The organism is Streptomyces sp. NPDC001156 (assembly GCF_053598275.1).
This window is the reverse complement of sequence record NZ_JBSFJX010000064.1, coordinates 1-45,791: the sequence shown is the minus strand read 5'-3', so window position 1 is coordinate 45,791 and position 45,791 is coordinate 1. Positions and strand designations below refer to the sequence as shown.

General features: G+C 69.9%; 49 protein-coding genes and 2 pseudogenes. 32 read left to right on the top strand and 19 right to left on the bottom strand.

The annotated features are described in order from the left end of the window. Window positions 1–279: 279 nt before the first annotated feature. The gene (locus tag ACWDA7_RS26810; RefSeq protein WP_450606976.1) at window positions 280–1,392 is read left to right on the top strand and encodes a glycoside hydrolase family 18 protein; all 1,113 of its coding nucleotides are present in this window, start codon (window positions 280–282) and stop codon (window positions 1,390–1,392) included. 265 nt (window positions 1,393–1,657) lie between these two features. After that, a complete protein-coding gene (locus ACWDA7_RS26805; RefSeq protein ID WP_450606974.1) occupies window positions 1,658–2,125 on the top strand; it encodes an SRPBCC family protein in 468 nt (155 codons plus the stop codon). A 91-nt stretch (window positions 2,126–2,216) separates the two neighbouring features. Here ACWDA7_RS26805 and ACWDA7_RS26800 read toward each other — a convergent pair whose 3' ends face one another. Continuing rightward, on the bottom strand, window positions 2,217–2,840 hold the full coding sequence (locus ACWDA7_RS26800) for a TetR/AcrR family transcriptional regulator (RefSeq protein ID WP_450606972.1): 624 nt from the start codon (window positions 2,838–2,840) through the stop codon (window positions 2,217–2,219). A 73-nt stretch (window positions 2,841–2,913) separates the two neighbouring features. On the opposite strand from ACWDA7_RS26800, the gene ACWDA7_RS26795 reads away from it, so the two are divergent. The 3 genes from ACWDA7_RS26795 to ACWDA7_RS26785 all read left to right on the top strand — a co-directional run bounded on the left by ACWDA7_RS26795 (window position 2,914) and on the right by ACWDA7_RS26785 (window position 5,197). Beyond that, window positions 2,914–3,633, top strand: coding sequence for a hemerythrin domain-containing protein (locus ACWDA7_RS26795; RefSeq protein ID WP_450606970.1), 720 nt, complete (start codon window positions 2,914–2,916; stop codon window positions 3,631–3,633). Next, on the top strand, window positions 3,630–4,607 hold the full coding sequence (locus ACWDA7_RS26790; RefSeq protein WP_450606968.1) for a hypothetical protein: 978 nt from the start codon (window positions 3,630–3,632) through the stop codon (window positions 4,605–4,607). The genes ACWDA7_RS26795 and ACWDA7_RS26790 overlap by 4 nt, the downstream gene beginning before the upstream one ends. Window positions 4,608–4,798: 191 nt before the next feature. Continuing rightward, window positions 4,799–5,197, top strand: a complete 399-nt coding sequence (locus ACWDA7_RS26785; protein WP_450606966.1) for a nuclear transport factor 2 family protein — start codon at window positions 4,799–4,801, stop codon at window positions 5,195–5,197. A gap of 141 nt (window positions 5,198–5,338) precedes the next feature. Here the strand turns inward: ACWDA7_RS26785 and ACWDA7_RS26780 are convergent, their stop codons facing one another. Continuing rightward, window positions 5,339–6,274: a LysR family transcriptional regulator gene (locus ACWDA7_RS26780; RefSeq protein ID WP_450606964.1), complete on the bottom strand. Its 936-nt coding sequence runs from the start codon at window positions 6,272–6,274 to the stop codon at window positions 5,339–5,341. A 135-nt stretch (window positions 6,275–6,409) separates the two neighbouring features. On the opposite strand from ACWDA7_RS26780, the gene ACWDA7_RS26775 reads away from it, so the two are divergent. Then, complete coding sequence (locus ACWDA7_RS26775) at window positions 6,410–7,684, top strand: MFS transporter (protein ID WP_450606962.1); 1,275 nt, start codon at window positions 6,410–6,412, stop codon at window positions 7,682–7,684. 183 nt (window positions 7,685–7,867) lie between these two features. On the opposite strand, the gene ACWDA7_RS26770 is transcribed toward ACWDA7_RS26775, so the two are convergent. The 3 genes and pseudogenes from ACWDA7_RS26770 to ACWDA7_RS26760 form a co-directional block, all read right to left on the bottom strand. After that, complete coding sequence (locus ACWDA7_RS26770; RefSeq protein ID WP_450606960.1) at window positions 7,868–8,743, bottom strand: PhzF family phenazine biosynthesis protein; 876 nt, start codon at window positions 8,741–8,743, stop codon at window positions 7,868–7,870. Window positions 8,744–8,883: 140 nt separating this feature from the next. Further along, entirely contained in the window at window positions 8,884–9,702 is an 819-nt protein-coding gene (locus ACWDA7_RS26765) for an SAM-dependent methyltransferase (protein ID WP_450606958.1), read from the bottom strand. Between the two features lie 119 nt (window positions 9,703–9,821). Next, window positions 9,822–10,112, bottom strand: a pseudogene (locus ACWDA7_RS26760) (substrate-binding domain-containing protein); the annotation flags it as partial. A gap of 143 nt (window positions 10,113–10,255) precedes the next feature. On the opposite strand from ACWDA7_RS26760, the gene rhaS reads away from it, so the two are divergent. Continuing rightward, window positions 10,256–11,338, top strand: a complete 1,083-nt coding sequence (gene rhaS / locus ACWDA7_RS26755) for a rhamnose ABC transporter substrate-binding protein (RefSeq protein WP_450606956.1) — start codon at window positions 10,256–10,258, stop codon at window positions 11,336–11,338. A 61-nt stretch (window positions 11,339–11,399) separates the two neighbouring features. Here rhaS and ACWDA7_RS26750 read toward each other — a convergent pair whose 3' ends face one another. The 5 genes from ACWDA7_RS26750 to ACWDA7_RS26730 all read right to left on the bottom strand — a co-directional run bounded on the left by ACWDA7_RS26750 (window position 11,400) and on the right by ACWDA7_RS26730 (window position 16,983). Beyond that, on the bottom strand, window positions 11,400–12,314 hold the full coding sequence (locus ACWDA7_RS26750) for an RNA repair domain-containing protein (protein ID WP_450606955.1): 915 nt from the start codon (window positions 12,312–12,314) through the stop codon (window positions 11,400–11,402). A 240-nt stretch (window positions 12,315–12,554) separates the two neighbouring features. Then, window positions 12,555–14,348, bottom strand: a complete 1,794-nt coding sequence (locus ACWDA7_RS26745) for an L-lactate permease (protein WP_450606953.1) — start codon at window positions 14,346–14,348, stop codon at window positions 12,555–12,557. Between the two features lie 13 nt (window positions 14,349–14,361). Beyond that, window positions 14,362–14,739, bottom strand: a complete 378-nt coding sequence (locus ACWDA7_RS26740; RefSeq protein WP_450606951.1) for a hypothetical protein — start codon at window positions 14,737–14,739, stop codon at window positions 14,362–14,364. 168 nt (window positions 14,740–14,907) lie between these two features. Next, on the bottom strand, window positions 14,908–15,927 hold the full coding sequence (locus tag ACWDA7_RS26735) for an aldo/keto reductase (protein WP_450606949.1): 1,020 nt from the start codon (window positions 15,925–15,927) through the stop codon (window positions 14,908–14,910). 105 nt (window positions 15,928–16,032) lie between these two features. Beyond that, window positions 16,033–16,983, bottom strand: a complete 951-nt coding sequence (locus ACWDA7_RS26730) for an alpha/beta hydrolase family protein (protein ID WP_450606948.1) — start codon at window positions 16,981–16,983, stop codon at window positions 16,033–16,035. A 171-nt stretch (window positions 16,984–17,154) separates the two neighbouring features. Between ACWDA7_RS26730 and ACWDA7_RS26725 the strand changes: the two genes are divergently transcribed. Continuing rightward, entirely contained in the window at window positions 17,155–17,748 is a 594-nt protein-coding gene (locus ACWDA7_RS26725; protein WP_450606946.1) for a TetR/AcrR family transcriptional regulator, read from the top strand. Window positions 17,749–17,918: 170 nt separating this feature from the next. Here ACWDA7_RS26725 and ACWDA7_RS26720 read toward each other — a convergent pair whose 3' ends face one another. Continuing rightward, window positions 17,919–18,260 carry a helix-turn-helix domain-containing protein gene (locus tag ACWDA7_RS26720; RefSeq protein WP_359393123.1) on the bottom strand — a complete coding sequence of 114 codons (342 nt, stop codon included), beginning with the start codon at window positions 18,258–18,260 and terminating at the stop codon, window positions 17,919–17,921. 141 nt (window positions 18,261–18,401) lie between these two features. On the opposite strand from ACWDA7_RS26720, the gene ACWDA7_RS26715 reads away from it, so the two are divergent. Next, the gene (locus ACWDA7_RS26715) at window positions 18,402–19,112 is read left to right on the top strand and encodes an ANTAR domain-containing protein (protein WP_450606944.1); all 711 of its coding nucleotides are present in this window, start codon (window positions 18,402–18,404) and stop codon (window positions 19,110–19,112) included. A gap of 15 nt (window positions 19,113–19,127) precedes the next feature. On the opposite strand, the gene ACWDA7_RS26710 is transcribed toward ACWDA7_RS26715, so the two are convergent. From ACWDA7_RS26710 to ACWDA7_RS26690, 5 genes are all read right to left on the bottom strand, one after another. After that, a complete protein-coding gene (locus ACWDA7_RS26710) occupies window positions 19,128–20,522 on the bottom strand; it encodes a PP2C family protein-serine/threonine phosphatase (RefSeq protein ID WP_450606942.1) in 1,395 nt (464 codons plus the stop codon). Between the two features lie 157 nt (window positions 20,523–20,679). Beyond that, window positions 20,680–21,957: a preATP grasp domain-containing protein gene (locus ACWDA7_RS26705; RefSeq protein WP_450606940.1), complete on the bottom strand. Its 1,278-nt coding sequence runs from the start codon at window positions 21,955–21,957 to the stop codon at window positions 20,680–20,682. 67 nt (window positions 21,958–22,024) lie between these two features. Further along, the gene (locus ACWDA7_RS26700; RefSeq protein ID WP_450606938.1) at window positions 22,025–23,050 is read right to left on the bottom strand and encodes an iron-containing redox enzyme family protein; all 1,026 of its coding nucleotides are present in this window, start codon (window positions 23,048–23,050) and stop codon (window positions 22,025–22,027) included. Beyond that, on the bottom strand, window positions 23,047–23,286 hold the full coding sequence (locus ACWDA7_RS26695; RefSeq protein ID WP_450606936.1) for a CDGSH iron-sulfur domain-containing protein: 240 nt from the start codon (window positions 23,284–23,286) through the stop codon (window positions 23,047–23,049). Before ACWDA7_RS26695 ends, ACWDA7_RS26700 begins: the two co-directional genes overlap by 4 nt. Next, complete coding sequence (locus tag ACWDA7_RS26690) at window positions 23,270–23,971, bottom strand: HemK2/MTQ2 family protein methyltransferase (RefSeq protein ID WP_450606934.1); 702 nt, start codon at window positions 23,969–23,971, stop codon at window positions 23,270–23,272. Before ACWDA7_RS26690 ends, ACWDA7_RS26695 begins: the two co-directional genes overlap by 17 nt. A 210-nt stretch (window positions 23,972–24,181) precedes the next feature. On the opposite strand from ACWDA7_RS26690, the gene ACWDA7_RS26685 reads away from it, so the two are divergent. After that, window positions 24,182–25,213, top strand: coding sequence for an SDR family NAD(P)-dependent oxidoreductase (locus ACWDA7_RS26685; protein WP_450606932.1), 1,032 nt, complete (start codon window positions 24,182–24,184; stop codon window positions 25,211–25,213). Window positions 25,214–25,249: 36 nt separating this feature from the next. On the opposite strand, the gene ACWDA7_RS26680 is transcribed toward ACWDA7_RS26685, so the two are convergent. After that, window positions 25,250–25,813, bottom strand: a complete 564-nt coding sequence (locus tag ACWDA7_RS26680; RefSeq protein ID WP_450606930.1) for a cysteine hydrolase family protein — start codon at window positions 25,811–25,813, stop codon at window positions 25,250–25,252. A 542-nt stretch (window positions 25,814–26,355) separates the two neighbouring features. Here ACWDA7_RS26680 and ACWDA7_RS26675 point away from each other — a divergent pair. The 5 genes from ACWDA7_RS26675 to ACWDA7_RS26655 all read left to right on the top strand — a co-directional run bounded on the left by ACWDA7_RS26675 (window position 26,356) and on the right by ACWDA7_RS26655 (window position 29,883). After that, complete coding sequence (locus ACWDA7_RS26675) at window positions 26,356–26,511, top strand: DUF6131 family protein (RefSeq protein ID WP_359406876.1); 156 nt, start codon at window positions 26,356–26,358, stop codon at window positions 26,509–26,511. 88 nt (window positions 26,512–26,599) lie between these two features. After that, window positions 26,600–27,625: a Ppx/GppA phosphatase family protein gene (locus tag ACWDA7_RS26670; RefSeq protein WP_450606928.1), complete on the top strand. Its 1,026-nt coding sequence runs from the start codon at window positions 26,600–26,602 to the stop codon at window positions 27,623–27,625. Between the two features lie 220 nt (window positions 27,626–27,845). After that, window positions 27,846–28,154, top strand: a complete 309-nt coding sequence (locus ACWDA7_RS26665; RefSeq protein ID WP_450606926.1) for a hypothetical protein — start codon at window positions 27,846–27,848, stop codon at window positions 28,152–28,154. 185 nt (window positions 28,155–28,339) lie between these two features. Further along, window positions 28,340–29,476: a molybdopterin-dependent oxidoreductase gene (locus ACWDA7_RS26660; protein ID WP_450606924.1), complete on the top strand. Its 1,137-nt coding sequence runs from the start codon at window positions 28,340–28,342 to the stop codon at window positions 29,474–29,476. A gap of 2 nt (window positions 29,477–29,478) precedes the next feature. Beyond that, the gene (locus tag ACWDA7_RS26655; protein WP_450606922.1) at window positions 29,479–29,883 is read left to right on the top strand and encodes a hypothetical protein; all 405 of its coding nucleotides are present in this window, start codon (window positions 29,479–29,481) and stop codon (window positions 29,881–29,883) included. A 434-nt stretch (window positions 29,884–30,317) separates the two neighbouring features. Here ACWDA7_RS26655 and ACWDA7_RS26650 read toward each other — a convergent pair whose 3' ends face one another. Together ACWDA7_RS26650 and ACWDA7_RS26645 are read right to left on the bottom strand one after the other, a co-directional pair. Beyond that, window positions 30,318–31,430 carry a sensor histidine kinase gene (locus tag ACWDA7_RS26650; RefSeq protein ID WP_450606920.1) on the bottom strand — a complete coding sequence of 371 codons (1,113 nt, stop codon included), beginning with the start codon at window positions 31,428–31,430 and terminating at the stop codon, window positions 30,318–30,320. Then, a complete protein-coding gene (locus ACWDA7_RS26645) occupies window positions 31,420–32,142 on the bottom strand; it encodes a response regulator transcription factor (RefSeq protein WP_450606918.1) in 723 nt (240 codons plus the stop codon). Before ACWDA7_RS26645 ends, ACWDA7_RS26650 begins: the two co-directional genes overlap by 11 nt. A 113-nt stretch (window positions 32,143–32,255) precedes the next feature. Between ACWDA7_RS26645 and ACWDA7_RS26640 the strand changes: the two genes are divergently transcribed. The 17 genes and pseudogenes from ACWDA7_RS26640 to ACWDA7_RS26560 all read left to right on the top strand — a co-directional run bounded on the left by ACWDA7_RS26640 (window position 32,256) and on the right by ACWDA7_RS26560 (window position 45,720). Beyond that, the gene (locus ACWDA7_RS26640) at window positions 32,256–32,984 is read left to right on the top strand and encodes a glycosyltransferase family 2 protein (protein ID WP_450606916.1); all 729 of its coding nucleotides are present in this window, start codon (window positions 32,256–32,258) and stop codon (window positions 32,982–32,984) included. Beyond that, on the top strand, window positions 32,981–33,637 hold the full coding sequence (locus ACWDA7_RS26635; protein ID WP_450606914.1) for a TIGR04282 family arsenosugar biosynthesis glycosyltransferase: 657 nt from the start codon (window positions 32,981–32,983) through the stop codon (window positions 33,635–33,637). Before ACWDA7_RS26640 ends, ACWDA7_RS26635 begins: the two co-directional genes overlap by 4 nt. Continuing rightward, window positions 33,634–34,440 carry a class I SAM-dependent methyltransferase gene (locus ACWDA7_RS26630; RefSeq protein WP_450606912.1) on the top strand — a complete coding sequence of 269 codons (807 nt, stop codon included), beginning with the start codon at window positions 33,634–33,636 and terminating at the stop codon, window positions 34,438–34,440. Before ACWDA7_RS26635 ends, ACWDA7_RS26630 begins: the two co-directional genes overlap by 4 nt. Window positions 34,441–34,490: 50 nt before the next feature. Then, on the top strand, window positions 34,491–35,957 hold the full coding sequence (locus ACWDA7_RS26625; RefSeq protein WP_450606910.1) for a glycosyltransferase 87 family protein: 1,467 nt from the start codon (window positions 34,491–34,493) through the stop codon (window positions 35,955–35,957). After that, complete coding sequence (locus ACWDA7_RS26620) at window positions 35,948–36,187, top strand: hypothetical protein (RefSeq protein WP_450606908.1); 240 nt, start codon at window positions 35,948–35,950, stop codon at window positions 36,185–36,187. The genes ACWDA7_RS26625 and ACWDA7_RS26620 overlap by 10 nt, the downstream gene beginning before the upstream one ends. A 108-nt stretch (window positions 36,188–36,295) precedes the next feature. Next, window positions 36,296–37,465, top strand: coding sequence for a hypothetical protein (locus tag ACWDA7_RS26615; RefSeq protein WP_450606906.1), 1,170 nt, complete (start codon window positions 36,296–36,298; stop codon window positions 37,463–37,465). Window positions 37,466–37,743: 278 nt separating this feature from the next. Then, complete coding sequence (locus ACWDA7_RS26610; RefSeq protein WP_450606904.1) at window positions 37,744–38,418, top strand: enoyl-CoA hydratase-related protein; 675 nt, start codon at window positions 37,744–37,746, stop codon at window positions 38,416–38,418. A 6-nt stretch (window positions 38,419–38,424) separates the two neighbouring features. Beyond that, window positions 38,425–38,652, top strand: coding sequence for a hypothetical protein (locus ACWDA7_RS26605; protein ID WP_450606902.1), 228 nt, complete (start codon window positions 38,425–38,427; stop codon window positions 38,650–38,652). Window positions 38,653–38,847: 195 nt separating this feature from the next. Further along, window positions 38,848–39,432 carry a LysR family transcriptional regulator gene (locus ACWDA7_RS26600; RefSeq protein WP_450606980.1) on the top strand — a complete coding sequence of 195 codons (585 nt, stop codon included), beginning with the start codon at window positions 38,848–38,850 and terminating at the stop codon, window positions 39,430–39,432. Next, window positions 39,393–39,749 (top strand): hypothetical protein, encoded by a 357-nt coding sequence (locus ACWDA7_RS26595; RefSeq protein WP_450606978.1) that lies wholly within the window; start codon window positions 39,393–39,395, stop codon window positions 39,747–39,749. The genes ACWDA7_RS26600 and ACWDA7_RS26595 overlap by 40 nt, the downstream gene beginning before the upstream one ends. Window positions 39,750–39,903: 154 nt before the next feature. Then, complete coding sequence (locus ACWDA7_RS26590) at window positions 39,904–41,061, top strand: CaiB/BaiF CoA transferase family protein (protein ID WP_450606900.1); 1,158 nt, start codon at window positions 39,904–39,906, stop codon at window positions 41,059–41,061. Between the two features lie 37 nt (window positions 41,062–41,098). Then, the gene (locus tag ACWDA7_RS26585; RefSeq protein ID WP_450606898.1) at window positions 41,099–41,866 is read left to right on the top strand and encodes a crotonase/enoyl-CoA hydratase family protein; all 768 of its coding nucleotides are present in this window, start codon (window positions 41,099–41,101) and stop codon (window positions 41,864–41,866) included. Window positions 41,867–41,969: 103 nt separating this feature from the next. Next, a pseudogene (locus tag ACWDA7_RS26580) lies at window positions 41,970–42,182 on the top strand (acetoacetate decarboxylase family protein); the annotation flags it as partial. After that, complete coding sequence (locus tag ACWDA7_RS26575) at window positions 42,179–43,129, top strand: 3-hydroxyacyl-CoA dehydrogenase NAD-binding domain-containing protein (RefSeq protein WP_450606896.1); 951 nt, start codon at window positions 42,179–42,181, stop codon at window positions 43,127–43,129. The pseudogene ACWDA7_RS26580 and the gene ACWDA7_RS26575, both read left to right, overlap by 4 nt. Window position 43,130: 1 nt before the next feature. Next, window positions 43,131–44,354 (top strand): acyl-CoA dehydrogenase family protein, encoded by a 1,224-nt coding sequence (locus tag ACWDA7_RS26570; RefSeq protein ID WP_450606894.1) that lies wholly within the window; start codon window positions 43,131–43,133, stop codon window positions 44,352–44,354. A 5-nt stretch (window positions 44,355–44,359) separates the two neighbouring features. Beyond that, window positions 44,360–45,589, top strand: a complete 1,230-nt coding sequence (locus ACWDA7_RS26565; protein WP_450606892.1) for a CaiB/BaiF CoA transferase family protein — start codon at window positions 44,360–44,362, stop codon at window positions 45,587–45,589. Then, window positions 45,589–45,720 (top strand): hypothetical protein, encoded by a 132-nt coding sequence (locus ACWDA7_RS26560; protein WP_450606890.1) that lies wholly within the window; start codon window positions 45,589–45,591, stop codon window positions 45,718–45,720. The genes ACWDA7_RS26565 and ACWDA7_RS26560 overlap by 1 nt, the downstream gene beginning before the upstream one ends. The last annotated feature ends 71 nt before the right edge of the window (window positions 45,721–45,791 follow it).

Genomic DNA, 45,791 nt, shown 5'->3' with positions numbered 1-45,791 from the left:
ACTTTTAATCCTCCCCCAGCTGAAGGACTCCGTTGGTAAATCCGTGAAACGGCCGCATAAGCACCGCCTATGCGGCCGTTTCACGGATTTCCCAACGGAGTCCTGAAGGCCGGGGCGTCCTCGGAGGCATTTGGTGAAGTGTCGGTCGAGACACCACAGTTGATCACCATGCTATCGTCGCGACCCAGAGGCACTCCTCGCCTGTTCGACCACCTCGGACCGGCCCCTGCGGTCGCAGCCCGAGGGTGATGTCCGCAAGTGCGTGAGTGGGATACGGGGATGGACACGGAGCGGACGGGTCAGGAACTCACGGACGAGTCCGGCGATGAGGCCGGCCCCCGGCGCGGGTCGGCCGGGCCGCTCCGCGGCAACGGTACGCCCCGTCGCGCCTGGCTTCGCTGGACCCGGCGGATCGCCCTCGGTCTGGTGCTCGCCCTCCTCGTGTGCACTCTTTCCGCCGCAGTCGCCCTCCGGCTGAACTACGCGGGCGACCCCGCGCCGGGGACGTACACCCGGAATCGGGACGCGCTCTGGCTCGGCCACGCCTGGGTCGACGGACGCAAGAGCAACACGGACCTCGACGCGCTCGCGCGACGCCTGCGCGGCACCGGAATCCGCGACCTGTACGTGCATGCCGGCCCGCTGACACACGACGGCACGCTCCCCAAGTCGGCCTACAGGAACGCCCCATGGCTGATCAAGGCCGTACACCGCGAGCTACCCGGCGTACGCGTCCAGGCCTGGCTCGGCGACAAGCTCGCGAGTGAGGGACCGGTCGGCCTGCGACTGGAGCGGTCGGCGACGCGGGTCGCTGTGGTGCGTTCCGCCCGTCAGGTCCTGGCGGTCGGCTTCGACGGCGCCCACTTCGACCTGGAGCCCCTGCACTCCGGCGACCGCAACTACCTGACCCTCCTCGACGCTCTGCACCGCGTCACCCTGGCCGACCACGCCCCGCTCTCGGTGTCCGCCCCCCAGATCGACCCCCTCCCCGCACTCCACTCCGTGGCGGGCGGCCTGGCCGGACACCCCAAGTGGTGGTCGCAGGAGTACTTCGGCCAAGTCGCGCGCCGGGTCGACCAGATCGCGGTGATGTCGTACGACACGGCACTGCCGCTGGAGAGCCTGTACGGAGGGTACGTCGCCCAACAGACCTCCCTGGCCCTCGAAGTGACCCCGCCCTCGACGGACCTGCTGATCGGCCTGCCCTTCTACCACGAGGACGACATCGGCCATCACGCGTCCGCCGAAACAGTCACCGCCGCCGTCCGCGGCGCCCGCCTCGGCCTCTCCCGCACCGACGCGGCCCGCACCCGATTCGGCGTCGCACTGTACGTGGACTTCGCCGCGACGGAGACGGACTGGACGGCGTACCGCGAAGGTTGGGTCCGCTGACCGGCTTGTCTGACCGTGACGAACGCGTTCGCCGGACTTCGGCCCAGCGTGCGGCGGCAGCCTTCAGCCGTGGTGTGTGGTACGTCCCCTCAGGGGACCGGCTCAACGAGCCGGCACCACACAGGACTCGGCCTGAGCACCCGTCAAGCCCCTGGATCGCCGCGTCATGCGACTTGTTGGTCGTGTGCTGGTTCGAGGCCGGTTCTTTCGGCGGGTTGGTCGATGAGGATGGGCCTGGCGGGAATCTCGGTCGTAGAATCGGGGCATGGGAAGGACCGACCATGCCAGCCGGATGATCGCGGCGCCACCCGCGACGGTCTACGGCGCCCTCCTCGACCGGGAGTCCCTCGAGGTCTGGCTGCCGCCGGACGGTATGCGCGGGCGGATCGAGCAGTGGGACCCTCGGCCCGGCGGCGGATTCCGCATGGTCCTCACCTACCTCGACCCCACCGACAGCCCCGGCAAGACGTCGGATGCGACGGATGTCGTCGACGTCGAGTTCGCCGACCTGGGGCCACCTGAACGCGTGGTGCAGCGGGCGGTGTTCGAGGCCGACGACCCCTCGTACGCGGGCACCATGACGATGACCTGGCACCTGACCGCTTCCAGTGAGGGGACCGAGGTGACCGTCACCGCCACGGACGTGCCACCTGGCATCGACCAGGCGGTCCACGAGGCCGGGATCGCCTCCTCGCTGGCCAACCTGGCGTCGTACGTCGAAGCGGCCCACTGACCCAGTTCTCCTGTACCCCAGCCGGGCCCCGTCATCGAGGAAGCCGCGAGCACGCACTTCCGTCTCCACGCGCATCCCCGACGGACTTCGCTCAGGAGTCGTTGAGGAGTGCCTGGCAGGCGGAACGGGTCATCCAGGCCTGGGCCCGGTCGAATGACCAAGCACGTTCGCCCACGAGCGTCATCCAGGCGTGCGGGCCGAGGTAGAACAAGAGCAGGTCGATGGCCTCCGCCTGGCTGACCTCGGCGCGGAGGCCGTCGAGTGCCACGAGGCGATCGGCCACGCGGGTCAGGGCCTGGACGTAGTCGTCCGCCCCCCTGTCCAGTACCGCCTTGACGGCGGGTTCCCCCGGGGGATTCCGGTAGAAGAGTCCGTATACGAGCTCCCAGTGGCGTTCGTGTGTGAGGCGGGTCCCCTCGGCAGTCAGCTCGATCACGGCGCGTGGATCGTCGCTGGCCTCGACCGCGGCCAGGGTGCCGGCGACGGCCGGGTCCGTGAGGGCTGGCTCCAGCAGGGCCGTCAAAATGCTGGGTTTGTTCCCGGCGCTGCTGTACACGGTCGGCACGGCGACCTTCGCCGCCTCCGCGATCTCCCCGATGGTCACCCCGGCATACCCGCGGGTCAGGAAGAGCGCGTGCGCGCTGCTCAGGATGGCCTCACGTGTCGCTGCGGCCGAGTCCGCGCGGCGGGGTGAGTTGTACTTCCGGGTCGTCACCGCCGCAGTCTATCGCCATCGCTGTACGTGACATTATTGACTATAGAGCCATCTAATGAATACGTTGCACTCCATGCTTACAGATCCCCCCAAGGACTCCACCGTGGCGGTCACCGAGACCCGGCTCGCCCATGAGGTGCACCGTGTGGCCACCGCCCTGCTGGCCGAGGCCGCCGCCCACCCCGCAGTACCGCTCGGCGCACTGGCGCAGCTGCGCGACTTCCTCGTCGTGAACCTGCGCCACCACCATGAGACCGAGGACGAAGACTTGTGGCCGCGGATCGTCGCGGCCGCGCCGGCCACGGCGGACGGGCTCGGTGCGCTGAGCGAGGAGCACGAGCGACTGGATGCGGCGCTCGATCGACTGGCTGCCGTGGCCGTGAGCGACAGCCGGGCCGACAACGGAGCCGGTGAGGACGTTGCCGCAGGCCGAACCGGCGCCGACGAGGGTGACGGCGACGCGGGCGGCGAAGCCCGGGCCGCGCTGCACGACGCGGCTGTCGCGGTACGCGACACGGTGCACGCCCACCTGGCCCATGAAGAGCCGATTCTTTTCCCCGCACTCCGCGACCACGTCACCCCCGCGGAATGGACGGACTTCTCGCAACGGGTGATTGCGACCACGCCGCCCGTGGCCGGACATCTGATGGTCGGATTCCTCGACGAGGTCGGTCCGCCCGCCGAGGTCGAGCTCGTGCTCGCCGGCCTGCCGGAGCCGGTACGCCCACTCCTCCCCGCCATGCGCCGCCAGGCGGTGGACGACCTCCGGATCCTCCGCGGGACCGGGTCGTGACGTCCGCTCCCGTCGGGTGGCCGGACCCGGCGGACGCTGTGATCAGAGGCGACCTCACCGTTGCGGTCGCCTACGGCACCCCAGCCGGCGGCACCGTGGTGACCAGCGTCTCGCCGGTGGGCCTGGCAGACCGGGAGGCGGGCACTCTCTCCTTCACCACGTCGCTCGGCTTCCCGAAGAAACTGGAACGCATTTTGCGGGACCCGCGCGTCTCACTCGCTTACCACACGCGTGAGCACGGCTTTGCCGCGAGCAGTTCGTACGCGCTCGCTCAAGGCACCGCATCGGTCGACCTGCGCCCGTCACCGGAACGTCTGGCGGAGCTGATGCGCGCCTCCGAGCCGTTCCTCGGAGAGACCAAGCGCGGCCCCGTATGGGACTGGCTGCTTCGCGAATACCACCAGGAGCGAGTCTTCGTCGACGTCAAGGTCGAGCGCGCTGCCGTCTGGCCCGACCTGGCGGCCCGCGGTGCGATGACGGTCACGGGTGCCGCCTGGCCGGACGCTCCGCCCGAGCAGAAGCCGCCGAAGAACGGTACGGGCCCGCGCGTCGATGTCGCTGCGCTCGCGCGGCAGATCGGCGAGCTGCCGCACCGGGTGCTGGCCTATCGCGGCGGCGACGGCTTGCCCGTCATCCTTCCCGTGGCGGTCACCGGACATGAGGACGCGGGGCTGCGCCTCGACGTGCCCCCAGGGCTGTTGCCGCCGGGCGGGCGGCGAGCCGGGTTCCTCGCCCACAGCTTCCGGCCGCAGTGCATCGGGCTGAGCATGCGCACGCTCACCGGCTGGCTGACCGTCAGCGATGAAGGCGTCCTCTACGCCCCCCACACGTCCAAGGGGCTGGCCGCGCCACCGTACAAGACCCTGCTGACGGCCTCGAACGGCCTGCTGGCCAAGTACGGGCTGTGGCGCGCTCATCGGGACGGCACGGCCGCCCGCCTGCAACACCTCGCCGCCCGCGGACCGGTGGCCTGATCCCGGTCCTGGGCGGCTCGCGTCGGCAGCCGTTCGAAGCACAGACAATGTCGTGAGTAGTTTGTCCAAGATTTATCCATGGGTGCCCCCGGCCTCCTGTGTGCCGCCACGGCAGTACGAAACCGGCAACTCGCACACTGCTCCATCGCCCTGGAGGGGGCTCCAGGCCCCCGTTCTGAAAGGTCCAGATCATGGAAACACGTGAGGTTGTGGAGAGGTTCTTCGGTCTGCTGGCCGCCGGAGACCCGGATGCAGTCGCCGAGGTGTTCGCGGATGACATCGACTGGTACGTCCCCGGCTCGCCGTCGCTGCCCTGGACGGGAAAGCGCTCCAAAGGCAGTGATGTGGCCGACTACCTCCGGACCCTCGTGGACAACATCGTTCCGGACAAGAACGTCGATGAAGTAGAGGCCCTGCTGGTCGACGGCGACCACGCGGTGATGCTGGGCCGGTTCACGCGCGTCGCGAAGAGCACGGGGCGAACCTACGAGATGCCCGTCGCCATGCATCTCCAGGTGGCAGACGACAAGATCGTCAAGATGTACCTCTACGAGGACACCCTCAAGGTATCCGAGGCCTACGCAGGCTGACGGGCAGGGCCTTGGGACGTCCACGATCGGGGTCGGTCCCGGTGCCTCGGTACGCCGAGGCGCCGGGACCGACCAATGTCCGCGGAGCGCGTTTCAACGCCTCGTCGTGACCGGCCGCGTTGATCGAGGACGCGGCGGCGTTCAGTTCGGAAGCACCCAGTCCGGTGCCCAGGTCCCGGCGGCGCTGTGGCCGGCTGCCGTGGCGGCGAGGTGGGCGCGGAGAGTGGGCAGCGCTGGGTGGGGGTTGTCGCGGTGCCAGAGGAGCGAGTGCGGGTAGACGGGCGTCGGGTCGGTCACCGGGATGCGGCGCAGGCCGTGGCCGGCGGGCCAGACGAGGCGGGTGTGCTCGCCCATGAAGGTGGCCAGGGCCGGGGTGTCGGCGATGGTGTCGAGGAGCGCGTCGGAGCCGAAGTTGGGGCCGGTCGCCTCGATGGTGAGGCCGAACTCGGCGACGAGGTCGTCGTAATAGGCGGCCCACTCGGTACCGGGGACGATGCCGGGCATCCAGATCCGGTGCCCGGTGAGCTGCGCGACGGTCACCGACCGGGCGCCGGCCAGCGCGTGGGCGGGGCCGGTGAGGAGTTGGAGCGGCTCGTCGAGCACCCGGACGGACTCGATGTCCTCGGGAAGGGGCCGGCTGGGGACGGCCACGGCGCGGAAGGACGCGTCTATCGCGCCGGACCGGATGGCGGCGACGGCCGTCTCGATGTCGAACAGCATGACCACGTCGAGGTCGATCTCGGGGTGCGCGCGGTGGAATCCGCGCATCAGGCCCGAGGCCGCGCCGCGCGAGGCGATCACGTCGACGCGCAGCGGACGTCGGCCGGTGTGCACGGACGCGATCGCGCGCTCGGCGGCGCGCAGCAGCTCGCGCGCGTGGGGCAGGAACGCCTGCCCGTCGATGGTGAGCTCGGCACCGCGCGCGGTGCGGGTGAACAGCCGTACGCCGAGGGTGCGCTCCAACGCGGCGATGCGCTTGGAGACGGCCTGCTGGGTGACCGCCAGCTCGGCGGCGGCCTCCTGGAACCGCCCCGCGTCGGCGGCGGCGACGAAGGTCCGCACGGTGTCGAGGTCCATGCCCGATACCCTAGAGGTACAACCGTTGGTTGTGGCTGGGCGGTCCTGCGGTTGTTTGATCCCCGGCTATGGTGCTCGCTTTGATGCTTCCGATCGCGGATCGGTTGTGCGGGTGAGTGGCGAGGGGCATCGGGCATGAGGAGCGGGCACCGGCTGGGACGACTGTTCGGACATCGGCTGGGGCGGCGGTTCGGGTGGCTCTGGGGAGCGTACGGGACCAGCGCGCTCGGCACGTGGCTCGCCTTCGGCGCGTTCCCGCTGATCGCCATCCGGGTGCTGCACGCGGGACCGGCCGAGGTCGCCGCGCTCTCCTCCGTGGGGGTCGCGGTGGGTGCGGCCGTGGCGGTGCCGCTCGGCCCGTGGGTGGAGTTCCGCCGCAAGCGGCCGGTGCTGATCGCGATGGACCTGGTGCGGTTCGCGGCGCTGCTGACGATCCCCACCGCGTTCGCGCTCGGCGTGCTCACCTTCCTTCAGCTCCTGATGGTCTCGGTCGTCGTCGCGGCGGCCGACATCACCTTCCGCGCCGCCTCGGGCGCGTACCTGAAGACGCTGGTGCCGGCCGAGGACCTGCTCGTCGCCAACGCCCGATTCGAGTCCACGGCCTGGACGACCACGATCATCGGACCGCCGATGGGCGGCGCGGCGATCGGGCTCCTCGGCCCGGTGGCGACGGTGGTGGCCGACGCGGTCAGCTACCTGCTGTCGGCCCTGGGCATCCGCGCGACGGGCGGGCACGAGCCACGGCCCGAGCGCCGGGAGGCCCCGCGCATGCGGGCCGGGGACCTGCTCGACGGTTGGCGGTACATCCTCGCCGACGCGACGCTGCGTCCGCTGTTCTTCAACACCGCTTTGTTCAACGGTCTGGTGATGGCGGCCGAGCCGCTGCTGGCCGTGCTGATGCTCGGCCGATTCGGGTTCGCGCCGTGGCAGTACGGCCTCGCCTTCGCCGCGCCCTCGATCGGCGGGCTGCTCGGTTCGCGGCTGGCCCGACCGCTCGTCACCCGGTTCGGGCAGCGCCGGGTCCTGGTCGTGTTCGGGGCACTGCGCGCGATCTGGCCCGTCGGCCTGGCCTTCCTGGGGCCGGGGACCGGCGGACTGCTGCTGGTGATGGGCGTCGAGCTCGGGCTCATCTTCTGCTGCGGGGTCTTCAACCCCGTGTACGCCACCTACCGCCTCGAGCGCACCGCGACCGACCGGGTCACCCGCACGCTGTCCGCGTGGACGGTGACGACCAAGGCCTCGACCGCGCTCCTGACGGCCGTCTGGGGCGTGCTGGGCAGTCTGCTCGGCCCGCGTACGGCCATCGGCCTGGCCGGCGTGCTCCTGCTGGCGACCCCGCTGTTGCTTCCCCGCCGCGCTGCAGCGCACCTCTCCGATCCGGAGCCGCAGCCGGCACAGAGCCGCGCCTGACGGACCGCCACGGCCGTCACCGCGATCGGAGGACTGGCCCGCCCTTCTTGGGAGAATCACCGCCGGGATCGAGCTCTCCGACGATCCCGTGCTCGCCTTCCGTGCTCACGCCTTGCCGAGTCCTTCCGCCGGCCAGGAGGCGGGGCCCCTGACCGACAGGTGCTCCGCCGTCCTGACCGCGCCTCAGCTGATGCGAACTCCCGTGCCGCTGACGCGGACCCGCGGGTCACCCGCGTGCAGCGTCACCGTGAGCTCGCCCGGGCGACCGAGGTCCTCGCCCTGATGCAGGGTCAGAACGGCGTCCTCGGGGACCAGGGCGAGCTCACGGACGTATGCACCGAACGCGGCCGCCGCGGCTCCCGTTGCCGGGTCCTCGACGACGCCGCCGACGGGGAACGGGTCACGGACATGGAAGACGGTGGCCGACTCCCGCCACACCAACTGGACCGTGGTCAGGTCCAAGCGGTGCATAAGGGCTTCGAGGCGCGCGAAGTCGTACGCGAGATCGGCCAGGCGGGCTCGCGTCGCCGCCGCGAGAACGAGATGGCGGGCGCCCGCGAACGCTGTGCGGGGCGGGAAGGTCGGGTCGAGATCGGCGGCCGGCCAGCCGAGCGCGGCGAGGGCCTCCGCGAGGTCGGCGTCGGCGATCTCCTCGATGTGCGGCTCGACACTGGTGAGTGTGGCCCTGACCGTCCCGCCCTCCTCGGCCACCTCCACCGGAACGATGCCGGCACGCGTCGCGAACGTCAGCTCCCCAGGGCCTGTCCGCTCGGCGAGCGCGACGGCGGTCGCGACGGTGGCGTGCCCACAGAACGGCACCTCGGCCTTGGGACTGAAGTAACGGATGGTGTACGCCCGTCCCTCCGGACCGTCGAGGCCCTCAGGGGGCGCGGTCAGGAACGCGGACTCCGAGTATCCGAGGTCGGCGGCGATGGCCAGCATGTCGCTGTCGTCCAGGCCGGTGGCGTCCAGCACGACCCCGGCGGGGTTTCCGCCGTCGGGGGAGCTGGAGAAGGCGGTGTAGCGCAGCACCTCGGGCCGCGGGGGATTCGTCGTCATGCTCGTGGCAACGCGGGACGGGCCCGAGGCCATTCCGGGACGCGGGCGGAGGCGGGGACGGTCGCCTGCGGCGGAGCCGCACCCCGATACGTGCCTTCGCTGCCCCTGGGTGGTCCAGGACCGTCGGACGCCCTCAAGTCCTAGACTTTCCGGGCGAGTCCGGCGGCGATGAGACGCTCCCAGACGGTGAGTTCCCGTTCGCCGCCGCTGTTCAACGGGCTGTCGACCACCTCAGGGCGCCACAGGGACGCGGGGACGATCCCGGGGTCGAGGATCTCCAGGCCGTCCAGCAGGGATGCGATCTCCTCGTCGGTGCGCCACCGGCCGCGGCCGAACGTCTGCTGGAGGACGCCCTCGGCCTCCGCCGTCTCCGGGTTGTTGCCGGAACGGAAGTGGCTGACGAAGAAGTAGCTCCCGGAGGGCACGCGGTCGCGCCAGTAGCGGACGATTCCAGCCGGGTCCTCCTCGTCGTTGACGTGGTGAAGGATGGCGCTGAACATGACGGCGACGGGCTGATCGAAGTCGATCAGTTCCACGGTGTCCGGGTGGGTACGGACGTCTTCGGGGTTGCGTACATCGGCCGCGACGACCCGGGTCCGGTCGTTCTCCTCCAACAGCGCACGGCCGTGGACCAGCACTTGGGGGTCGATGTCGACGTACACGACCCGGGACTCCGGAGCGTGCCGTTGCGCGACCTGGTGGACGTTGTCGGCGGTAGGAAGACCACTGCCCAGGTCGATGAACTGCCGTACGCCGGTGGTCGTCGCGATCTCCCCGACCGCCCGGGTCAGGGCCGCGCGGTTGGCGAAGGCGATGGCCACCGAACCAGGAAGGTCACGTTTGAACACGTCGCCGATCTCCCGGTCCACGGCGTAGTTGTCCTTGCCGCCGAGCAGGTAATCGTAGACGCGGGCGATACTGGGCTTGGTGGAGTCGATGGAGGAGCCTTCAGCCGTCATGGCGACCATCCTCCCCTGCAACTTCGCCTGCTGACCACCACTTTGGAATGCTTGGATGTGCCTTCCTCCGCGAAGGTGGACCCTGCGAACCGGCGGGGGGAGAGTGGCCAGTGCACGCCGACGCTGGATCGGCGGACCACCAGTTCCGGCTGGAGCACGACCCGCCGGTGCTCATGGGTGTGTAGCCCGGCTTCGGCCTCGGTCTCTTCCAGGAGAAGCTCCGCGGCCGGGGCGCCCATGGTGACGGCCGGCTGCTGTACCGAAGTGAGGGGGACGGCGGCCGTGGCGGCGAACTCGATGTCGTCGTAGCCGACGATGGCGAGGTCGTCCGGGACGACCACCCCGGCGGCGTACATGGCCTGCAGGACGCCGAGGGCGAGCAGGTCGTTGGCGCAGAAGACGGCGGTCGGATCGCTCCGTGGATTGCCGTCGTCAGTGCGGCCCGTGGGACGGCCTCTCGGCTGCCCCCGACAGATCGCGAAACCTCGGCCGCCCCCACCCCGTAGTGCCGACTGTCTCCCTTCCCTTCTGCCCTCCGTACGGAATCGCCGTTATGCGCAAGTCGTCACTCCGACGTGCCTGTGTGGCCCTCACCGCCGTCTCCGCCCTCGCTCTCGCGGCCACCGGCTGCGGTGGTACCACCAAGAAGGACGTCACCAGCGACAGCAGCTCCAAGGCCGCCGGTGGTACCGCCGACCCGAACGCGGCGACGAAGAAGGGGCTGACCGTCGGCTTCCTGCCCAAGCAGGTCAACAATCCCTACTTCACCTCAGCCGACAAGGGCGGCGAGAAGGCACTGACCGAACTGGGCAGCAAGGTCAAGGAAGTCGGCCCCTCCAGTGCGACGGACACCTCGGGCCAGGTCAGCTACGTCAACACGCTCACCCAGCAGCAGGTGAACGGGATCGCGGTGTTGGCGCAGGATCCCGGCGCCCTGTGCACCGCGCTCAAGCAGGCCATGAGCAATGGCATCAAGGTCGTCACCTACGACTCCGACACCAACACCGGCTGCCGCAATGCCTTCGTCTCACAGGCCAGCGCCGAGGACCTCGGCCGCACCGAAGTACAACTGCTCGCCCAGCAGATCGGCTACAAGGGGCAGATCGCGATCCTGTCCGCCGCACAGACCGCCACGAACCAGAACACCTGGATCGGCTACATGAAGGACGAACTGAAGGACCCCAAGTACAAGAACGTCCAACTCGTCAAGATCGCCTACGGCAACGACGACGCCCAGCAGTCCTTCCAGCAGACCCAGGGCCTGCTCCAGCAGTACCCCAACCTCAAGGGGATCATCTCCCCCACCACCGTCGGCATCAAGGCCGCCGCCCAGTACCTGGCCGGCTCCAAGTACAGGGGCCAGGTCAAGCTCACCGGCCTGGGCACCCCCAACGACATGCGCCAGTACGTCAAGAACGGCACCGTCGACGCCTTCGAGCTGTGGGACCCGGCCAAGCTCGGCGAACTCGCCGCCCGCACCACTGTCGCCCTCGCCTCCGGCCAGATCACCGGCACCCAAGGCGAAACCTTCGAAGCCGGAGACATGGGCACCTTCACCATCGGCAAGGACTCCGTCATCACCCTCGGCCAGCCCACCGTGTTCGACAGCAAGAACATCGACCAGTTCAACTTCTGACACAGACGCCGGCTGTCCGGGGACGGCCTGGGCGGCGCCATGCCTCGCCCGGCTGAGTACGTCATCTGTCGGTGATCCTGGAGAGCCAGTCGGTGTCCTCCGGGCCCGGCGCTTCGAGGCCGGGCGCGGGCAGCCGGCGGACCTCGCCCGTGCGCAGGGCGACCGTGGCCCGTGGCCGCATCGGCCCGTCGCCCCTGCGTGCGAGCAGGACGAGTTCCCAGACTGTCGCTGTCATGGCGTCGAGCCGGGCGGCGCAGTCGGCGGTGACACGCCGCGGATCCCGGGTCCGGCCCAGGGACAGATGAGGGGTGAAGTTCTTGGCCGGCCCACGACAGTGCGGGAACCGTTGCCGCAGTACGCGGTACAGGTCCGCCCACGGCGCCTCGCCGGCCGCCGTCGGGTCGAGCCACACGGTGAAGTACGCCTTGTGCCGGAAGGTGCGCACCCCGTCCAGCCGGGCGGTGAAGACCGGCGCCTCGGCCGCCGCCGCGGCGAGCAGCGGGGCCGCACGCTCGAAGTCGGACTCCGGCACGAAGCCGAAGAGCACATTGACGTGCGGCGGCCAGCGGTGGATCTGCGGATCGTGATCCCGGCGGATGTCCTGGATCGGGGGCCACAGCTCCGCAGGCGGGATCCAGGCCACCGCCGTGCGGGCCGTCGGGCACACGTCGAGGACGCCGGCGGGCTCGCTCCTGGCGGAGCTCGTGCCGAAGCTCAGATCCGCTTGCGGCTCCCGCACCAGGCCGGCGCCCGACGCGTCGAAGCGGTCCACACCCGTGGTCCGGTCCCAGACCACCTCGCCGCCCGCCTCGATGAACACCACCCGGTGCCACGGGATGTCGCCCCCAGGCACGAAGGAGGTCAGCGGGATACGTTCGAGGCCATCCCCGCGCCGGCTGATACCCAGCACGAACCGGGCCGGGTCGAACCGCGGGTCCCAGCGGATGCGGTGATAGATCTCGTCACTGGTCCGCATCGCGCCTCCTCTCCCGCCTTCACACCTCTCTCCTTCCAGGGTGCCGCTGTCCTCGACGGTTGAGAACCTGCAGGTCACAGGCCATGAATCGGGATTTCGAGGTCTGCACTGTCCAGGCGTCCCTTCTCCCTACGTGAGAGGACGACCGATCAGCCGTACATCATGGCCATGACCTCGCATCAGCCCCGTGACCTGCAGGGATGCAATATTTCGACGTGCTGGCCGCGTCACACGTCCCTGTCAGGGGCTTGCCGGCGTGTCCACGACCATCCAGCCGAGCACTGAGGTGCTCTGCAGGTAGACCAGCACGCACATGACGAGCATGAAGACCACGCTCCACACGATGACCCGGCGGAAGAGGATCCCCTCGCGGCCCTCGAAACCGACCGCGGCCGCGGCGATGGCGAGGTTCTGCGGGGAGATCATCTTGCCGAGCACGCCACCGGAGGAGTTGGCCGCCGCCATGAGGGTGGGCGACAGGCCGGCCTGATGGGCGGCGGTGATCTGGAGGGCGCCGAACAGGGAGTTGGAGGAGGTGTCGGATCCGGTGACGGCAACACCCAGCCAACCGAGGATCGGTGAGAGGAAGGCGAAGGCCGCGCCGGCCCCGGCCACCCACAGACCCAGGGTGGTGGTCTGACCGGACTCGTTCATGATGTAGCCGAGTCCCAGCACCAGCATGACGGTGAGCACCGCGAACTTCAGTTGGTCCAGGGTGCGTCCGTAGGCGCGCAGGGCGCGGCGCGGGCCGACCTGGATCAACACCATGCTGATCAGTCCGGCTATGAGCAGCAGGGTCCCGGCCGCCGACAGGTAGTTGAGTTTGAAGGTGGTGGCGACCGGGTCGCCGTTCGCCTTGACGATGTGCAGCCCTGGCCAGTTGACGATGTGCGTCACCGACTCCAGGCCGGTACCGGTCGCCCCGACCCCGGCCGGCGGCTTTCCGGTGATCGCCGGTACCCGGGTGGCCAGCACGAACACCACGATGATGGCCAGGTAGGGCGCATAGGCCTTGAAGACGTCCAACGGCGAGTCGTGTGTGTCGCGGTCGGCGTCCGCGCGGGCCCGGGTCAGCACCTGGCTGTCCGTGGACTCGCCGCTGCCGGGGGCCGGTTCCCCACCGGGGGTCTGCGGCCGGCGGGAGCCGCCGTCGGCACCACCGAGGTCGCCGTCGACGCCATGGTCCTCGTCGCTCTCGTGGTACGTCTCCTCGGCGTGCCAGACCCGGGTGAACGCCAGGACCGCCAGCGCGGAGGCGAGCGCGGCGACGATGTCGGCGAGCGGCACGGACCAGAAGTTCGAGGACAGGAACTGGAAGATCGCGAAGGACACACCGCACACCACCGCCGGCGGCCAGGTCTGCCGCAGCCCTCTTCGGCCGTCCACGATGAACACCAGGGCCAGCGGCACGAACAGCGCCAGGATCGGCGTCTGCCGGCCGACCATCGCGCCGAGGTCGTCCACGGGCAGGCTGGTGACACCCGCCAGTGTGGTGATCGGCACGGCTATCGCGCCGAACGCCACGGGTGCGGTGTTGGCGACCAGGGCGACGGTGGCGGCCTTGAGCGGCTTGAAGCCGAGGGCGATCAGCATGACCGCACTGATCGCGACGGGCGTGCCGAAACCGGCCAGCGCCTCCATGAGGGCGCCGAAGGAGAAGGCGATGATGATCGCTTGCACCCGCTGGTCGTCGCTGATGGACGCGAACGACCTGCGCAGCACGTCGAAGTGCCCCGTTTCGACGGTGAGGTTGTAGACCCAGATCGCGTTGATGACGATCCACATGATCGGGAAGAAGCCGAACGCGGCGCCCAGCAGCCCGCTGTTGAGCGCGTCGGTAAACGGCATCGAGTACACGGCGACCGCGACCACCAGGGCAACGATCAGGGAGATCAGCGAGGCGAGCCACGCCTTCATCCGCACCACGCCGAGCAGCACGAACAGGACGAGCAACGGAAGGATCGCGATGATGGACGACAGCCCGAGCGAATGACCCACTGGACTGTAGTCCTGCTGATAGTTGGCGAGGATCATGTAGCACCCTTTTCTACGACACCGGAGAGGAGGGGGCCGCGCCACGGATCGGCACCGTGGTGGTCTGTGGGATGGCGTGCGTGACGACGGAGCCGCGGTCGTCGGGGGCTCGCTCGAGTAACTGCCGTAAGGGGACGCCGCGGAGGGCGGCGTCGCGCGCCTGCACGGTGCGGGCGAGGGCACCCCTTCGCTCACGCGGGCGAGGATGGTCGCGCCCTGCATCCAGCACCCGGGGCCGCCGGCGGTCAGCGGCCACCATGAGTTCGGCGCCGGTGGCCGGCCCGGTAATTGCCCTGCGCTCGTCGAGTTCGCGGGCGGGCTCAGGGTGCAGCAGGTTGTACGTTCCGGCGCCGGCTCCCATGGCGACGCAGGACGTGATGCGGTGTCTCATGCGGGTACTCCGCGGTGTTGGCGACGAGGTCGATTCCACTACTCGGTAGACACCAACCGAATGGTGGAACCATGCAGCGGCGCGCCACCCGTGTCAAGGGTCACGGGTGGCCCACGTCGCACACGAATTCCCGCCGGACGGACGGCTGAAGGCCCGCTGCCCGGGCGATCAGCGGCGCCGCAAGGTGGGGTCGAGCAGGGCGGGAGGAGTGTCGTTCTTCTCGTGTGCGGCGAGGTCGACACCCGGTGCGACGATCCCGTCGATCGCGTCGAGCACGTCGGCGGAGAGCACGGTGTCGGCGGCGGCGAGTTGGGCGTTCAGGTGGTCCAGTGTGCGGGGGCCGATGAGGGCAGAGGTCACTGCCGGGTGCGCGGTCACGAATCCAAGCGCGAGCTGGATCATGGTCAGACCGGCCTCGTCGGCGACTGCGGCCAGCTTTTCGACGGCGTCGAGCCTTGCCCGGTTGGCGGGGACGGCGGTGTCGAAGCGCTGCGGCATGAGCGTGGAGCGGTTGGTGGTGATGTCCCGGCCTTCGCGGATCGCGCCGGACAGCCAGCCTGAGGCCAGGGGACTCCATACCAGCACACCGAGCCCGTACTGCTCGGTCACGGGCAGGACGTGGGTCTCGCTCCCGCGCTGCAGGATCGAGTAGCTGGGCTGCTCGGTGGCGTAACGGCTCAGATGATGCTCGCGGGCTGCCCACTGGGCCTGCACGATGCGGTACGCGGGAAAGGTGGAGGAGCCGAAGTAGCGGATCTTGCCCGCCCGTTGCAGGTCGGTCAGGGCCGACAGCGTCTCCTCGTCGCTGGTTCGCGGGTCCCACCGGTGGATCTGGTAGAGATCGACATGATCGACGCCGAGGCGGCGCAGACTGTTGTCCAGCTCGGTGACCAGCCAGCGGCGGGAGCTGCCTTGATGGTTGGGCTCGTCGCTCATGGGCAGGCCCGCCTTCGTGGCCAGCACGATGTCGTCGCGGCGGTCGGCGATGGCTTTGCCGACCATCTCCTCGGACTCGCCGCCGCTGTACATGTCGGCGGTGTCGATGACGTTGATGCCGGCCTCGAGAGCGGCATCGACGACAGCCGTGGCCTCGTCCTGGGTGGTGCGTCCGATCTTGCCGAAGTTCATCGCGCCGAGCGCGAGAGCGCTGACCTGCACACCGGTGCGGCCCAAGGTGCGGTACTGCATGACTGTGTTCCTCAATTTCCGTGAAGCGTGACGGCAACGCGTGGGTTGGGTTTCGGGCACTTCTGTGGCGCGTCTACGGCGCGCGTCCTCACCCATCGGGTGGGCCTACTTGGATTCCACCCGTCCGAGCGGGTCGGGTCCGGTCGTCAGCGCGTCCTGCGCTGCCTGCCAGGCGGGATCCGCGGGATGGAACTCGGTGCGGAGGTACGCCCATGAGAGCCGCTGGACCGCGGCGACTCGCTCGGGGTTCTCGTCCGTGGTCTCGGCGACGTCGTATCCCGAGACGCCGCCGAGCCCGTGCTCTGCACCGAAGAGGGTGAGCAGAGACTTGGGGCCGGGGGAGAGGTGGTACGGGTCGGTGTGCCAGTCCGCGCCCCGGACCGTCAGGTGGGGTGAGGTGTCCTTGTCGCCTGCGACCACGAGGGCGGGCGTCGTCATCGCGGAGAAGTCCGTGGTCAGAAAGAAGGGATAGTGCTCGGCCGTGAACTCGGTGAGGGCGTCGCCGCCTCTGCCGGGCGCGGCAAGCAGTACGCCCGCCGTGATCCGGGGCTCGGCCAGGTTCACTTCCGTTCCGTCCTGGGGATCGGTGAGCCGGGCGCCCAGCAGCAGGCTCGCGGTGTGGCCGCCCATCGAGTGCCCGGCTACGGCGATCTTGTCGTGGGCCAGGCGTCCGCGGAGCTGCGGGACGGCGGCCTCGATCACGTCGAGCCGGTCGAGGATGCGCTGCATGTCCTCGGCCCGTGATCGCCAGTACAGCGGCGCCCCAGGGGTAGAGGGGTCCAGGCTCAGCGTCCGCGAGCTCAGATGGGTGGGCTGGATGACGACGAAGCCGTGCGCCGCCCAGTAGTCGGCGAGCGGGGCGTAGCCGTTCAGCGAGGAGAGGTTGTTCGAGGGTCCGTGGCCGTGCGACAGGAGGACGACCGGCAGGTCATCCCCGGTCACGGGGGCGGAGACGCGTAGGTGCAGGTCCACGGCGCGGCCGGGAGCCGGCAGCACCACCGGACTGAGCGAGAGGACGGGAGTGGGTGCGCCGACGGTGTCGGCTGCGGAAGTCATGAGGTGCCTTTCCCTTTCCACGGCTTTGCCGCCGGCCTCATGCGGCCGGCGGCAGGGGAGGGGTACGGGACGGCGCCGCCTCGGCTAGACTCCGAAGCGGAACGCTGTTCCAGAAAGAACAATACGGAACGCTGTTCCGCTTAGTCAATCGTCGTCCGGAAGGAGAGCGTGGTGCCCTCAGCAGGCCAGTCCGCGGGGGTGTCGGCCCGAAGCAAGCGGGCCGACGCGCAGCGCAACGAGCAGACGCTGCTTGCCGCCGCCGCCGAGGTGTTCGTCACCTCCGGCGTCGACGCGCCGATCCGGCAGATCGCGGCCAGGGCCGGTGTCGGGCTGGGCACGATCTACCGCCACTTCCCGACTCGGGCGGATCTCGTCGTGGCCGTCTACCGCCACCAGGTCGAGTCCTGCGCCGAGGCCGGCCCGTCCCTGCTGGCCGACGCCGACTCTCCCCTCGCGGCACTCCGTCAGTGGGTCGACCTCTTCGTCGATTTCCTGGTGACGAAGCACGGACTCGCCAACGCGCTGCAATCGGACAGTGGCTTCGACGCGTTGCACGCGTACTTCCTCGACCGCTTGGTGCCCGTCTGCGAGCAGATGCTCGACGCAGCGGTCGCCGCCGGCGAAATCAGGCCCGGTACACAGGCGTACGAACTGATGCGCGGCATCGGCAACCTCTGCATCGGACGTGACGACGACCCCCGCTATGACCCCCGCCGGCTGATCGAACTGCTCCTTCAGGGGCTGCAGCGACCGCAGCCGTCCTGATCCTGACAACGCTCGATGACCCGCGCACGTGCGGCTTCGGTCCTGGAAGCCGCGGCCATGACGTCGCGTACACGCTGGGTCATAGGGAACGCTCTCACGGCTCTGGCGGTGCCGGTCACCGCACTCGGCGTCCGCGCCCCGCCATCCCGTACGTCACCTCTTGAGTGCGCTCAGTGCTCGGAGCGGGCCTGGTGGACGACTCCATGGCGCTCCACCTCGTCCCTGACCAGCATCGACAAGAGCGAGGCCACCGTAAGGCCGGCTTCGGCGGGATGGCGCAGGACCTTGCTCGGGTCGATCTGGTAGGTGTTACCGCGGCCCTGGCGGTTGTGGGACAGGTAGCCGTCCTGCTCCAGATCCGAAATGATCTTTTGGACGGCCCGTTCGGTCAGTCGGCACCGTGCAGCGATGTCGCGGATACGCGCGTTGCGGTTGTCGGCGATGGTAGCCAGAACACGAGCGTGACTCGTGAGGAACGTCCATCCGGTATGTGGCTCAGGCGATCCATCCACTTCGACCATCCCCGAATCATACGACCAAGCATTCGCGCATTCAAAAGAACGAAATAAAATTCATGTATACCTTGACGTGTTACGCCACAGGGCGCGACGCTGAGAGCAAGGTAATTGGCGAGTACCCATAGAGAGGCAGTCATGCTGGAGCCGCCCTATGCAGCGCGGTCCATCAGCCGAGTCGGCAGCGCCTGCGAGGGCGAGGACACCTCACCGTCAATCGCCACACGTCGTGACAGCGACCGTGTCCTCGTCACCCTCAGCGGGGGACTCCGCCTCGAGGACAGCGAGATGCTCGAGAGCACGCTTCACAGTGCCCTCGACGGACCGGTCCAGGGCGTGGACCTGGACCTCAGCGGACTGGAGTTCTGGGACTGGTCCGCACTCAATGTGCTGCTGACCGTTCGGCGGCAGGCACTCACCAAGGGGAAGTCGATAGTTGTCACGGCCGCCGGCCCCGTGGCCGAACGGCTGCTGGCCCTTACGGGCACCTCCGACCTCCTCGTACCTGCGCGCGAGGGTGCGGATCGTGCCGCCGGTCGGTCCGAGCCGCGCGCGGAGGACGCAGCCGACGACGGACTCCGGTGCGAGGTCGTTCAGCTTCGACGAGCCCTGCAGACGCGTCCGGAGATCGACCTTGCTCGTGGAATTCTGATGGCTACCTTCGGCCTGAGCGCCGACGAGGCGTGGGATGTGCTGGTCATGGCCTCCCAGAACACCAACACCAAGCTGCACCGCCTGGCTGCGGACGTCGTGACCACGGTGAATGGGACGCCCCTACCGGATCCGCTGCAGAAGCACCTGGCAGCAGCGGTCGCCCGGATCACCACCGTCGACAATCAGCAGGCGTAGCACGCGGCGTTGGCACTAGTCCACGGGCACGGTGACGGCCTCGGAACCGGTCGGCTCCTGCGACAACCGTGCAGCGCCTTCGGATCCGGGGGTTCCGGCGGGAGGCAGGCGCAGGGCCAAGAGAGCGACATCGTCCGGGTATGGGTCGGCCAGGAGACCGGCCAGAAGTTCGTCGCACATGGCCGGGAGAGGCTCGCGGGCCAGGGCCGCGGCGTGCTGGCGCAGTCGGGTCAGGCCGCTCTCAAGGCTTTCGTCACGGCGTTCGATCAGGCCGTCGGTGTAGAGCAGGAGCGTGGAGCGGGCCGGTAGGGGCTCGGTGGCCATAGTGCGGAAATGATCGGGGTCGACGCCGATCATCAGACCGGCCCCACCTTCCAGGTAGCCTGTGTCGCCCTCGCGGGTGACCAGCAGGGGAGGCAGGTGTCCCGCGCTGGAGTAGGCGAGCTCCCAGGGACCGCCTCTGGCGCCGTGGATGACGCTGTAGAAGCAGGTGGCGGTCGTCCGGCCCACCACCTGCTGGGCGATGTCGAGGCGGCGCAGGATGGCATCGGGCGGTTCCTGACGGTCGCAGGCGATGCCGCGGAGCATGTTGCGCAACTGACCCATGGCGACCGCGGCACGCATGTCATGTCCGGTGACATCGCCGATGATCAGGGTGGTGTCGCCGGTCGGCAGGACGAAGCTGTCGTACCAGTCCCCGCCGACTTCGGCTGCCTCGGCGCGAGCGGGGCTGTAGCGCGCCGCCAACTCCAGGCCGTCGACGCGCGGCAGCTCGGGAAGCAGAGCGCGCTGAAGGTGTTCGGCCGTGGCCTGCACTGCCTGATACAGACGGGCGTTGTCGGCCTGCAGAGCGATGCGGTGCGACAGCTCCTCGGCCAGCCCGAGGTCTTCTTCGCCGAAGGGCCGCTCGCGCGTGGTCCGCGCAAGGGTGATCGCTCCCATCACACGTCGGCGGGCCCGCAAGGGTGCGATGACTGCGGAGTCCGCGTCCAGCTCCTTCAGAAGGTCCCACCCCCACGTGGAGCCGTTCTGTTCGACGGGCAGCTCGGCGTGGCGAAGGAGCAGCGGTCCGGCCCCCCGCAGTACCCGGGCCAGCGGACCGGTGGCTTCGTCGGGTAGCGGAAGGCAGCTCTCCAGCAACCCGTGCAGCAGCGCGGGGTCGCGGTGGGTCACACACACGCGCCGCAACTGTTCGCCGCCCTCCAACAGATCCATGGCGCACCAGTCCGCCAGCTGCGGAACCACGATCCTGCACACCCGCCGCAGTCCCTCGTCCGCGTCCAGAGTGCTCCCCAGGGCTTTGGTGACCTCCGCCAGCAGCGCCAGACGGTCCAGCGCCTGCTGCAGTTCCGCGTCCACATCGAACTCATCCACGAGACCGCCTCCGCCCGCCTCCCCGTTCGCATGCACGCGCCGCACTCCCAGCTTGCCTCCCACCGGTGCAACCTGCGATGGCGGCACATCCTGACGCCCGCTCCTCCGGCCTCGCCGTCCGGTGCGTGGGCAGGGCACGGAGGGGTGCTGCCCGGTACCGGTTGGGGCCGCGGTGCCCCGTCCGCGGTTCCTCTCAGCTCAATACATCGGCCAGGTTGGCTTCCAGGGCGAAGAGGCGCTCGTGCTCCGGCGCGATCGCGGCATAGCACAAGGGTGTCCCACCGCCCGGCATGTCGGAGTACAGAACGATGCCTTCTCCTTGGTCCGGGTCGTAGGCCAGACGAGTCGATCTCAGAATTTCGAGAACCTTCTCGAAGTCGGCGTGATCCGTGGAGCAGTGCCGATGGTCGATGAGCCACGCCCCGGCGAAGCGACCCGAGTCCTGGCCCTCGAGACGCGAGACCATGGCATAAGGAGTAGTGGTCGCGGTACGGCGGACATTGCATTCGGTCGCGTAGAGCGTTCCGTCGTGTGCCAGGACGGCGTCCACATCAAACGGCCCGAAGTACCCGCTCGCCCGGAGGTGCTGTCCCAGGCAGAGTCCCCACGCCTCCAGTTCCTTCAGTACGGCGTGCCCGACACCGGGTGGCGGTGACACATAGCCGGTGAAGGCTCCCTGCCGCACGCGCATGGTGCCGGCGAACAGCATACGGGGGCCTTGCTCCTCGACCGTGAACTGCGCGCTCACGGAGATGCCAGGGCCCACGTATTCCTCGACGACCCACAGGCCGCTCCCCTCAGGTACCTGTGTCGTGGCCGGATCCCCCCGGGAGACGAAACGCAACCCCTTGCCGCCGGCCGAACGGTCCGGCTTGACGACCAGTCGGGGATGGGAGTCGAGCAGGTCACAGACCGTTCGCTGCAACTCCGTTCCCGTGCAGACCCTTGCGCGGGGCAGGTGCATCCCGAGGTGTTCGGCATGGGAGCGAAAGCCCGTCTTGGTGTTGAGAACTGCGGCGCTCCCGACGGCACCTGACGCCGTCAGGTCCATGCCCGGGGCGTAGGGAACGACCGGAATGCCGAGGTCGGAGGCGAGGCTCGCGGTCGAGGCGTCCAAAGCGAGGGGGAGCAGTCCGATGCCCGGACGGCGCGGCACGAGATCACGCAGCAGGGGCAGTACCCCCGCCTTGCGCACCTCGTCCGCCATGGACGTTCCCGGAGTGACAGGGACAGTGAGCACGTGCACGGATCCGTGCGGCACGCCCAGAAGAGAACCGACGTAGTGCGTGAAGGAATCCGTCAGGGGAACCGGCGTGACCAGAATGTCGCCGGGCCGGGCGAGCCACAGTTCCCGACTCGCTCGTGCCGACCATTCCCGCACCACTTCCGCTTCCCGGAGGTCCACGGCAACCTCGGAGGCGAAGTTCGCGAAGATGACCAAGGACGGGCAGTCCCGGTGCTCCAGGATCACCGGTGCCTCACGCCCGCTTCGGGCCGTTGCGGATCTTGCACGAGGCGGCCTCGCACACCTGCGGTCATCACTGCGCCGGCGCCGTCAGAGGGGTCCTGAGTGCGCTTGCGCCTCGGCGCCATGCTGCGAGCAGACTCGTCGCCAGACGCCGGTCCAGCTCCCCGGTGGCGTCTATCCCGAAGACGACATCCGGCTCGAGACCAGGTTCGTCGGCCAGCAGTCCGGCGACGACTTCACGGCGTACGACCTGCTCGTGTACAGCGTCGGCCTCCACGTGTTCGGCGTAGAAGCGCTCGGCGGCCGGGCCGGCACCGGTACGCCGCATCGCCAGAGCCAAGCGTCGCGAAGCAGGTGAGGAGGTCACCTCGACCGAGGCGAAGTGCCCGACCAGGGCACCACGCCAGACCCGGTGCAGCCCGAAGAGCGACATCAGGTTCACCGCGGCCAGGGCCTCCGGGGGTGCGGCATCCAGGTAGTGGCCGTATGTGTTGTCGAGGCCCAGGTCGGCCATGAGATCCGCGAACAGCGCCGCGTGAATGTCCTCGGCACGGCCGGCCCCGAACTCGTCGTACTCCACGGCCACCATGCCGGCCTTGGCCCTGCCTCGCAGCCTCGGAATGACCCATGCGTGAGGATCGGCCTCCTTCAAGTGGTACAGAGACCGCAGGGCCGCGTATTCGCGCAACTGCCAGAGTTCCCCATGGCGTTGGAGGTAGTGGCTGATGCTGGTCCCGTCGTCTTCGACCGGCTCCACCAGGAGGTCGTCCAGCGCCTCGCGCACGGAACCACCGTGCCAGCCCACGTCACGGCGGAGCGCGGCGATGAAGTGGTCCTCAAGGCAGGAGCGCAGATCCAGCAGGCGGGCATCCCATTCGCGGCGAGGGTCGACACCCTCGAAACCGCGGTAGTGCAGCTCGTACAGACTGTAGAGAGCGAGCTGTACGTCATCGCCGTACGGGTTCGTCCGAGCGACGTCGTCGCACGCCGGCAGCCGTTCCGTGCCGTCCAGGAGTGCCGCCATGACGGCGGACGACACGACGCCCCGGGGGCGTGGCAGCGCCGGCTCTGCCGACGTTGCCGAGGGAGCGGTCATGACGCTGTGCCCTCCTCCTCGTGGCGTGTCCGGCACGGCCCGGCGGTTCGGCGGCGATGACTGGCATCGCACCACGGAAGGATGCTGCTGCGCCGGCACATACATATCGCCACCGCGAACCGAGAGGATGCCACCACCGTGCCGTCGTCGAGAGTGACCTCCACCGGGCCCGGCACGAGCAGCGGGCCATCATCGGTCAACGCGACGCGATACGGTCGATCAGACTTGCTGGGCACGAATGATCACCAGTTCCTCGAGCTCTTCATGCGGACTGACCAGATCACGGCCGCGGAGCCAGGCAAGTCGTGATTGCAGGACCGGCCCGAACGGTGTGCCCATCCGGTCGCTGACGGTGGCCCGCATCCCGGCGGCGGACAGCCTTCGCAGGGTCGTATCGGTTCCACTGAGTGCGGACTGCACCATCAGCAGGACGCCACCGCGACGCAATGCCTGCGGCACTTCCTCACAGATGCGGTCCAGGACCGCGCGGCCGTCGTGTCCGGCGTTCCAGGCCTCGCCGGCCTTGACCCGAGCGCCCCCGGCGCCCGGAGTGTGACGGGGCGGGTCCGGGGTCGGGACATAGGGCGGGTTACTGACCACCAAGTCGAATTTCTGCCCTCGTACCGGTGACAGCAGGTCTCCAAGGCGCACATCCAGGCTCTGCCCGGCCCACAGCGCGTTCAGGCGGGCGGTGAGCACGGCACGCCAGGCGATGTCCGTGGCCGTCACGTGAACACCGAGTTGTGCCGCAAATACGGCCAGCATTCCGCTGCCCGTGCCCAGGTCGAGGACGTCCATCCCCGGCATGAGTCTCTCCCGGCGCAGGGCGCGTGCCAGGAAGAAGGTGTCGGCTTGGGGTGTGTACACCCCCGGCGGAGTCGCGAGCGAGGGCAGCCATGGGGGTACGACGGTCAGCACCATGGAGGCACCTCCGTTCCGGGCCCGCGGTCGTACCACACCCGCCGGCCTGGGCTCAGATCTCCACCCTGCGACGCGGCCGAGGTCATCCGCAATCCGTGCATCTGAGGACCCTGGCGCCCTTGGGGGAGCCGCTGCGCTGTGTGAAGCATTGCCATTCGCGGTACCCGCCATCGATGACGCCACACCACGAGGGCACAGAAGGTGAACCTGATGACATCGCTGCTCTCCCGGTCGCACAAGGACTCCCTGGCAGGACTTTCGGCGGTGATCACGGGCGGATCGCGCGGCCTCGGGCTGCTGCTCGCCGAGCAGCTGCTGAACCGCGGGTGCGCGGTCACGATCGCCGCAAGGGACGAGCAGGAACTCGACCGCGCGCGGGAGCTTCTCACTCGGGGGCGGCCCGGAGCGCGCGTACACGGCGTGCCCTGCGACGTGACCGACCGCGCGATGGTCGCCTCGCTGATGGCCGACGCGTCCGACGTACACGGCGGGGTCGACGTGGTGATCGCGAACGCTGGCATCATTCACGTGGCGCCGCTGGAGTCGATCGATGCCGACGAGTTCCGGTCGGCCATGGACACCATCTACATGGGCGCCCTGCACACCTCGCTCGAAGCCCTGCCCTGGCTGCGGCGCAGCCCCTCCGGCGGTCGGCTGGCGCTGATCGGCTCGGTCGGCGGTCTGCTCGCAGTGCCGCACCTGCTGCCGTACTCCTGCGCCAAGTCCGCCGTCGCCGCCCTCGCCGAGGGCCTGTACGCCGAACTGCACGGCGACGACGTGAGCGTGACGGCAGTCCATCCCGGGCTGATGCGGACCGGTTCGCACCTGGCCGCGGAGTTCGGCGGGGACGAGGCCGCGGAGTTCGCGTGGTTCTCGGCGCTCGCGGGCAGCCCTCTGGTGTCGATGGACGCGCGCCGCGCCGCCGACCGCATCGTGACAGCTGTGCAGCGGCGCCGGTCCCGGATAGTGCTGACCCCCATGGCGAAGGCCGCCGGCCTCGGCCATGGCCTGGCCCCCGCACTGACCACCCGGCTCAGCACGCTGGCAGCCAGGGCGCTGCCCTGCCCGCCGGACCAGGGCGAGGCCCAAGGTCCGCACAAGGGCCGGGACATCGAACCGGGTCCGGGAAGGGCGAGGCATCCGGTGGCACGACGACTGCGTGCCTGGGGCAGCGCCCTCAACGATCGCGCGGCCCGCCGGCTGAACCAGCGGCTGCCGCACCACGCGCACGGCGGCCCGTGACCCGATCCGCAACCGGTGACCGGTCACCCGCCTGCGTCAGTCGGTCGGCGGGGTGAAGTCGACCTCCTGCGCCGTGATGATCCGGGCGCCCATGTTGCGCTCCATCATTTCCAGGGCCGCCGCCTCCAGGTGGGGATGGATGGAGGCGGCGGCGTCCTTCGGCACCGTGACCTCCAGGTGGCGGATATGGGCGTCCAGGGCCGAGTAGAGGATGCACTGTTCGGTGACCTGTCCGCACAGCACCACATGTCCTACCTCCAGTTGCCACAGGAGGTAGGACATGGGCGTCTCGAAGAAGATGGAATGGCGCGCCTTCACCACGAAGAGGGAGTCGTCGTCGGGCTTGATCGGCTCGATCAGGTCGGCGTGCGGGCGGGCCAGCGCGGTCTCCACGAGTTCTCCGTGGTGGGAGCGCCACCGCCCGAAGTTGTCGTTCGCGTAGATCACCGGTGCATCGGCCTCGCGAGCCCGGCCGATCAGGTCCGCCAGCACGGGGACGACACGCTCGGCGGAGGGCACGAGCAGTTCGGCGTCCTCGTGATCGTACGTGTTGATCATGTCGATCACGATGAGCGCGCGGCCCCTCTGCTCTCCGGGCATGTGCACCCCGTCCATCGCTTGTGCCGTCAGTCGCGCAACCGGGACAGGACACCGGACCCGGTCACAAGGCTCAGACCCAGGGGGTCGGAGCACGGAGTCGGCGCAGTCACGGATGCGCCGGCCGACGCAGGCTCCACGATCCTGGATCCCTGTTCTGTACGTCAGCGTCCAGCCGTATGCCGGCCGGGGACGAAAGCTCCGGTCAACGCCCTGCTCGTCGAGACGACTCGAGTACCCGGGACGGATTCCCTGGAACCACCTCCTGCCGTCGACGTCGGCTCCCGGGCCGGGCGCCTTTGGTCTCAGGGACGGAGCAGGGTCCTGTGACCGTGGCGTCCTCGTTGGGCACCACGTCGGTCCAGCGAGGCGCCGGTGCCGCGCTCGCGCGCCTGGACGGTCTCGCGTTCCGGTCATCCTGTCGGAGTAACTGCGGTGTAATCCGGGTGTACGGGGTACGCGGTGTATGCGAATTCAAAGACCCCGGGAACGGGGTCTCGACGGCCGAGTCGATCACCTTCTGGAAGGGTAAAACGGAGGACAGCGTGATTATTCTCGGGATCATTTTGCTGATCATCGGTCTCCTCACGGGACTCTCGATCCTTTGGACCATCGGTTGCATCTTGGTGGTCATCGGCCTCGTGCTCTGGGTTCTGGGCGCCGTCGGGCACGCAGTGGGCGGGCGTCGGCATTACTGGTAGATGGTGCGAGTCGGCCCGATCGGCTGACGGTGACCGCATGGTGCCGGTGTGTGCATTGCCTGTGGCCATGTGGGGTAGGCGCGCGCCCATGAGACTGAGCGTGGTGGACGCGGGATCAAAAACCGTCCGGCTGGTGGTGACCGACGTGAAAGACGGTGTGCCGCTGCCGGTGCACACCGCGAAATGGAGGCTCCGCTTGTCCGAAGCGGTCGGAACTGACGGCCGCTTCGGGGAATCAGCCACAGCGCAGCTCGTGACGGCGCTGAACGGGGCAGTCGAGACGGCCCGGCGCTGGGGCGCGCCGGAACCGTTGGCGTTCGCCACGGCCGTGGTGCGCAACGCACCCGACCGGGCGGACATCCTGCGGGCGGTGCGCACCCAGACCGGGCTTGCGCTGTGCGTGGTGCCGGGCGAGGTGGAGGCCGAGCTCACCTTCTTGAGTGTCCGGCGCTGGATGGGCTGGCGCTCAGGCCCGCTGGCCCTCTTCGACATCGGCGGCGGCTCCTTGGAAGTGGCCTTCGGCCGTGGCCGGATGCCGGAATTCGTGGCCTCCCTGCCGCTCGGCGCCAACCGTCTGACCAACGAGTTCTTCGCCTGCGCGGACGCCCCTTCGCCGGATGAGGTGCATGCCCTGCGCCGCGCGGTCCGTCACCAGCTGCGCGACGCCACCACCAGGATCCGCTGGGAGCAGCCCCACACCGTCGTCGCCACATCGCGGATGTTCCAGCAGCTGGCGCGGTTGTGCGGCGCCCTGCCGGGGCGTCACGGCCCGTTCGCCGAACGAGTCCTGCACCGAAGAGACCTGCGCCTCGCGATCGAGCGGCTGGCGACTCTGTCCGCGTCCGAGCGGTCCCGACTGCCCGGCATCTCCGCACCCCGGGCCCGGCAGAGCCTGGCAGGGGCCATCGTCGCCCATACAGCGATGAAACTGAGCAGGGTGAAGACCCTCGCGATCTGCCCCTGGGCCCTGCGCGAGGGCATCCTCCTGCGCTACTTGGAGGACGGGGCCGACTGGTGGACCGACATCGAGCGGCTCGACGGCGTCAGCCGCCTCGGCGCAGCCACGGTCAGGCCTCTCCCACTGCGCGCGGCCGCGCCGTCGCCTGCACCCTGAACCCGGGCGGCTCCCGCGCGACACGAAGGCAGGCGGTCTCTTCCGGGCGGTCCGGGTGCCCGACCTCACCCCCCACACCCCCGGGTCGGGCCCTGTCGGCTGACCTGACGGCGAAGATGGAGTGCTCCTCACCGAAGATTGAGTGACGGATCGTACGTGCGAGGAGTTCCGCCACACGGCCCGGTGTACTGTCCCCCCGTCATCACTGAGAGGGGGACACATGAAACGGTGGGTAAATGAGGGCTCGCACGGCCCGCACCCGATGACACCGGCACTACAAGTCGAGATCCGATCCGACTCCAGTCAAGCGCGGGTACGGATGATCTGGGGGGTCCTGCTGGCCGTCCTGGGTGCCGCGGTGACCATCTGGACCTTCCTCAACGGCAACGGACAGATCGTCATCTTCACCGGTGGCCTCGCCGTGGGCCTCGCAGTGTTTCTCAGCGGCTACTTCTGGGACAGGCGCATACGGGCCTATCTGAGCAGGCATGGCGTCCCGCTCGAAGCCGTGAAAGGCCCGCGCCCCTGATCGCGACATGGCCTGGTGGTCCTGTCTCGGTTCTCGAACTCGTGGAGCGCGTGGCGGAGGTGGCGCTGGTTCCGGATCAAGGTGCGGTCCAGTGCCACAGCAGGTCGCCCCACGACGTGGATGTCCCTGTTCCGTAAGGGGCTCGGACGTTCCGCGGCCGCCTTGCGGCGGCTGTGATGGGAGGCATGAGATCCCGCTTGTTTCCGCCGGTGTTCAGGGGCAGGTTGCACGACGCCCGCACGGCGACCTCGATCGGGCGGTGGCTCGGCCTCGCCTTCGCGGTGTGCTTCGTCACCGGTCTGATCAGCCATGTGCTGCAGCATCCGCCCGGTTGGCCGGCCGGTGATCCGCCGAGCCGCCCGGTGTGGGGTTACCGGCTCACGCAGGGGCTCCATGTCGCATCGGGTATCGCGGCGATTCCGCTGCTGCTGGCGAAGTTGTGGACGGTGTACCCGCGGCTGTTCGCCTGGCCGCCGGTGCAGTCGCTGCGTCATGCCCTGGAGCGGCTGTCGGTGGCCGTGCTGGTGGCTGCGGCGGTCTTCGAAGTGGCCACCGGCCTGCTGAACACCGCGCAGTGGTATCCCTGGCCGTTCTCCTTCGTGCCGGTGCACTACGCCGTGGCCTGGCTGGCGGCCGGAGCGCTCGTGCTGCACATCGCGGTCAAGGCCCCCGAGATCCGGGCCCATTGGAGCCGGCGCTCGCCGGGCACCCTGGCCCTGCCCGAAGAGGACGGGCCCGACCGGCGCTCGCTGCTTGCCGGGGTCGCAGCGGCGGTCGGCGCGGTGACCGTGACCACGGTCGGCCAGTCCTTCACTCCTCTGAAGGACCTCGACCTGCTCGCGCCCCGTCATCCCGACCACGGTCCGCAGGGCCTGCCGGTCAACCGGACCGCCGCCGCGGCCGGAGTCGGGCTGATTCCGGCCGAGCGCTACCGCCTGACGGTCGCAGGACCGCGGCCCTTCACGCTGACCCTGGACGAATTGCGGGGCCTGCCGCAGCGCGAGGTGGAGTTGCCGATCGCCTGCGTGGAGGGGTGGAGCAAGTCGGCGCACTGGACGGGCGTGCGCGTCATGGACCTTCTGGAGCTCGCCGGCGCCCGGCCGCACGCCCGCGTACGCGTGGTGTCCCTGCAGACACGAGGCGGATACCGCGTCTCCGAGATGGGACACGAGCACGCCCATGACCCGCTGACTCTGCTCGCCCTGCGCCTCAACGACGAGGAGCTCACCCCGGACCACGGCTACCCGGTGCGGCTGATCGCCCCGAACCGGCCCGGCGTGCTGCAGACCAAGTGGGTTGGCCGACTGGAGGTGCTGTCATGAGGATGAGCGTGACGAGACTGCTGACGGGTGTGGTCGGTCTGACGCTGATGGGCGTCGGCGCCTCCCTGCTGCTGCACGTGCCCGGCCTGATGGGTGTCCTGGTCTGGCTCGGCGGGGCGGTGGTGCTGCACGACGCGCTGATCGCACCGCTGGTGCTGCTCATCGGATGGGTGCTGGTCCGCGGCGGTGTGCGTGGGCCGGTGCGCGGGGCATTGCTGGTCGCGGGCGCCCTGACAGCGGTCGCACTGCCAGTGCTGCTGCGCCCGGGGAAGCCGGCCAACTCCTCGGTTCTGCCGCTGGACTACCCGCGCAACTGGCTGCTCACGCTGGCGGCGGTGGCGACCATCACGGCGCTCCTGCCGGTCGTACGGGCCATCCGCCGCAGCCGCCGGACGCCACCGTTGTAGGCCCCGTCCACCCTCCGGCTCCTCGGCTCGTCTTGCGGGTGTCCTACGAGTCGTTCGCCCCCCCGCCTGGTGGCCGAGGACGCCCCGCAACGTCCACGCCGCCACCAAACTCGCGTAGGAACACCTCGCCTCCGCATGGGCGCTAGCCGTCGGCGGGCGGGTGGGCACGCTCACAAGGTGTACGGGCCCTGGGATGATCGTCACGGGGGAGTACCGGCTCGGCGATGTCCGCCACATCACCGCATCCCCGCGCAGACTGTGCGACGAACCGGGCTGGAGGCCGCAGGTCGTTCTTCGTCGAGGGAATGACGGAGTTCGCGACGGCCCGCTGCGACCCGGCTGACGTCTTCCGTCAACCGGCCGCCGACCGCGACGAAAGCGGAAGGACCGGCCCTGTTTCTCGCACAGGGCCGGTCCTGCTGTCGGTGGGCTTCTCAGACAGCGGCGGGCAAGCGGACCTCGAAGCGGCAGCCGCCGGGGACGTTGCTCACCGCCGCGCGCCCCTGGTGGGCCTCTACGATTCCGCGCACGATCGCCAGGCCCAGACCCGCTCCGGCCGGTGGGGTTCGTGCGTCGGTGCCGCGCCAGCCGGTGTCGAAGACGCGGGGCAGGTCCTCCGGGGGGATGCCGCCGCAGCCGTCGGTGACCGACACGACGACGCTGTTCGCCTCCCGGTGGGCGGAGATCGCGACCGTGCCGTCGGTGGGCGTGCGGTGGATCGCGTTGACGAGCAGGTTGGCCAGGACGCGGGACATCTCGCGGCCGTCGACCTCCACCGGGACGGGTTCGACCCCGTCGCCGATGATCCGTACGCCGTGCTCCTTGGCCAGCGCGTCGGCGCCCGCGAGCGCGTCGCCGACGAGGTCGTAGACCGACATGCGGGTGGTGTTCAGGGCGAGGACTCCGGCCTGGATGCGGGACAGCTCGAAGAGGTCGCCGACCATACCGCTCATACGCCCGACCTCGGCGCGGATGCGGGCGTGGTAGACGCTCGGGTCGTCGACCATGCCGTCCTCCAGGGCCTCGGTCATGGCCTGCAGTCCGGCGAGCGGGGTGCGCAGGTCGTGGGAGATCCAGGCGACCAGTTCGCGCCGGGAGTCCTCCAGGGCCCTCTCCCTCTCCCGGGATGCGGCGAGCTTCGCGCTGGTGGCGGCGAGTTCGCGGCCCAGTTCGGCGAGTTCGGCGGTGGGTGCGGCGGCGGGCGGGACGAAACTGCCGTCGTCGCCCAGGGCACGGGTGGCCTCGGCCAGGGCTCGGCTGCCGCGGACGACGCCGCGGCCGAGCGTGAACGCCACCCCGAGGGAGACGACCGCCGCGATGGAGCACACCATCGTCACGACCCACAGGTCGTGGTCGGACAGGAGCATGGCCCATGACACCAGCATGGTTCCGGCGAGCATCGCAGCGACGGTGACGGCGGCCACCACTGCCAGGGACAACGTGACCGAGCGGTTGCGCAGCAGCCGCAGGACGCCCGTGCCGAGCAGGCCCGCACCCGCGGCGCCGATGGCCGCGTAGGCCGCGATCAGGAGGGTGTCATGCAGCATCGTCGGCTCCGTCGCCTGCCAGGGGAGGGTCGAAGCGGTATCCCACGCCCCACACGGTGCTGATCAGACGGGGGTGTGCCGGGTCGTCCTCGATCTTCTCCCGCAGGCGCCGCACGTGGACGGTGACGGTCGACAAGTCGCCGAACTCCCAGCCCCACACCCGGCGCATCAGCTCCTCGCGGCTCGTCGCCCGTCCGGGGTTTCGCAGAAAGTGCTCCAGCAGGTCGAACTCCCGGATGGTCAGGGAGAGTTCGGCGCCGTGGCGGGTGACGCGGCGGGCGTTGGGGTCCAGGGCGAGAGGGCCGGCGCGCAGCCAGGATCCGGGCGGGGCGGTCTGTGCGGCGGCCAGTGCTCCCGTACGGCGCAGCACCGACTCCACCCTGAGGACGAGTTCACGGGGACTGAAGGGTTTGGTGACGTAGTCGTCCGCCCCGACCTCCAAGCCGAGAATGCGGTCCTCCTCGTCGCCGCGTGCCGTCAGCATGATCACCGGGATCGGGCTGTTCCCGCGGATGCGGCGACAGACCTCAAGCCCGTCCATGCCGGGCAGCATCAGGTCCAGCACCACCAGGTCGGGTGGCTGGGCGGCGGCGCGGGCAACGGCGGCGGGTCCGTCGGCAGCCACGTCGACGGCGAAGCCCGACCGGCCCAGATAGCCGGCGACGACCTCGGAGACGGTGGGGTCGTCGTCCACGACGAGTACGCGTTTCACGCCACCGAGTCTCGCACCGGCTCACAACAGTCGGCGGGCGCGGCTGCGGACGTCAGCGATCCGTAAGATCACCAAATCCCTTTTGTCCGTTTCGTTCTCGTAGGGTGAGTGGGGTGATCGAGACATCCCCCTCTTCGCCCGCTTCCGTGGACGTGGTGCTTCCCTGCCTCGACGAGGCCGAGGCCCTGCCGTGGGTGCTGGACCGCATCCCGCCGGGCTGGCGCGCGATCGTCGTCGACAACGGCTCCACCGACGGCTCCGCGGAGATCGCCCGGTCCTTCGGGGCGCATGTGGTCCAGGAGCCGCGCCGCGGCTTCGGCGCCGCCTGCCACGCGGGCCTGACGGCCGCCACGGCCGACGTCGTCTGCTTCTGCGACTGCGACGCCTCCCTCGACCCCGGGCTGCTGCCCACCGTCGCGGGGCCCGTCCTCGACGGCTCCGCCGACCTGGTGCTGGGCCGCCGCAGGCCCGTCACGCGCCGCGCCTGGCCGCTGCACGGCCGTGTGGCCAACCTGGAGCTGGCCCGCCTGATCCGGCGGCGCACCGGACTGCGGCTGCACGACCTCGGCCCCATGCGTGCCGCCCGCCGTGGGCCTCTGCTCGCCCTGGACCTGACCGACCGGCGCTCCGGCTACCCGCTGCAGATGGTGGTCCGCGCCGCCTACGCCGGCTGGCGGGTGGCGGAGACAGATGTGCCCTACCGGCCGCGCACGGGCCGCTCGAAGGTCACCGGCACCTGGCGCGGAACCTGGCACGCGGTACGGGACATGCGGGCCGTCCTCGACGAACGGCCCGCCGCCGCCCCGGTGTCCGCGGTGACCACCCGGGGAACCGGACGATGAGCGCCCGGCACCCGGCCACTGGGCCGGCCACTCTGCTGGTCATCGCCAAGGAACCGGTCCCGGGGCGGGTCAAGACGCGGCTCACTCCGTCCTATACGCCCGAGGAGGCGGCCGCTCTCGCGGAGGCAGCCCTCGCCGACACTCTGCACACCGTGCTTCAGGCCCCCGCCCGACGGCGTGTCCTCGTCCTCGACGGTGCCCCCGGTCCCTGGCTGCCGCCCGGCTTCGACATCGTGCCCCAGGAGGCCGGCGGCCTGGATGAACGGATCGCGGCCGCCTTCGCCCACTGCGATCGAGGACCGGCCCTCCTGGTCGGCATGGACACACCCCAACTGACCGCGGATCTTCTCGCGGTTGCCGGACGCGACGGCCACGACGCCTGGTTCGGTCCGGCCGCGGACGGTGGGTTCTGGGCACTGGGTTTCGCCGACCCGGGGCGCGCCGCGGCCCTCGTACGGGGCGTGCCGATGTCCACCGACCGCACCGGGGCGACGCAGAGGAGCCGACTCGTCCAGGCGGGGCTGCGAGTCGGCGATCTGCCGGTGCTGTGCGATGTGGACACAGCCGCCGACGCCGTCGCGGTCGCTGCCTGCTGCCCGCCCGGCTCGCGCTTCGCCGACACGCTGAACTCGCTTGCGGAGAGCGGTCGGTGAGCGGCCCGGACCCTGCCGTCACCGAGCGGACGACGCGGACTGCGGCCCGACGGCGTCCGCAACCCGTTGTGCTGTGGCCCGTCCAGCTCAACAGGCGTACGCAAACGGCCGATCGGCCAGGTTCAGCGGAGCCGGGTGAGCCGTGGACGGACGACCCCTATGCCGACGCCCTGCGCACCGGCCGCGGCCCGCTCTTCTTGCGCCGCCTGTCGGCACCCGCCCGTCCGGACGGCGCCGGCGAAGAGGGGGAGTTGCTGCCGCTGGAAGTCGAGCGCTGGTGCGCTGGGCCCGACGCCGCCGACACGGATGTCCTGCACCGTTGCACCGGCCCCGTTCTCGACGTCGGCTGCGGACCGGGACGCCTGGTGACCGCCCTTGCCGCCCAAGGCGTGCGGGCGCTCGGCGTGGACGTCAGCCCGGCCGCGGTGGCCCGGACGCGGCGGGGCGGGGGTGCCGCCGTGCGCCGGTCCGTCTTCGACCGCCTGCCGGGGGAAGGCCGCTGGAGCACCGTCCTGTTGATGGACGGCAACGTCGGCATCGGCGGCGACCCGGGCGCCCTCCTCACCCGCCTTCGCACCGTGGTCGCGCCCGGCGGGCGTCTGCTGGCAGAGACCGCGCCGCACGACGTGGACGAGCGTCTCACCGTCCGGGTCGAGGACGACCACGGCCGGTACGGCGGCCCCTTCCCCTGGGCCCGCGTCGGCACCAACGCCCTGCTGACTGCCGCCGACGCCGCGGGGTGGATCCAGGTGGCCCGATGGACGGCCGCGGGCCGCCCGTTCGTGGAACTGCACCGCCCGTAGCCCGGACATCGCGACAAGCACCCCACGGCCGACGGAAGGCCCGACCACCCATGAGCGACACCACCGCCCCACACCATCAGTCCCCCCAGCCGAAGTCCCGTCAGCCCGCAGTACCCGTGAACCGCACAACGGCCCGCATCCACATCATCGCCACCACGATCCTCATCGCCGCGCTCACCGCCGTCGTCTTCGACACCGTTCGCGCAGGCGACAACCAGAGCAACGCCGGCCGCGTGCTGGCCGGATACGCCATCGCCTGGACGTTGTTCGCCGCCTCGGTATGGGCCGTACGCAAGGCCCCTGCGCGAGCGGCGACCGTACTGGTCCTGGTCGGGACTGCCGCCGTGGCGATGGCCGCGCTCGCGGCGCCGCCCCGCACCAGCAACGACATGTACCGCTACGCCTGGGACGGCCGCGTCCAGGCCGCCGGGATCTCCCCGTACGCCCATCCGCCCGCCGCGCCCGCAATCGCCAAGCTGCGCGACGACTGGCTGTTCCCCACCGAGGGTTCCTGCCGGGCCTGGGGACTGACCCGTACGGACAGCGGCCTGTGCGTTCGCATCAACCGTCCCACCGTCCCGACCATCTACCCGCCCGTCGCCGAGGGCTGGTTCTTCGGCGTCCACGTCCTCTCACCACCGGACAGCCGCCACAAGTCTCTCCAAGTAGGCGGTGTCGTCCTGGCGTTCGGCACCACCCTCGCCCTCCTCGCCGTTCTGCGCCGACGCGGCGACCCATGCCGGGCCCCGGCCCGCGCCGCCCTGTGGGGGTGGTGTCCGGCCATCCCCTTCGAAGCGGTCAACAACGCGCACATCGACACCCTCGGAGCCCTGCTGACCGTGCTCGCCCTCGGCACCGCCACCGCGGGGGTCCGCCGCGGCGCACTCCTCGGCGCCGCGATCGCCGTGAAGCTGCTGCCCGTTCTGGCGGTGCCGGGCGCTCTGTCCGGTGAGCGCAGCCCGTCGCGCGTGGTGCGCGTGGTGTCGGCCGCGCTCGCGGCAGTCGCGCTCGCCTACCTGCCCTACGTCATCGCCTCCGGCGCGGGCGTCCTGGGCTACCTGCCGGGCTACCTCCAGGAGGAGGGCTACGAACCCGGAGACGTGCACCGCTTCGCCCTGCTGCGGCTGCTTCTCCCGGACGCCGCCGCGGGGGTGACCGTCAGCGTGCTGCTCGCACTGACGGCCCTGTATGTGTGGTGGCGCGGCGACCCGGCCCGCCCCTGGCGCGGCGCCCTGTTGCTGACCGGCACCGCTCTGCTGCTGGTCTCGCCCAACTACCCTTGGTACTCACTGCTCGTCGTCGGCCTGGTCGCGCTCGACGGCCGCTGGGAATGGCTGACTGTCACCCTCGCCGGCACCGTCCTCTACCTCGGTGGCCCGCTGCTGCCCGGCTTCCCCCTCCAGGCGTGGGCGTACGGCACGGCCGCGGTCTGTGTCGCGCTCGGGGCCTGTCTGCGCGCCGCCCCGGCACGGAACCTTCTGGACCGGCGCCGGGTCAGGTACCTGCCGTGTACCTGACCCAGATCGCGGACGCCTGCCATCAGATTCGGCCGCATGACGCGCCGCCCGGCCCCTCCAGCTCGGTGGTGCTGGGGGGCAACCACATCCACGACCACCGGGCGCTGCTCGCCCTGAGGCTCAGTAACGCGGACCTCTCGATCGATCACGTCCATTCGGCGCGCGTCATCGACTCGGCCAACCCCAGGGGTGAACAACGCCAAGTGGGTGCACCGTTTCACCATGGCTGATCATCACGGGAGCGGTGTTCGGCGCCCCTGAGCGGCCAGCGCAAAATCTCGCGCGACCTGTGCGCACCCTACGATCGCCTGCTACGACTGGGCGGAACGGGGAGGGGCATGCACGAGAACGTCAAAGGCGGGACAGCGATGGCTGCGCGGCTCGCGGGCGGCGCGCCACTGCGGAGTGCGCTGGTCGTCACCGACCCCGCCGAATGGCTCGCGTTGGACGGGGGTGTCCGGGAAGTGACCTGCTTCCGCTCGGACTTGATGCCGGAGCGCGCCGCGCCGCTGCCCGCCGATCTGTGGCAGCTGGGCGAGTCGCGGCTCGCGCTCGCGCTCTGCCACCGTGACGGGCGCATCCGCCAGAGGGCGCTGCACGGGGTGGCGCACTACCCCAGCCTGCTGCCGCTGATCGTGATCCGCTGCGCGGACTGGGTCGAACCTGTGCGCGAACGTGCCCGCGAAGTACTGCGGGAGGCACTGGACGCCGAACCCGACGCCGCTGTCGACCTGGCGTCGTTGATCCTTCGCGTGGGTCGCCGCGACAAAGGTGCCTTCTGCGTCGATCTCCTTGAGGAAATCCTCGGTCGGCACCCTCGTGGGCGAGTCGCCGCCCTCTTCTCCGAACGCGACCGCATGGTGCGACGGTTCGCCTACCGGCTGGCCATCGAGCACCAGCTCCTACGGCCCGCCCAACTGGCCCGCGCGGCAGCGCGGGATGACGACAGCGTCGTTCAGGACCTGTGCGCCACGGCGGCGCTCGCGTCCGTACCGGAGGGAGACGCCGACGACGAGGTGCTCACACCGCTGCTGACCGCGCGCAACCCGCGTACCCGTTCGGCCGGCGTCACCGCGCTGCGGCGAGCGGGGCGGCCTGAGCCGACCGAGGCGTTTCTGAGCGACCCGTCCGCACTGGTGCGCGCCTGCGCCCGGTACGTCGTGCGACAGCATGGGGGCGATCCCGCCGCCTGGTACCGGCTGCGGTGTGCGGCATCCGACGATCCCGAACTGCCGGCCGGTGCGGTCATCGGGCTGGCCGAGTGCGGAAGCCGCGCGGATGCCCACCTGCTGTGGCCGCTGCTGGCGCACCCTGCCCCGGCGGTGCGGGCCCGGGCGGTGGCCGGGTTGCGCACACTGGATGTCGCGAGTGCGGAGCGGTTGCGACCACTGCTCGACGACCCGGCCGCCGGGGTTGTGCGTGAGACCGTCCTCGCCCTGCTGCCGTCGGCGAAGGAACTGGCCTCGGACCGGCTGCTGGAACGCACCGGGCCCAATGCGCCGGAGTGACCTCGGTAGCGCGGCTGGTGGGGCGGACCGCTGGCCCCTGACCCGCGGCCCCGGCCCTGCGCGTACTGCCGGGCGAAGGCGGCCGCCTGTTGGCAGGCGTCGAGCGTGCGCGACCACTGGACCACCGCACGTGCGCGTTGATCGACGGATTCGGGTGTGACTGCTGCGGTCACGCCAATTTGGGCAAATCGGTAATTCCATTCCGCGCCGGAGGCAGACAGGCTTGAATCAGCGAGGTCCGACCCGGACCCGAGGTCGGCACAACCCCAGGAGTGCACATGCCTACCCTTGACCGCCACGACAACAATGTGTTCGTCCTCGATCTCGGCGACGGTGAGAACCGTTTCCACCCGGACTGGATCGCTGCCGTCGACGCCGCCCTGAGCGAGGTGGAGAAGGCAGAAGGGCCGCGTGCCCTGGTGACCGCCGCGACGGGGAAGTTCTACTCCAACGGCCTGGACCTGGAGTGGCTGGGCGCCCACGCCGACCAGCAGGAGAGCTACCGCAGCTCCGTCCATGCCCTCTTCGCCCGCGTGCTGTCCCTGCCGGTGATCACCGTGGCCGCCCTGCAGGGGCACACCTTCGCCGCCGGAGCGATGTTCTCCCTCGCGCACGACTTCCGTGTCATGCGCGCCGACCGCGGCTTCTGGTGTCTGCCCGAGGCCGACATCAACATCCCGTTCACGCCCGGCATGTCCGCCCTGATCCGCTCCCGGCTGGCGCCGCAGACCGCGCACGAGGCCATGGTCACCGGCCGCCGCTACGGTGGGTCGGAAGCCGAGGAGGTCGACATCGTCGACTGGGCGGTGGACGAGGACGCCGTGCGTTCCACGGCCGTCAAGGTCGCCGAGGCGCAGGTCGGCAAGGCGGGTGACACCCTCGGCACCATCAAGGCACGTATGTACGCCTCGGTCCTGGCCACCCTGCGTGACAAGCCCGATCCGCTTGGCTGACATGCCATGCGGACGATCGGCCGCGCAGACAACCGGATGTTCTACGTCGTAGTCGAGGGCGACGGCACGGACGAGGTTGATCACGGCGGCCGTCGTGGCGTTGCGGCCCCGGGCGTCCGGGGCCCCGCGCCGCCCGTACGCCGACACCCTGGCGACGTTCGCATCGCCGCCGACGGCACGCAGCGCCGGTACGGCGGCCCGGACGTAGCCCCATGGGGCGAGCACGAGCGGTGACGGCGAAGAGCTGGCCGAACCGCTCGATCGTCCCGGACGACTCCGGCTCCAGCCGACCGGCGCCGCCGATCTCCGCGTCGAGGTCGGCCGCGTCCAGCCGCACCGACCGGTCCAGAGCCAGGCCACGGCCGCCGGTCACCGTCGTGAGCGGCCCAGCCCCGCCGGCGCTGCGGGATTACCGTTGAAGACGTGGAAATGCTGCACCTGCGCTACTTCGTCGCGGTCGCCGAGGAGCTGAACTTCTCGGCTGCAGCCCGACGGCTCCACATGGCGACGTCCCCTTTGAGCCAGCGCATCAGGGACCTGGAGCGAGAACTCGGACAGCAGCTGTTCGACCGCGACACGCGCCGCGTCACGCTCACCCCGGCCGGTTCGGCGCTCCTTCCGATCGCGCGCGATGTTCTCGACGAGTTCAGCTCCATCCCGTGGCGACTGCGTGAGGCGACCCGAGTGCAGCGCGGCACCGTGCTCATCGGCATACCCCCGGGACTGCACCCCGAACTTCGGTCGCGGGTCGGCACACTCACCGAAGACGTACGGGAGCAGTTCGAGCTCCAGCGCTGGCCCGGCAACTCTCATGCCCTGGTGGCCGGCGTCCGCGACGGCAGACTTGCGCTCGCGCTCGCCCGGCTGCCGTTCAGCGATCCGGCTCTGGAGCAGGTGGGCGTGATGTCGGAGCGCATGGGTGCGGCGGTGCCGGCCGACCGGTTCGCGGGCGGGATTCCGTCGCCCTCGCCGATCTGGCGGACCTTGCGTTCGTCGCCCCGCCCAAAGAGGTGAGGCTCGCGTATTTCGACGTCCTCGATCACGCGCTCGCGGAGGCCGGTGTCCGCAATCGCCTGGAACTCACCGACACCGGTTACAACGGGGTGGCCGAAGTGATTTCCGGTGGCATGGCGTTCTGCATTTCCATTCTTGCCCCGGAAAATCCGATCCACGGATATCAGCTGGAGAACGTGACGGTACTGCCGTTCACGGACTTCCACCCCCGGCTGGAAACCGCCCTGGTATGGCGTCGCGACCGTGCAGACAGTGACCTCAAGAACCTTGTCGCTGCCGCGCGCGAGATTTTCGACGAGCTTTTGACCGTGGAGTGAATCCCCGAAAAGCGCAGCTGGGAGATGCTTTGATCAGCGGTGTGACCGCTGCGGTCAAGCCGCCGTTCCCATTTTGATAATTCCGTCTCCCGTGCCTCCTCATTTAGCGTTGCGTATCAGAGGCAAAAAGACGCGATGCTAAGGGAATGGGACAATGGCGGAATCCTTCGTCGCCGGACCGCTCGACGGAATTCGGGTGATCGACCTGTCCACCGTGGTGATGGGTCCCTACGCGGCCCAGATCCTGGGTGATCTCGGCGCCGACGTGATCAAGATCGAGTCGCCCTCCGACACCGTCCGGGTGGGCCGGTACCACGTCACGCCGGGCATGACCGCGCTGAGCTTGAACGTCAACCGCAACAAGCGCAGTGTTGCCCTCGATCTCAAGGACCCGGCGCAGCATGAGCAGGCCCTGAAGCTGATCGACACGGCGGACGTGCTGATCACCAACATGCGATCGGCGGCGCTGCATCGGCTGGGCCTGACCTACGCGGACGTCGCCGCGCGCAACCCGGGCCTGGTCTACGCCCACGGCCAGGGCTTCCGCAGCGAGTCCGACCAGGCCGGAAACGCCGCCTACGACGAGACCGTGCAGGCCGCCTCCGGGCTGGTCGACATCACCCACCGCGCGCTGGGCACGCCGGTCTACCTGCCGACGATCATCGGGGACAAGGTCTCCGCACTGACCATCGTCTACAGCGTGCTCGCCGCCCTGCTGCACCGCCGCTGCACCGGGCAGGGCCAGCACATCGAGGTCCCGATGACCGACACGCTGCTCGCGTTCAACCTGGTCGAGCACCTGGCAGGGCACGAGTTCGAGCCGGTGACGGGTCCCACGGGCCACCCCAGGTCGATGTCGAAGGAGCACCGGGCGCGGCGCACCAAGGACGGTCTCGCCTGCCTCGTCCCCTACACCCCGCAGAACTTCCGCGACTTCTTCGTCGCCGCCGGGCGACCGGACCTCGCCGCGGACCCCCGGGTCAACGGGCAGGTCATCGACATGGCCGACCTCGACGCCCTGGCCGGGCTGGTCGACGAGTGCGCGCCGACGCTGACCACGGAGGAGTGGGCGGAGGTGTGCGCCAAGCACAGCATCCCGATGGCTCCCGTGCTGGAGCTGGAGCACGCCCACGAGGACCCGTACGTCCGCGACGGCCACCTGCTGGAGACGGTAGTCCACCCGACCGAGGGACCGATCCGCGCGATCGGGATACCGGTGCGGTTCTCCGCGACGCCCGGTTCGATCCGCCGTCTTGCTCCGGTACCGGGCCAGGACACCGCCGAGGTCCTCGCCGAACTGTCCGACCGCTGAACCCCAGTCCCCTGTACCTCTTCGAGAGAAGCGAGCCATGAGCACCACCGACGTGCGCACCCGCCGAGCGGGCACCACCCTGCTGATCACGATCGATCGCCCACAAGCACGCAACTCCGTGAACGCCGCGGTCGCCGCACTCCTGGCCGAGGCACTGGACGAGCTGGAGACCGACCAGAGCCTCCGAGCCGGCGTACTGACCGGTGCCGGCGGTACCTTCAGCGCCGGGATGGACCTCAAGGCCGCCCTGCGCGGCGAGTCCCCGAACATCCCAGGACGCGGATTCGGCGGCGTCACCGAGGCAGAGCGGACGAAGCCGCTGATCGCCGCCGTCGAGGGCTGGGCCGTGGGGGGCGGTTTCGAACTGGCCCTGGCCTGCGACCTGATCGTGGCCGCGGAGGACGCGCACTTCGGTCTGCCGGAGGTCAAGCGGGGACTGATCGCCGCCGGTGGCGGAGTGATCCGACTGCCCCGGCGCATCCCGTACCACCTCGCGATGGAGTTCCTGCTGACCGGCGAGCCGGTGAGCGGCCGCCGGGCCGGCGAACTGGGCCTGGCCAACCGGGTCGTGCCCGCCGGTCAGGCAGTGGAGGCATCCCTCCTGCTCGCCGAGCAGCTCGCGGCGAACGCCCCGCTCGCGCTGGCCGCCGTGAAGGCGGTCGTACGGGCTGCGGACGGCGCGCCCGAGGCCGACGCCTTCGCGGCGCAGCGCACGGTGATGGCCAAGCTGATGGCCTCGGCCGACGTCCGCGAGGGCATGACCGCCTTCGCCGAGCGCCGTGCCCCGCAGTGGACGGGGCGGTGACATGCGGATCGAAGACGTGCGGCGGCACATGACCACCCTGCTGACCAGCCCGACGCATGCGCCGACAGTCCCTCGCTTCACCGACCGCGAGTACCCCGACATGCGCGTCCAGGAGCTGGTGCGCACCGAGATCACCGACGTGGTCGTCAAGGAGGCCTGCACCGGCTCCACACGGCTCCGGCTCTTCGCCCACGTCCTTGCCCCGCCGGCCGACCTGCCCGTACTGGAGGTCGTCTCCGCCGGGCACCTCCTCACCGACCTGACCCTCGCCCCCGTAGAGCCGGTCTTCGACCACCTGAAGGGAGACGCGCAGTGACGCACCCCATCCGTACCGCCGCCGTGATCGGGGCGGGCACCATCGGACTGTCCTGGACGGCGCTGTTCGCCGCACACGGCCTGACCGTCCATGTCAGCGATCCCCGTCCCGATCTGCCGGAGGCGGTCGCCGAGGCGCTCGCCGCGTTCGGCCCGCACCTGGCCGCGCAGGGCCTGGACACCGACGGCCTCACCGACCGCGTACACCTCGCGGCCGACATCACCGAAGCAGTCCGGGACGCGGACGTCGTCCAGGAGAACGGCCCCGAGCGCGTCGAGTTCAAGAAGGAGCTGTTCGCCCAGCTGGTCCGGGAGGCACCCGGGCACGCGCTGCTGCTGAGCTCGTCGTCGGCGATCCCGGCGACCGCCTTCACCACGGAGCTCGAAGACGCGGGCCGCATCCTCATCGGACACCCCTTCAACCCGCCCCACCTTCTGCCGCTCGTCGAGGTCGTACCCGGCGTAAGCACCACCGAGGAATCCGTGCAGGCGGCCGTCGACTTCTACACCGCCGTCGGCCGCACGCCCGTCGTCGAACGCCAGGAGATCCCCGGGTTCGTGGGCAACCGCCTCCAGAACGCGCTCAGCCGCCAGGCCGTCTACCTCGTCCAGCAGGGCGTGGTGACCCCCGAGGACCTGGACACCGTCGTGACCCACTCGCTCGGCATCCGCTGGGCGACGGTCGGTCCGTTCCTGGGCGCGCACCTGGGCGGAGGCCCCGGCGGCTACCGCCACATCACCGAGCACATCGGCTCGTCCCTGCAGCAGCTGTCCCTCGGCGAGCCCTCGCAGGACCCCGAGGACCAGGAGCGAGTAGTCCAAGCGGTGGAGAAGGCATACACCTCAACTCCCTACGCCGACCTCGCCGAAGCCCGAGACCGCGGGCAACTCGCCGTCCTGTCCGCCCTGGAAGACATCCGCCGCAACCAGCACAACAAGGAGCACTGAGATGACCGTCACCACCCCCGTCCCCACCCCCGTCGCGCCGCTGGACGACCTGCTGACCGCCGACTTCTACCGCTACCAGACGCTGCTTTCGGACGACGAGCGCGACATTCTCCTCAAGGCCCGCACCTTCCTGCGCAAGGAGGTCAAGCCGCTGGTCAACGAGTACTGGGGCAAGGCCGAGTTCCCTGTCGAACTGATCGAGAAGTTCCGCGGCAGCGGGCTGGCCGCCCTGGCCTACGAGGGATACGGCGAGCACAAGGCGGCCACCAGCCACCTGCTCGGCGGCATGCTCGCCACGGAGCTGGGCCGCGTCGACGCGTCGGTCGCCACGTTCTTCGGCGTCCACAACGGGCTCGGTTTCTACTCCATCTACTACGGCGGCGACCAGGAGCAGCGCGACAGGTTCCTGCCCGCCATGGCCACGATGGAGAAGATCGGCGCCTTCGCCCTGACCGAACCGCTCGGCGGCTCCGACGTCTCCGGCGGCATGCGCACCACCGCCAGGCGCGAGGGCGACACCTGGATCATCAACGGCGCCAAGAAGTGGATAGGCAACGCCACCTTCGCCGACTACGTCGTGGTCTTCGCCCGGGACGTCGACGACAACAAGGTGAAGGCCTTCGTCGTCGAAAAGGGCACCCCCGGCTTCAAACCCGAGAAGATCGAAGGCAAGATCGCACTGCGGATCGTGCAGAACGCCGAGATCACCCTGACCGACGTGCACGTGCCGGAGGCGAACCGGCTGCAGAACATCAAGGGCTTTCGCGACGTCGCCGAGGTCCTGCGCCAGACCCGCAGCGGGGTCGCCTGGCAGGCCCTGGGCGTCATGATCGGCGCCTACGAACTCGCGCTCGACTACGCCAAGGAACGCATCGCCTTCGGCCGCCCCATCGCCAAGTTCCAGCTGGTACAGGACCTCCTCGTCAAGAGCCTCGGCAACATCACCGCCTCCTGGGGCATGCTGATACAACTCGCCCGGCTGCAGGACCAGGGCATTTTCCGCGATGAACACTCCGCGCTGGCCAAGGAGTACGTCGCGGCCCGTATGCGCGAGGTCGTCGGCTGGTGCCGCGAACTCTTCGGCGGCAACGGCATCCTCCTCGACTACGACGTCGCCCGGTTCTTCTCCGACGCCGAAGCCCTCTACTCCTACGAGGGCACACACCAGATGCAGACACTCATCGTCGGCAAGTCCATCACCGGCCACAGCGCCTTCGTGGGGTGAACGCAATGACCACCGAATCCGTTTTCACCGGCCTGAAGGTCCTCGACGCGTCGACCTACATCGCGGGACCGGCCGCGGCCACCGTGCTCTCCGACTTCGGAGCGGACGTCATCAAGATCGAGCCACCCGGGCAGGGCGATCCCCAGCGACGGCTCAGCTTCGTCCCGCCCAGCCCCCGGGCACAGGCCAACTACGGCTGGCACCTCGCCAACCGCAACAAGCGCGGCATGGTGATCGACCTGAAGTCCCCGGGGGCCCCCAGGATCCTCAAGCGCCTCGTCGAGTGGGCCGACGTGGTGATCACCAACTTCCCGCACGGCACGCGCGAGAAGCTGCACCTCGACTACGAGCAGGTCTCGAGCTGGAACCCGAGGGTCATCCACGCCGACATCACGGGCTTCGGGGATGCCGGACCCGACGCCGGGCAGCCGGGCTTCGACCTGACCGCCTACTGGTCGCGCAGCGGGCTGCTGGCCTCCACCCGGGACGCGGGAGCCCCGCCGACCGTGCCGGTCTGGGGCAGCGGCGACTACACGTCGGCGATCGCGATCTACGCCGCGATCGTGACCGCCCTGTACCGCCGTGAGCAGACGGGGCAAGGGGCCAGTGTCGGGACGTCGCTGCTCGCGACGGGCGTCTGGGCCACCGGAACGCTCGTGGCCGGCGCGCTCGCCGGCGGCACGTCCTTCGAACTGCACGACCGGAACGCGCCCGTGAACGCGCTGACCAACCCCTACCGGACGGCGGACGGCCAGTGGTTCATGCTGGCCACCTCCTCCGTGCACTGGCCGGGACTGACCCGGGCCATCGGACACCCCGAACTGCTCGAGGATCCCCGCTTCGCCGACATCGAGGGCCTGGTCAAGCACGCCGACACGGTGAGCGAGCTGCTCGACGCCGAGTTCCGCTCACGGCCCTTCGCCCACTGGAAGGACGCCCTGGACCGGGAACGCATCACCTACAGCCTCATCCAGACACCGGAGAAGGCGGCGCAGGACCCGCAACTGCGCGCGAACGACATCGTCGTACCCCTGGAGGGGGTCAGCGGGCTGGAGGAGACCGTCAGCAGCCCGGTCAACCTGCGGGGGGTGCCGAAGGTCCCGGCGAAGCGGGCGCCTGACCTGGGCGAGCACACCGACGAGATCCTTGCCGAGCTGGGATTCGGCCCCGCCGAGATCGCCCGGCTGCGTTCCCGGGGAGCGATCCCGGGGACGACGGAAGCGAAGGCGGCGTGATGAGCCCGGCGTCCGAAACGCTGGGCGGGGCGCTCCACGAGCGCCGGGGCGGCGCACAGCTCACCGCCCGCCGCTACGACGGGTCGGATGCCAAGGCCGGGGGCCGCCCGCGTGTGGGGGCCCGCCGTTAGGTAGAGCACCCCGCTGTACTCCACTAACAAGATTAAAGAAGGGGTTTTGGCTGTTGTGGGGGGTAATTTGG

Bases quoted from the DNA above. Each gene is read 5' to 3' on its own strand.
- ACWDA7_RS26565 (WP_450606892.1), top strand. From the start codon at position 44,360: ATGACCACCGAATCCGTTTTCACCGGCCTGAAGGTCCTCGACGCGTCG.
- ACWDA7_RS26805 (WP_450606974.1), top strand. From the start codon at position 1,658: ATGGGAAGGACCGACCATGCCAGCCGGATGATCGCGGCGCCACCCGCG.
- ACWDA7_RS26610 (WP_450606904.1), top strand. From the start codon at position 37,744: ATGCCTACCCTTGACCGCCACGACAACAATGTGTTCGTCCTCGATCTC.
- ACWDA7_RS26750 (WP_450606955.1), bottom strand. From the start codon at position 12,314: ATGCGGACCAGTGACGAGATCTATCACCGCATCCGCTGGGACCCGCGG.
- ACWDA7_RS26570 (WP_450606894.1), top strand. From the start codon at position 43,131: ATGACCGTCACCACCCCCGTCCCCACCCCCGTCGCGCCGCTGGACGAC.
- ACWDA7_RS26735 (WP_450606949.1), bottom strand. From the start codon at position 15,927: ATGCAGTACCGCACCTTGGGCCGCACCGGTGTGCAGGTCAGCGCTCTC.
- ACWDA7_RS26625 (WP_450606910.1), top strand. From the start codon at position 34,491: ATGAGCGACACCACCGCCCCACACCATCAGTCCCCCCAGCCGAAGTCC.
- ACWDA7_RS26810 (WP_450606976.1), top strand. From the start codon at position 280: ATGGACACGGAGCGGACGGGTCAGGAACTCACGGACGAGTCCGGCGAT.
- ACWDA7_RS26700 (WP_450606938.1), bottom strand. From the start codon at position 23,050: ATGACCGCTCCCTCGGCAACGTCGGCAGAGCCGGCGCTGCCACGCCCC.
- ACWDA7_RS26660 (WP_450606924.1), top strand. From the start codon at position 28,340: ATGAGATCCCGCTTGTTTCCGCCGGTGTTCAGGGGCAGGTTGCACGAC.
- ACWDA7_RS26635 (WP_450606914.1), top strand. From the start codon at position 32,981: ATGAGCGCCCGGCACCCGGCCACTGGGCCGGCCACTCTGCTGGTCATC.
- ACWDA7_RS26670 (WP_450606928.1), top strand. From the start codon at position 26,600: ATGAGACTGAGCGTGGTGGACGCGGGATCAAAAACCGTCCGGCTGGTG.
- ACWDA7_RS26665 (WP_450606926.1), top strand. From the start codon at position 27,846: ATGAAACGGTGGGTAAATGAGGGCTCGCACGGCCCGCACCCGATGACA.
- rhaS (WP_450606956.1), top strand. From the start codon at position 10,256: ATGCGCAAGTCGTCACTCCGACGTGCCTGTGTGGCCCTCACCGCCGTC.
- ACWDA7_RS26775 (WP_450606962.1), top strand. From the start codon at position 6,410: ATGAGGAGCGGGCACCGGCTGGGACGACTGTTCGGACATCGGCTGGGG.
- ACWDA7_RS26560 (WP_450606890.1), top strand. From the start codon at position 45,589: ATGAGCCCGGCGTCCGAAACGCTGGGCGGGGCGCTCCACGAGCGCCGG.
- ACWDA7_RS26655 (WP_450606922.1), top strand. From the start codon at position 29,479: ATGAGCGTGACGAGACTGCTGACGGGTGTGGTCGGTCTGACGCTGATG.
- ACWDA7_RS26770 (WP_450606960.1), bottom strand. From the start codon at position 8,743: ATGACGACGAATCCCCCGCGGCCCGAGGTGCTGCGCTACACCGCCTTC.
- ACWDA7_RS26605 (WP_450606902.1), top strand. From the start codon at position 38,425: ATGCGGACGATCGGCCGCGCAGACAACCGGATGTTCTACGTCGTAGTC.
- ACWDA7_RS26685 (WP_450606932.1), top strand. From the start codon at position 24,182: ATGACATCGCTGCTCTCCCGGTCGCACAAGGACTCCCTGGCAGGACTT.
- ACWDA7_RS26650 (WP_450606920.1), bottom strand. From the start codon at position 31,430: ATGCTGCATGACACCCTCCTGATCGCGGCCTACGCGGCCATCGGCGCC.
- ACWDA7_RS26690 (WP_450606934.1), bottom strand. From the start codon at position 23,971: ATGGTGCTGACCGTCGTACCCCCATGGCTGCCCTCGCTCGCGACTCCG.
- ACWDA7_RS26730 (WP_450606948.1), bottom strand. From the start codon at position 16,983: ATGACTTCCGCAGCCGACACCGTCGGCGCACCCACTCCCGTCCTCTCG.
- ACWDA7_RS26715 (WP_450606944.1), top strand. From the start codon at position 18,402: ATGCTGGAGCCGCCCTATGCAGCGCGGTCCATCAGCCGAGTCGGCAGC.
- ACWDA7_RS26740 (WP_450606951.1), bottom strand. From the start codon at position 14,739: ATGAGACACCGCATCACGTCCTGCGTCGCCATGGGAGCCGGCGCCGGA.
- ACWDA7_RS26795 (WP_450606970.1), top strand. From the start codon at position 2,914: ATGCTTACAGATCCCCCCAAGGACTCCACCGTGGCGGTCACCGAGACC.
- ACWDA7_RS26680 (WP_450606930.1), bottom strand. From the start codon at position 25,813: ATGCCCGGAGAGCAGAGGGGCCGCGCGCTCATCGTGATCGACATGATC.
- ACWDA7_RS26780 (WP_450606964.1), bottom strand. From the start codon at position 6,274: ATGGACCTCGACACCGTGCGGACCTTCGTCGCCGCCGCCGACGCGGGG.
- ACWDA7_RS26615 (WP_450606906.1), top strand. From the start codon at position 36,296: ATGCACGAGAACGTCAAAGGCGGGACAGCGATGGCTGCGCGGCTCGCG.
- ACWDA7_RS26600 (WP_450606980.1), top strand. From the start codon at position 38,848: ATGCTGCACCTGCGCTACTTCGTCGCGGTCGCCGAGGAGCTGAACTTC.
- ACWDA7_RS26590 (WP_450606900.1), top strand. From the start codon at position 39,904: ATGGCGGAATCCTTCGTCGCCGGACCGCTCGACGGAATTCGGGTGATC.
- ACWDA7_RS26585 (WP_450606898.1), top strand. From the start codon at position 41,099: ATGAGCACCACCGACGTGCGCACCCGCCGAGCGGGCACCACCCTGCTG.
- ACWDA7_RS26745 (WP_450606953.1), bottom strand. From the start codon at position 14,348: ATGATCCTCGCCAACTATCAGCAGGACTACAGTCCAGTGGGTCATTCG.
- ACWDA7_RS26785 (WP_450606966.1), top strand. From the start codon at position 4,799: ATGGAAACACGTGAGGTTGTGGAGAGGTTCTTCGGTCTGCTGGCCGCC.
- ACWDA7_RS26765 (WP_450606958.1), bottom strand. From the start codon at position 9,702: ATGACGGCTGAAGGCTCCTCCATCGACTCCACCAAGCCCAGTATCGCC.